Source organism: Williamsia sp. R60 (assembly GCF_054063855.1).
This window is the reverse complement of the sequence record NZ_JBSSGR010000001.1, coordinates 115,344-173,014: the sequence shown is the minus strand read 5'-3', so window position 1 is coordinate 173,014 and position 57,671 is coordinate 115,344. Positions and strand designations below refer to the sequence as shown.

Below are 57,671 nucleotides of genomic sequence, written 5' to 3'. Positions count from 1 at the left end.
GCGCCGGCACAGACCAGGGTGACCGCACGTGTCGATCCGGTCGACAACTTTAAATCGAGACGGGGCCGCTGAAGAAACCGCGGGGGCAATTCCGGTTGAGAAGTCTTCAGCGTCAGAACACCCGTGAAGTCGTTCGCCATCGCCCGACCCTTTCCTCGGCGACCTTTCTGCACCACCCGCTAGTGCAGCACATTCGGCAACGGGGTGTCGACTGTTCATCCGCTTTGGGTGACGACACCGCTCAACCGGTTGGCGAGTATCTGTTGAAAGCCTTTCAGGAATCGTTACTCACGCTGACGAATTCGGGCCCCAGCCAAGGAGGTCGGGAGATTTGCAACACCAATCCGAGCTGGGTCCTGTCGACTACCTGGTAGTCGAATTCTCAGATGGCCGCCATGAATTCGATTCCGCCCTGGCGTCTTCCATAGCCGAGTTGGTCAGACGGGATGTCGTTCGAGTGTTGGATCTGCTCATCATCGTCAAATCTGTGGCCGGCGAGATCGACGTGATCGAGTTCGAGGAGCTCGATCAGCCTGAGCTCACACCCGTCAACCGCACGCTGGCCGAGATACTGGCTTTCGACGACATCACAAATCTGGCAATGGCGGTGAGGCCCGGGGCCACCGCCGGGGTCATCGTCTGGGAACACACCGCCGTTGTCCCCGTTTCTGACACCACATGCGAGATAGGCGCGCAAATTGTCGCCCAAGGACGGATTTCCGCCCCTGCCATCATTGCCACTCTCAACGCAGATCCTCCCGGGGAGAGATGACATGGCCCCCCGTCCTGGGCGGATCCACCGTCGCGCGGTCATCGGCCACCCCGTTGTTCGAAGCCAATTGCCACCGGCCGACCCAGCAGGGGTCGTCAACGGTGCTATCGAACGCCGCCGGGCATTTAACGCTCGTTCTTCAGGCTCACTCCAAGATGCGCCGACTCGCCCCGCTGCCACTGATTCGGCTATCTGAGACGCGAGCGCAGAGAAGAGATTCCGAGTCGACATGACCGAGACGATCTTGCAGAGCTGGACCGATGGAGCGGTCAAACGAGCCATCATCGATTTCGTGACTGCAGCAGTGACTCCGGGAGGGGATTTTGTTCCCAAGCGAGACCGGATCGCCGCGTTCGACAACGACGGCACCCTTTGGTCCGAACAACCGCTACCACCACAATTCGATTTTGTCTTCCGCATATGGAGCGAAGAGGTTGCGGCAGACCATTCGCTCGCCATTAGGCAACCGTACAAAGCTCTCGTCGAGAACGACACCGCCTTCTTCGCTCGTCTCGGCGCACAGGATCCCGAGGTGATCGAGACCCTGCTCGCAGCGTTCGCAAGGTCGTGGGCCGGGACCAGCCCAGAAGAATTCGACGCACAAGTCCGCGCTTGGCTCAAAACGGCGAAGCAGCCCAAGTTCGGGGTGCCATACGTGGAATTGATCTACGCACCGATGCTCGAGCTTTTCGATTATCTGAGAGCCAACGACTTTCGCATATTCGTCTGTTCGGGTGGCGGACGCGACTTCATGCGTGTCTTCGCTGAAGAAACATGGGGCATCTACAAGGAGAACGTCATCGGCACGGCCGCTGACTACCGGTACACGGACGGCGCGATCCTCCGTACCGAACACAGTCTCGGCGGTCTCGATATCGGCCCGGGGAAGCCGGAACACATCTTCGCCCAGACCGGGCGTCTCCCCGTTTTCGCCGCCGGGAACGCCGACGTGGACATAGAAATGCTAGAGGCCGCCAGATTCGCCTTGCTTGTCATTCATGACGACGACAAGCGCGAGTTCGCTTACTCCTCGAACGCCGAGAAATCGGTCACACGCGGCGAACAACTCGGATGGACCATTGTCAGCATCAAGGACGATTGGAACACCGTATACGGTCCGAAAAGGGCTTGAACTCATGTAGCGGCGCGGTCGAGAACGGACGATGACACCGTCGTGCCGGGTCGTTCGCGGATAGGTCCACGTGGATCACGGATCGGCGACTACCGCAACCAGCACGGTGATGGACAGGATCACCAGCAGGCAAATGATCATCCAGATCGGAGCCGGCCCCGGCATCGGACCTCCCGCACGAAGCGCGATCTGGGTTTTCCGCCAACGCAATCCACCTACAACTGCTGACAACAAACCCATCGCAACCAGGCCGATTCCGATTGCCGCACGGATCGCCGACGACGAAAACCCCGGAAGAACATTGACCACCGCCACGCCGGCAGCGATCAGGCCGAGCGACGTCCGAACCCACGCCAGCATCGTCCGCTCGGCAGCCAGGGTGAAGCGGGCGTCTACCGCACCCGGCGGAGTGTGTTCTTGCTCTGGGCCACTCATGACCGCATCACCTCTGTTCGATCGATTTCTCTGTCAATGGTCTCACCCGCGCCCGCACACCCCCTGGACATGTAGGAACCGACTCGTCGCAGCATGTGGACCCCGGCATCCGTCCGAACGAAATGACACTCCGGGTTCGCACGGCATCCGCCTGTTGCCGTCAGCATTCTGTGTCGCAGATTGCGCACCCTTGTGACCGCAACCACAATTGTGATATCTCTGATACAGAGATATCAATCTCGTTTCACTGCATCACCGGGATAAAATAATTCAGGGTCGGGAAGGACCAAAATGTTGTCTGCAATCTTCTATTTCATCGAGTCCATCGACAATGCGCTGTGGGATTTCGCGGAAACCATTGTCACCGGCAGTGATGCCTAGGCCGTTTTCCGCGTCTCGCCCCAGGGCATTGACCAGCTGATCCATGGCCGTGTGCAGCCACCGCTGTACACGGCCATGGTGGCTCAAGAGAACTTACCGGAAATGCACATCGCGATTGCCGCGCCGTCGAAATGGGCGTAAGCGGTCGCCGAGGGATGGAATCAACGAACAAGACCTGGAGAACTGCACAGCCTGCTGGATCGATTTCGATTCTGCCGGCGGCAATCCCGCATATTCGCGCGCCGTCGTCAACCAGACTTTGCCGATGTGGCCATCGACAACATCGTCAAGTGATTCCACGTAGATAGGCAGCCAGCGCCCCGACCGCTTCTCGTCGAGCGTCCGGAGACGGGGTCGCGATCTGGGTGAAGACGAGGGAGTCGATGAGCCGCATGAGTTCACGTGTACGTTCCCCGGGCTCGCTCACACCGAAGCGGGACAGACCCAGTTCGATGGCGGCCGCGGCGCCCGCCTGCACAGCGGACTCACTTGACAGTGCGCGGTGTAGTTCGTCGTCCGCCGGTAACTCGATCAGCAGCGCATAGCGTGCGCGCATGTCCACCGGTCGGCCGACGAGTGAGTCCATCATTTGGGTGGCCGCGGCGGTGAGCGCGCCGATCCGGTCACCAGCGCCATCCGGCACCGAGGTCTCGAGGCCGTGCAGACTGCTGCCGGAGTCTGCCCCGCTGCGCTGCGCCAGCCGGCTCGCGGCGAGGCCGAGAAGCGCCTGCCGCGTCGGCGCGTAGTACGACGTGGAGCCTTGAGGTATTCCCGCGGTCGAGTCCACAGCGCGATGGGTCAGCCCGCGCAGCCCCTGGGCCGCAATCAAACTGATGGCCGTATCGGCGATGACGCCGGCCCTCGACTGGCCGCCCGTTCCCGATGTCATGCAATGACTCTACAACTGTTGCATAGATCCTCTACGCCTGTAGAGTCGGCCGAACAGGCGCACTACAGGTGTAGTAGGAGGAATCATGAAGGTCGCAGTGGTGGGCGCCGGCATCGGCGGATTGTGCGTATCCGTCGGACTACAGCGCTACGGTGCCGACGTCACCGTGTTCGAACGCTCGGACCGGGTTCGCGCAGGCGGGTCGGGACTGTCGGTCTTCGGCAACGGACTTCGGGCACTCGAATCCCTGGGCCTCCGACAGCAGTTCGAGGTGATCACGTCGCCACATGCTGCGACCTATCGCAGCGGGCAACGACGACCCGATGGGCGTTGGTTGGCCACCGTCCCGCCTGATGCCGTCACCGACTTGCGGATCGTGCATCGCACCGATCTGCACACCATGTTGCTTGCCCGTGTGCAGCCTGGAACTATCCGGTGTTCGACGGAGGTCATCAGTGTGCGATCAGATGGAACCGTACTCGTACGCGAGGCGCCCGGTTTGTCGAGCGAACACCACTTCGACCTGGTGGTGGTGGCCGATGGGCTCTTCAGCAACGTCCGTGCTCGTTGGGCCGAAGACCCCGGCGTCCGCTACGCCGGTTACAGCGCTTGGCGCGGTGTCACGTCCGCGGCGGTCGACTTGCGGGGCGAAGCAGGCGAAACCTGGGGAGAGCAAACGCGTTTCGGAATCGCGCCGATGGCCGACGGTCGCGTCTACTGGTTCGGTGTCGCGACCATGCCGCGGCGACGATCGCAGTCTGCATCGGACGAGTACGCCGAACTGAAGCGACTGTTCGGCACCTGGCACTCCCCCGTTCCCGAGCTGATAGACACCACCGATCCCGAAACCATCTCGTTTCTCCCCATCGACGAACTCGCCGGCGATCTTCCGTCGTACCGACATGGCCGCTGCGTCCTGCTGGGTGATGCCGCGCACGCCATGACACCCAATCTCGGCCAGGGAGGCGGTCAGGCGATGGAAGACGCAGCAACGCTCGCTGCACTCCTGTCCCTCATTGCCTCGGCCGCCAATCCCGATGAGCGCACCATCAATTCGATTCTGGACAGCTACGACGAGGCACGCCGACCACGGACCCAGGCTCTCGCCAGACGATCCCGACGACTTGGGACACTCGCGCACGTCCGCGGCCGTGGCCGCACGGCCATTCGAAACCTACTGCTGCAGAACACGCCACCGTCGGCGCTACGGGCGCAACTCAGACGAACGCAGGATTGGCATCCACCCGTTGCCGGCCTGATTCCCGACCGTATGGCACCGCTGTCCGAGCGCCGCGAACCGGCCCTGGTGCACAAGCTCAAGAGCACATTGGGAGAATAGATCGCGGCGTACCGCCTGGGCGCCTCTGGATTGGGCGACATCGAGAGCGAGATGCAGGTGCTTTGGTGATCGGTGTGCCGGCGGGCCTGCGACGGGTGGCCGCGTTGCCCGCTCCCGTGCGTTTGATGCTGGCATCGATGGTGCTGTTCAACATCGGCTTCTATCTCGTGGTGCCCTTTCTCGCCGTTCACCTTTCCGAGGGTCTCGGCTTTGCGGCATGGATCGTCGGGCTGATTCTCGGTCTGCGCATGGCTTCTCAGCAGGGAATGTTCTTCGTCGGTGGCAGCCTTGCCGACCGGTTCGGTGTCAGGCGGATCGTCCTCATCGGAATCGCCGTGCGAATCGTCGGGTTCATCGCCGTCGGTTTCGCCGAATCCCTTGTCGGAGTTGTTGTCGGCGTGCTGCTCATCGGGCTGGCGGCCGCCCTGTTCGCGCCTGCGGTCGAAGCGGCAAATGCCAGCTACGGTGCGCTGCTGGAGCGACAGAACATCATGCGCCGCACCGAGCTGTTCGGCCTCGAACAGATGTGCAGCCGCACCGGGACCGTTCTCGGCCCGCTTCTGGGCGCAGCTTTGCTCGGCGTGCCATTCGCGTGGACCACCTGCTCGGCCGCGGTGCTCTTCGCCGGGTTGTGGATTGCGTTCTTTCGGTGGTTCCCCGCGACTGTGACAACGTCCGCGATGCAGCCGGGATCGGTCACCCCAGCCGACCGCCGGATCTGGGCGGTGTGGCGGTCAGTGTTGTCGCACAAGGTGTTTCTTGCCTACGCCGCACTGTGCGCGGCGCAGCTGTCGGCGTACAGCTTGTTGTATCTGATGCTGCCCGCTGAACTCGAGAGCATCGCCGGCAACCAGAGCGCATTGGGCTGGTTCTATGCCGCAGCAGCGTTGATGGTCATCGTCTGGCAACGACCGGTGGTCCGGCTCGTTCATCGCCTCGGCCATCCCCGGTCGGTGGTCGGCGGTCTCGCCGTGATGGCAGTGTCATTCCTCGTGCCTGCCGCCGCAGACGGGCTCACCCACAAGACCGCATGGCAATACGCCGCGGTCGCCGGATGGGTTGCACTGCTCCACATCGGCCAGATGCTGATGGTGCCCCCGATGCGCGACACCGTCGCAGCCCTTGCTGGCGAGCACAATCTGGGCGCGCACTTCGGAATGCTCAACAGCATCGCCGGTCTCGGGTGCCTGATCGCCTCCGTGGGAGTCGGAGGCCTGTACGACCTGACATCAGAGGCCGACCTCGCGACGGCGCTGGTGTGGTGCGCCGTGACGGCGGTGGTGGCCGGCGCTGTCGGCGGCCTCATGCTGTGGTACCGGCGTCACCCTGACGCCGGACCGGTAGCGATTGCCGTCTAGGTCCAGATCGGCGCCTCGTTGATCTGGTCGACGAAGGCGTCGAGAACAAACGGGATTGTCACCGGGTTCGGCATCGACACCGCATCGGAGACAATCGGATCCAGCTTGACGAGCCCACCCGAGCGCACCACATCCAGCCCCATGAACAACGGCGATGCCTCCATCTGAACCCTTGCCCGTTCCCAGTTGTCGAACAACAGCAGGTCGCACTCGAGCAACGAGACATTTTCCGCGGAGATGTCGACATAAAGATTGTCACCGAACTTGTCGGCGATCCCGACGGGTGGCACAAACCCCAATCCCGTCAGCAATTGGGCACGCGCGGACGAAGGGCTGTACGCACGAAGATTGCCATCGGCCCACCGAGCGACCACGGTGGCGGTGCGCCCGACGAACTGCGGATTCTGTTCGCGCCGTTCGACGATGAGGCTCTCGGTGTCCTCGACTGCTTGCGCGGCAGCCCCGGGCAGCCCGACGGCGGCGCCGATCCGGTTGGTGACGTCTTGCCACGGCAACACCCAGTCGGTCTGATCGGCCGCATGCAACACCGTCGGAGCTATACCGGACAACTGCCCGTAGGTCGATGCGTCGATCGCATTGTTCACTGCCACAATGAGATCGGGTTGCGCAGCTGCCACTGCGGAGATACTGAAGTCAGAGGTCGCGTTCTCCAGCGCTTCGGGATCTGCGCCGGCCACGCGAGGCTCGGCCCACCGCCCGATTCCGTCATCGGTGGATCCGGTCCACACCGGGACCAACACAGGAATGACCCCCAGCGACAAGAGCACGTCCGCGTCGCCGATTCCGACCACCGCGATGCGTTTGGGGGCTTGTTCGATGGTCGTCGAGCCGTGGACGTGGTCGATGGTCACCGGGAATGCGCCGGGCTCGGCGGATACGGCGACGTCTGAATCGGTTGAGTCGCTGCTCGACGAACATCCGGCAACCACAACGCCGGCTGCTGCGGTCAAGGTCAACGTCAACATCTGCCGACGATTCATCACATACATCCCAAAGCCACCTTCTCGAGCGTCAGTTAAGTATGGTCACCCTAACTTATCGGCCGGCGGCCCGGGTCGACGTCTCTATGACCGCAGGTGAGCCAGCACCGCGAGTACTCGACGATGTCCGGTATCCGACGTGGTCAGTCCGAGCTTGGCGAAGATGTTGCCGATGTGTTTGCTCACGGCAGTGTCGCTGACCACCAGCTTGCGAGCGATGTCGGCGTTTCCGAGGCCTTCGGCCATCAACCGCAACACCTCCGATTCGCGAGGTGTGAGCGATCGGATCGGGTCGTCGGCTCGGCGACGGCTCATCAACTGCGACACCACTTCCGGGTCCATCACCGTTCCACCCGCGACCACGCGTTCGAGCGCGTCGACGAACTCTTCGACTTTGCCGACCCGCTCCTTGAGCAGATACCCCACCCCCGACGCACTGCCCGCCAGCAGTTCGCCGGCGTATCTGTCCTCGACGTAGGCGGACAGGACCAGCACGGGGAAGTTGGGGACCCGGCGGCGTGCCTCGATGGCCGCCTTCAATCCCTCGTTGGTGAACGTCGGCGGCATGCGGACGTCGAGCACTGCGCCGTCGGGCGGGTCCGCGTCGAACGACTCGAGGAACTGCTCGGCATCTGCGACCGCGGCGGTCACCTCGATACCGACGCTACGCAGCAGCAGCGCGAGCCCCTCCCGCAGCAGGGAGTCGTCCTCGGCGATCAAAATCCGCATGGCAGCTCCACTTCGAGTTCTGTCGGCCCGCCTGCAGGGCTGTTCAACGTCATCGTTCCCTCGAATGCTGCCACCCGGCGGCGAATTCCCGACAGTCCACTACCCGCGGTCTCCTCGGCCCCGCCGCGGCCGTCGTCGACAACAGAGATGACCATCGTGTTCCCGTTGTCGTCGCCGCGGGTGCTGATGGTCAGGTGCACGGTCTCGGCGCCGCTGTGCTTGGCCACGTTGGTCAGCGCTTCGGCCACCACGAAGTAGGCGGCAGCTTCCACAGCGGCTGGTGCACGCAGCAGGTTCCGCACATCCAGGACGCAGGTGATCGAGGAGCGTCCGGCCAGAGCTGCGACTGCCCCTTCGAGGCCGAGCTCATCGAGGATCGGCGGATAGATGTCGTGCACCAGGGTCCGCAGTTCCGACAGGGCATCGGATGCGGCGTCTTGCGCCCGAAGTAGTTGCGGCAGAGCTTGTTCGGGGTCGACACGCAGCGAACGTTCAGCCAGACCGAGCATCATCACCACCGCGACCAACCGATTCTGGGCACCGTCGTGCAGATCGCGTTCGATGCGCCGCAACTCGGCGGCGTGTGCATCGAGCGCTGCGGCCCGACTTTCGGTCAGTTCCGTAACCCGTTGCGTCAGTTCGGTTTCACGCCTGGGTGCAAGGAGTTTGGTGGCCATGCCCGCGATTGCACGTGCCAGCGCAGGGATCAGCCACCAGGCGATCACCGCGTAGGCGAGCGCAATGAACGGCATGGTGGCGGCCAGGGGCCACGACGTGACCAGATAGATGTTCCCCACAGGCTCGTCGGCGGGCATCGCCCACCAGTACGCCGGAATCAACATCGAGTTGATGGCCGCCAGCGGCAGCACCACGGCAACGAACCCAGCGACGAGCGCAGCGAATGCGTGGCCGGTGACCCAGGCCACGTCGCGGCGAAACGGCGATGACCACAACATGGTTCGTAGATCGCTGAATCCCAGGCGATCCTCCATCGGAGGGTATCGCTCCGGAATCACAACGCCCGTGTAACGCCCGGTGCGACGACGCGCCTCGCCCGCCCAGAAGCGCAACACCCGCACGTAAGCGGGAACCAGCAGCCATCCGACGAAGAGGATCAGCAACGGCGCGATGATCAGCGCGCCGAACACGAACACCAACGACACCAGCGCCGCGGCGCCTTCGACCATCAAGAAACGACATGCCCGCCACCACTTCGCGGCCTGTTCGCTTCGACTCATCGCTCCAGGATGCCGTAACCACCGCGCGAAAACGGTATAGCGGGCTACACCATTGGTTGGGTGGCCAGCGGGATGGTCCGGTGGCTCGCCGGTTCATAGCGTTGCTGACATGACTTCAACAGCACCCGTTCAACCCCTGAAATCGTTGACGCCGACACCCGCGCTGCGCCTGGACAACGTCACCAAGAGCTATTCCTCAGGCCGTGGCCAGATCACCGCGCTGGACTCCGTCAGTCTCACGTTGCCGCCGCGGGGATTCACCGCGATCATGGGCCCGTCCGGCTCGGGCAAGAGCACGTTCCTGCACTGTGCTGCCGGACTCGACCAACCCACAAGTGGCTCGATTTGGCTGGGAGACACCGAGATCAGCGCCCTCAAGCAGAAGGCGCGCACCACATTCCGACGCGACCACATCGGCTTCGTGTTCCAGGCCTACAACCTGCTGTCGTCGCTGACCGTGGAGCAGAACGTCACATTGCCGCTCCTGCTGGCCGGCCGAACCGCTGATCGCGCGCGCGTGGAGAACGCGCTGGCGTCGGTGGGGCTCGCGAAGATGAGCCGACGTCGTCCCGCCGAACTCTCCGGCGGGCAGCAACAGCGGGTCGCCATCGCGCGTGCGCTCATCACCCGACCGCGCGTCATCTTCGCCGACGAACCCACCGGAGCGCTCGACAGCCGGACCGGTCATCAGATCCTCGGGCTCTTGCGCGGTGCGTCGACCGAACTGGGACAGACGGTGGTGATGGTCACCCATGATCCGGTCGCGGCAGCGCAGGCCGACCGCGTCTTGTTCCTCGCCGACGGCCGCCTGGCCGGCCACCTCGAAGGACCGACCGCCGAGGCCATCGCTCAGTCGCTCACCGACCTCGGGCAGTGGTGACGATGCAACGTTCAAGCATGGGCAGCATCGCTGCCGCGAACCTGAGAGAACATCGCAACAGCTTTACGGCCGTATTCGTCACGGTCTTCTCCGCCGCCCTCTTGGTGTGCGCACTCGGGGTGCTGTTCGAGTCCGGGATTCGCGGAGGCGTCACACCGCACCGCCTTTCCGGCGCCGACGTGTTGGTCGGGGCTCCGCAATCGCTTGACATCACCGAGGACGTCGACCAGCCCTACATCGAACGAGCGCGGCTTCCCGAGTCGACGGTCGCCGAACTCTCGGCGCTACCCGGCGTCCGGTCGGCGGTCGGCGACATCAGCGCTCCCCTCACCGACGACAGCGGGCGCGTGTTCGATGCGCACGGATGGTCGTCGGCGGTTCTCGCGCCGTACAGCATCACCGCCGGCCACCCACCGGCCGGACCGGACGAGGTGGTGATGACGGGTTCAGCTGACCTGGGCCAGAAGGTGACGCTGCGTCATGGCGGAGTCGCCCACGCGTACACCGTTGTCGGTGTGGCCGGCACATCCACATCCGAACCCGGTGGCCGCCCGGCGACGGTGTTCCTGGACGACGTTCGGATACAGCAACTCTGGCCGCATACGGGCACGGTGGCGACGATCGGTCTGGTCGGCCAGGACGGGGTGGACGCCGAGACGCTCGCCTCCCGAGTTCGTGATCACCTGCCCGGACTCGAGGTGGACACCTACACCGGTCCGTCACGTGCGGACGCCGAGTACGTCGACATCGGCGCGGCGCGCGGCGAGCTGGTGGCGCTCAGCTCGGCACTTGCCGGGGTGGCCTTGATGATCGCTGTGTTCGTCGTGTCGAGCACGCTGTCGTTGTCGGTCCAGCAGCGCCGCCACGACTTCGCGCTGCTGCGCGCGACCGGCGCGACACCGCGTCAGATACACAAACTGATCGGCGCCGAGACGTGGGCCATCGCCTGTGTGGCGGCACTTCTGGGAGTGGCACCCGGCTATCTGCTGGCCGGTGTCCTGCGGGGCCGATTCGCCGACGCAGGCATCGTGCCGCCGGACTTCTCGCTTGCCTACGGACCGGTCCCGGCTCTTGTCGCAGTCGCCGCCGCGGTCGCGACCGCCCGGCTCGCTGCGGCGGTCTCCGCTCGACGACCGGCTCGCCTCGACCCCATCGATGCGCTGCGCGAGTCAGCGGTGGAGCCGGAGAAGCTGAGCCGGACCCGCGTGATCCTCGGACTGGCGGTCGGGGTGAGCGGGCTGGTGACTGCAACCCTGCCTGCCTTCATCCCCGGACCTGCGGCGATGGCCGGTGCCGGGGGGTCTGCGGTTCTCCTCGTCATCGCTCTCGCCCTTCTGGGTCCGGCCCTCGTCTCGGGCGCCATGCGCGTGGTCTCCGGCCCGATGCTGCGCACCGGTTCGGCCGGGCCGGTGTTGGCGGCCGCCAACCTCAACGCCCATGGACGCCGGCTTGCCGCGGCGATCACGCCGCTGGCCTTGGCGATCGCGATCGGGGCGGTGCAACTGTTCAGCCAGAGCACGGTGACCGCAGCAGCCGAAAGCCAATCCGAGAGCGGCACCACGGCCGATCTGGTTGTGACCGGTCCCGGCGGCATCAACCCCCAACTCGCCGGGGCGATCGCGTCGATGGACGCGGTGCGGGCGGTCAACCCGGTCACCCGCACCAAGGCCCTGTTCACGACGGACAGTTCCGAGGCCCCGACCACCGAGGCGTATCCCGTGCAAGGCATCGACGCCGCGAGCGCCACTGCCACGATGGATCTTGATGTCCGGGAGGGCGACCTTCAGCAGCTGACCGACGGCGCGGTGGCGCTCAGCCGCGACGCGTCGTCGGCGATGAGCGCGGATGTCGGAGACACCGTGACGCTTCGGATGGGTGACGGCGCTGTGATCACACCACGGGTTGTCGCAACCTACGACCGAGGTCTCGGCTTCGGCGATGTGACACTCCCGGCAGCGCAGGTACGAGAGCACACGACGACCGGACTGGTCGACCAGGTGTTGGTGTCGGCGGCACCGGGGCGGGTCGACGAGGCGCACCGGGCCATCGAAGCCACTGGTGGCTTGACCGTGATGAGGAGCGACGGATTCGCCGGGGCCATTCGGCAGGACCAGCGGGCGCAGGACTCCGTGAACGTCGTGGCGCTCGCGGTGCTGCTGGGTTTCCTCGGCATCGCAGTGGTCAACACCCTGGTGCTGATGACCTCGGCGCGACGTCGCGAGTTCGCATTGCTGCAATTGCTCGGTGCGGGCCCGCGGCAGGTACGCGGCATGATTCGTTTGGAGTCCCTGATCGCGGTGGCGGTCGCGGCAATCGCGGGCACGGTGATCGCCTACCCACCTCTGGCCGGCATCGCGATCGCGGTGTCGGGCGTGCCGTTCCCCGTCTTCTCGCCATCGGCCTTCGGGGTCATCGTCGGCGCCACGACCGTGCTGGGCTTCGCCGCCATCACGCTGACCGCCCGCCGGGCGATAGGCCTCGAGCGCCAGGTCAGAGGCCTTTAGCTCGGTTCACAATCAATAACAGTAGGTTAAAACAATATGCACAACAGGTGACCCGTGAGCCGCCGACAAGGGACAAAGAGGCGACTTCCGCATTACCACGGGCATTAGACGGCGCGACTTATGTTGCCGCAGAATGTTATTGAATCCTTACGGACACCAAAGCCCGCCGACGGCCCATGGCAGCCCTCGTCGTGCGGTGGCTCGCAGAAGCTGCCACAATGTCATCCGGGTTCACACTCTAGAACTGCAGCGGTGTAATCCGACCGTGGTCAACCCGTCCACGGTCCAACTGAACACGAAAGGAAAGTCATGACCTCGACTTTCGAACTTGCATTGCTTGACGTCTTCCAGTTCCTCATCGACAACGCTGAGTTCCTCGGCGGCCTCGCAGGCTGATTCGGTTCTCGAACCGACGCTTGCCCCGATCCGCGTCCGCGGGTTCAACCCGTCACGGCCGGATCGAACGGTTTTGCATCATGCCCCGCTCTGTACAGAGCGGGGCATGGTTGTCTTTTAAGGGTCTAAAACCTTGTCGATTCTGATAACTGACAGCCCTGCGGCATCCGCTGTCGCTGAGCTCAGATGGTCGTGGGCACAGGAATCTGACGATGCCATCGGCCCATGGCGTGGTGAACCCAGTTTCACCGCGGCCGTCAGGTCATGGACCGACGACCCCCAACGCACGGTCTGGGTTGCGCACGCACCGGACCAGGCCGTCGGAATGGTGTGCCTGACCGAATACACGCGCATGCCGAGCCCCAGGACCAGCGCGGCCGGCAGCTGGGGCTATCTCGGCCACCTTTATGTACGGTCCGAGTACCGAGGCGGCGGAATCGGCGCGCAACTGGTCGATTGCGTTCTCCACAATGCAGAGGTTCGCGGATACCGCAAAGTGATTCTCTCCCCGAGCGAGCTGTCAATACCGCTGTATTCGCGGCATGGGTTCACCCGCGACAATGATGTGATGGTGCGGTGACCCCTCCTCCTTCCGGCCCCCGGCGTTGTCCGTGTAGCAGTGGGCTGATCTGGGACGACTGCTGCGGACCTCTGGTGTCCCGGGTCCGTAAGGCGCCGACCGCCGAGGCGCTGATGCGTTCTCGGTTCAGTGCGTTCGCCGTGGGTGATGCGGACTACCTGTTGTACAGCTGGCATCCCCGGACCCGGCCCGACGTGCTGGACCTCGACGCCACGATGCGGTGGTACCGACTCGACATCGAGTCCACGTTGCACGGGTCGCTCTTCGATTCCGTCGGCGAGGTGGAGTTCACCGCGTTCTACCGGATCAAAGGTTCAGGCGCGGGCACCTTGCACGAACGGAGCCGGTTCGAGAGGCACGAAGGTCGCTGGGTGTACGTCGACGGTGTGGTCGCGCCCGACTGACCACCTGGCCGCCTCAGTGGGTCTGTTCGGCGTCGTGGTCGGGGGTGACGTGCCGTCCGGCCAGGTCGTGGAGTGCGATGAACACGCGCTTGGATGCCTCGGCCCACGGCATGAGGATCGGGAACACATGAAACATGCCGCGCTCTTCCATCGCGTGCACCTTGACTCCGGCTTTGTCCAAGCCGTCGGCGAACTTCCTGATCCCGTCGCGAAACATCTCGTCGCCGCCCCAGCACACAAAGGTCGGCGGAAACCACTCCGGATCTGCCATGGCGTACACCGCTGACACACGCTCGTCGTTCGGCTGGACGCCTTGCAGGTACGGGGTCACCGGAATGTTCCAGGGCAGGATGTCGTATTGGGCGTTGTCGGTGATCGACGGATGATCGAGCTCGAGATCGATCTCCGGGGAGAACAGGGCCAACGCGGCCGGAACGGGCAGTGATCGGGAGTGTAGGTACGAGATCAGAGATGTCGCGAGGCCGCCGCCACCGGAGTCACCGGCGACCACGAGGTGCTCCGGGTCGACCCCGCGGTCGAGGAGACCTTGGAAGACGTCTGCCGCGTCGTGCACACCGGCGGGGAACGGGAACTCCGGCGCCATCCGATAGTCGGCGATGAACACCTCATAACCAGTGTTCTTCACCAACGATGCTGCGAATGCTGCGTACATGATGGGGGACGTGCCGATATATCCACCGCCGTGCAGGTAGAGGATCGTGGCGCCGATCGTCTGCTTGTCGTCGCAATTGTCCACGTAGGCATCCGAACTGGCCTTGGCACGACACCAGATGCCGTCGACCCCGCCGATCGTGTCATGTGTGATCTCGACGCTGTCGGTGAGTTCGATGAACGGAGGCATGACGACGCGGCAGATGTCGTCGAGGATCTTCTCCATCGACCTGAACTCCTCGATGGGCAGCCCCATCGAGTAACCCATGAACGATCGGACGACCTGCCGGGTGACCGACTGCCCCAGGTTGTCCAGCAAGCCACCGGGTCCCTGCCACGGGCGTCGAAACGGCACTCTGGCAAGGCCGTTCAGCAAGCTCTCGGCCAGCCCGACGACAGTCAGGGCAGTAACCGGCATGGACGCCGTCTGGACCTCGGACCGGTCAGCCATCACCATGTCGCCCATCCTAAGGCCGGCCGGGGATCGGGGCCGAAGTCGGCCGAGTCCTCCGTTCATCGATCATGCGGACGGCCTCCTCATTCTCGACGGGCCGGACGGCGTATTGATCGACGTCATCACCCCATTCCGCCCGCCGACGACTTCGCGGACAAGTTCGCCGCGGCAGAGGTGTACTGACCCATCACTCGCCCACCGCGCGCAACGCCGGCCGCAGCACTGAATACGCCCAGGACTCCAGCGTGGTCGGGGTGGTGCTGATGGCGTCGCGACGGTTCTCCGGTAGGAAGTCGCCGCGGAAGCCGCGCAACATGCCGACAACCCCGTCCACCTGGGCGGGCGTCATTCCGAAGTTCGCGAGTTGCTGTGCCACAACATCATCCGATACCTGCTGGGCAACGATCTCGCGACCCGACGCGGCGGAGAGAATGTCTGCAACCTCGCTGAACGACAAGTCGGCCGGACCCAGGACGCCTTGCGTGTGGCGTCCCGCCCAACCGTCCGACAAGAGTCGGGCGACAGCAACATCCCCGACGTCCCGGGGGTCGACAAACGAAATCCGTTGGTCGACTGGCAGCGTGGTGGCGAGAACCCCATTCCGGAGGCTCTCCAAGTCCATCAACAAGTTCGTGAAGAAATACCCACATCGCAAGTGAGTGACAGCAGCGCCAGTGCTGTCGAGGCGATCCTCGGTCTTCCCCAGCCCGTCGATCTCACCGAAACCATGCCTTGCCTCTGCGCCCACGCTGCTCTGGAACACCACGCGCTCGATGCCGCATTCCACGATGGCGCGGGCGGCGCTGGCACCCATGCGGTCGTACCCCGCGACCGGGTCATCGTCGTCGGTCGGTGGATCGACCCAGTAGAGAGCCCGCGCCCCTGAGCAGGCCCGCGCGACCGCGGGGGCGTCGCCGAGGTCCACCTCGACGATGTCCGCCTTTGTACGCACTGCAGCTGGGACTTTCGCGGTATCCCGCACCAGCAATCTCGGACGTACCCCAGCCTGGATGAGCAGTTGCGTCACTCGCGACCCGACCCGACCGGTTGGGGTTGTCACCACAATCGTCATGACGTCACCTTCCTTCTGCACTTGCGTGTCGACATGATGCAACACAGCACCGACAAACAGGTTCTTCAGCACACGGGTAGCAGGTTGGACGATAGCTGCCTGGCTCGAATGCTTGCTGCTGCCAACCTCTTCCGACCAATTGGCAGGTTGGTCGGAGTTGGCCGCATGGGGCACGATTTCACAGGGCTATTGGACAATCGACCCGGCGGATGAGGGCAGAGGTGCCTGGAACGGCCATCCGACCCACAGGTGGTGAGGCCCTTGAAGCCTGGATGCCTTGATGCCGCACGGTCAGGCATCGCTGCCCCGACACGATGTCAGACCCGGTCGTTAGACTGGACGGTTCGATGGTGCCAATTGCCCCAAAGACCCTGGGATGCAACGAAATAACTTCAATCGAACACTTGTGCGAACCGATAGTTTGTTCTATCGTTATGCCATGGATATCGGGGGAATCCGCACAGCGCTGGCTGTGGTTGCGCAGGGGTCACCACCCGAGGCCGATGATGAATTGGCCGAACAGGTGGTGGCGTTGATCAAGATTCGCCATCTCGTTGATCACGTCATGTCGGTGTGGGTGGGCGCACTGGACCGGCGGGGCGTGGCCAAGAGATCTGGTGAGTCGTCTACCGCGTCGTTGCTGATGGCCGGCGGGCTGGCGCCGGGGTGCGCGCACCGGATGGTGCGGGTCGGCCGGGCGTTGGTGTCGCTGCCCCGGGTGGCCGATCATGCTGCGGAAGGTGACTTCTCAGGCGAGCAGGTCGATGCGATCGTGCGGGGCATCGCACATGTGGAACGTGCCGTGGCGCAGTTACCTGGCCCTGCGCGTGAAGCATGCGTGAATCGTCTGTTGGGGCAGGCGTGGTCGGGTGCAACGCCTACCGAGATCGGGGAACGAGCCCGGGGAGACGCATTCGCCCTGGCTGTTGATTCCGGTGGCGTGCCGGTGGCGGAGAACACCGAGCTGAACACTCTGTCGCTAGGCCTGAGTCCCGATGGACGGATGCGCGGCAGGTTCGATGTCGATGCGATTCTCGGCGAGAAACTGTTGACGGGCCTGGACCCCCTGACTCGGCCGATTCCGGGCGAGGATGGCACACCTGACCAGCGATCGACGGCGCAACGGATGGCCGAGGGGCTCGAGCGGTTGATCGATGCTTACCTGCAGGCCGAAGATCGGCCCACGGTCGGTGGTGTGCGCCCGCATCTGACGGTGACCGTCGATGCCCGCGAGTTGGCCGGGGAAGGCGTGGCGCCACCTGATCCGGCCGCGCCGACCGACGAGTACACCCGGTTCCTCGACGACAAGGGGTATCGGTCCGCGTTCCGGTTGCAGTGGATGGGCCCGGTCAGTGGCCGAGCGGCGCAGATGCTGGCCTGCGATGCAACGTTGACGTCGATGATCTTGAACGGTGAGCGGGTACCGCTTGATGTCGGCCGCGAGCATCGCACGGTCACCCCGGCAATCCGTAAAGCGTTGCTGGCACGCGACTGTGGGTGCGCGTTCCCCGGCTGCGGGCGGCCCGCCGGATGGACCGATGCCCACCACATCGAGCACTGGTCAGCCGGCGGGAGCACCAGCCTCAGCAATACCGTCCTACTGTGCCGGCACCATCACCGGATGATCCACCACCACGGATGGTCCGTCGCCATAGGCAACGATGGGCATCCGTGGTTCACGCCGCCCAAAAGCGTTGACCGCGAGCAAAAGCCGATACCTGCGCATCACCGGACCACCAACACACCGGCAGCAGCCTAGAACGCTCGCCTACACCGTCACCAAGTGACCTGGATCTGCTCTTTGACAACTCCATAGCGTGAAGGCGAGTTGGGTGCTCAGTTTTGCAAGGGCAACAGTTCGTCGGCCATCTGGTCGAGAAACTCGGCGATCGACTCGACGGGCACCACCGGGCGCACCACAAACTTGGTGATACCGGCGTCGACGAAACGGCCGAGTTCAGAACGGGCCTCGTCCCAGCCCCGGCACACCAGCCGCTGCGGATCGGCGAGATCCTTTCGCCGACGTGCAACAGCGGCGATCACGGTGTCGACGGCGGTGTCGTCGGAACCGTGCGGTGCGACAATGAGATTCGTGCCGTAGTGATCGGGCTCCACCTCCCGGCCGGCCTCTGAGGCAGCGGCTTCGATCTGCCGTCGACAGTCGGCGGCCTCACCGGGAGTGACGAAGCTGCCCAGCCACCCGTCGGCCAGTCGCCCGATCCGACTCATGCTGACCGGGAGGCGCCCGCCGAGCCACAAGTCGAGTGGTTTTGCTGGGCGCGGGCCCACAGTTGCCTCGTCGAGGTGAAAGAAGCTGCCCTCGAAGGTTACTGACGGTTCGGTGAGCAACGCCCTCACCACGGAGAGTGCCTCCTCGAAGACTGCGCCGCGCTGACCGGGAGGTACGGGGTACATCGTCCGGTCGGACACCGTCGCCGGTTGAACGCCGAACGCCGGGAGAATCCGGCCCGGAGCGGTCGCTGCGAGGCCGGCCAACTGCGCGGCGACCAGCGCAGGGTTACGGCCGGGCAGGACCAGCACCCCGGTGCCGAGTTTCAACTTCTCGGTTCGGCCCGCGGCGTAGGCCAGCCCGATCAGCGGATCGACGTGGTGTGCAGATGAGGCCTGATCCGACAGCCACAGCGAGTCGATGCCACGTCGTTCGGACTCGTCGACGAGCTCCGCCAGGGCGGGACCTGCCGCGAGCGACCGGTCCGTGGACGAGACAACTCCGACTCCGATGCGAACCTTCATCCGTCAACGGTCGCACATCGCTGCGTGGGCCAAAGCAACCGTCAGGGTGTGGTGGCGAGTGTTGCCCCGTCGGTCACCGGCCGGCTGCCGTTCGTGGCGGGACGGGTCCGGTCGATGATCGCGGCCGCGACATGCGCCGCATCTCGGTCGATCCCATGGAACCGACCCGACCCCCACGTGTACATCCAGGGCAACCCGATGAACGAGAGCCCCGGAACGGCAGTGATCCCTCGCGTCTGCATCGGGCGGGCGGCACCGTCGAACACGCTGGCCTCGATCCACCGGTAGTCGGGCCGGTAGCCGATCGCCCAGATGATGCTGGTGACACCCGCCTCGGTCAGATCGAGCGAGGTGGGCTCGGAGTCCGGTTCCCAGACCGGCTCGTAGCGAGTCGCCGGCGGTGCGTCGATGCCCTCGCGTTCGATGTGCCGGTCGATGTCCTGGCAGATCGAGTTGTACACGGTGTCAGCCGAATCGAGCGATGCACGAAGGGTCGGCGCGAACTCGAGCCTTGTGTCTTTGCCGTTCTCCAGCAGCCCGTACAACTTCATCCCCTGCGACGCGAACTCGCGCAGGTCGATGTCGCGGCCACCATCGCGGCCGGTGACGTAGTGATTGGTCTTCTCGCGCGCGGCCTGGCCGCCGGGATACTCCTGCACACCGATGTCGTAGACGCCCATGTCGGCGAGCCAAGTCATGCAGTCCCGGCCGCGGTAGAAGCGCGCAACGCGGGGCGCCTTGCCCATCGCCAGATGCACCCGACGCCCGGCCAGGTGCAGGTCTTCCGCGATCTGCGCCCCGGACTGGCCCGTGCCGACAACCAGTACGGCTCCCTCGGGGAGTTGCTCCGGATTGCGGTATTGCTCCGAATGGAGTTGCACCACAGCGGGGTCCAGAGAGGGGGCGTACGGCGGCACGACCGGGACGGGGTATCCGCCGGTTGCGACCACTACGTCGTCACACGTCACCGTCTCCGATCCGGCCTCCGACAACAGGGTCAGCTCAAAACCGCCGCCGTGGGCCTGACGAAGCCGGGTCACCCGGGTGTTGGTGCGCAGCGGAGGGGTGAAGGTATCGAGCCAGCCGTTCAGCCACTCGACCACCTCGTCACGCTTCATGAAGCCATCGGGATCCGAGCCCGCATACGGGTAACCCGGAAGTCGGCAGTGCCAGTTGGGTGTCACAAGCGTGAAGTTGTCCCAGCGGGTGTCGGACCACGCATGCACGGGGGTCTTGGCCTCGACGACGAGGTGCTCGATGTCCTGGCGCCCCAGATACCAGCTGACCGAGAGACCGGCCTGCCCACCGCCGACGATCACCACCGGAATGTGTTTTGCTACCTCAGGCATGTGCCAACTCCCGCCAGGTCGCGGTGCGGGCTTCGTCGAGTTCGGTCACCCGGGAGTACACGTCCGGTCGGCGATCACGGAGATGGAACATACCGCCCCGCATCTGCTCGAACGCCGCCGTGATGTCCACTTCGGCCACCGCCATACCGCTGCCGAGCAGAGTGGTCGCCAGGATGTTCCCGCCGGGGTCGACCACCTTGGCGTTACCCACGTAGTTGAGAGACCCGAACGTGCCCGACTGGTTGGACGCCACCCAGAACACCTGGTTGTCCAGGGCTCGGGCGATGTCGAATTGGTTGAACCGGTAGGTCCACCGGTCCTCCTGCAGGTTGTCGGCGCGAGCGGTACGGGCGGCCGGCCAGGCCGACAGACTGGCGATGATCTCGGCACCGTCGAGCGCCATCACGCGTGCGGCTTCGGGAAATGCTTTGTCGTAACAGATCTGCAGCCCGATGCGGCCTACCGGCGTCTCGAAAACGGGATACCCGTCTCCGGCGGAGTACGACATGTTCTCGCCGAGCGGCTGATGCACCTTGCGGTAGGTGCCGTAGATCTGACCACCGTCGAGCAGCGCCGCGGCGTTGTACCGCGTTTCCCCGTCGTCTGCCAGCTCGCAGAAACCGATCGCCACCACGAGGTCGCCGACGATGCTCTGCACCTTCTGCAGTTCGGGCCCGTTCACCGAGATGGCCGGCGGCAGTGACCGATTGGTGTTCTTGACGGTGTCACCGTGATTGCCCAGCGACGACAGGTAGCCCCCTATCGCCGCCTCGGGCAGGGCCAAGAAGTCGACGCCCTGCTGCCTGGCCTGGTCGGCAAGCGTGGCGATCAGGGCATAGTTCTGGTCGAGATCGCGCGTGAAGTTTGCGGAAACGCCTGCGAGGATGGTCATTTCGGCGTCCTCAGACCATGTACGTGGAGTTGATGATGGCACCCTTACGGGCGTAATGAATCAACGCATCCTGCACATCAAGCGGATGAGCCGGAATCACACCCTCGATCAAATCCTCCTCACGACCACCATGAAGTGCCAACCCGAACCGACAGCAATACACCGTCCCACCCTCACCGATGAACGTTGCCAACGAATCATTGATGTTCTGCTCCCCCGGGAAACCCGAATCACCCGTCGTCGGAAAACCACGCGTCGCCAGACAGTTGATCGCACCAGGGCCATAAAAATACAACGCCGACTCAAACCCCTTCCGCAACGCCCGCGTCGCCTGCAACACCGCCACAAAACTCACCGACGACTCATGCGCAATCCCATGAACCAACGTGAAGTACGTTTCCCCGTTCTCGGCCTGATAATCCGGGAACAACTTCGTCCCCCCATAAATGTTGCTGCCCTTCGGCAACGACGGATGCGGGATCTCAGCCAACGACTTCTTGATATTCTCGGCAATCAACTGATCGATATCGGACATGATGTCTCCTGACATGGTGCGATCAAAGGCAGTGCGGGACTTGGGTTTCACAAGGCGCGCGGCACGTCGATGTGCTGCGTTCGGCCTTGGACCAAGTACAGGCCCGCTCCATTTCAGGATGGTCACGCCGGGACTAACAGGTTGTTTCGTGGTGCTCTCAGCCCGGTCGGGCATGCATCTGACCACAGGCGTTTCCGGTTCTGACGGATTCGCGGCACACAGCTTGATTCATCAGTAAGGTGGCATGGGTCACAGCAAGTGCATGGTCAGGGACTGGGTCACAGTGCCAGGCCGCGAGCAGAGAGTCACCGCGATGAAAACCAAGGCCGCAATCCTGACCGAGTTGAACACCGACTGGAAGATCGATGAGATCGATCTCGGTGACCCGGTCGCCGGAGAGGTCCAGGTACGCCTGGCCGCATCCGGGCTCTGCCACTCCGACGCCCACGTCGTCGACGGGTCCAGTCCGATCCCGATCCTTCCGGTCCTCGGCGGCCACGAGGGCGCCGGCGTCATCACCAAGGTCGGGCCAGGGGTGTCCGGCCTCGAAGAGGGTGACCACGTGGTGCTCGCGTTCATCCCCGCCTGTGGCACGTGTCCGTCGTGCGCCAAGGGTCTGCAGAACATCTGCGACCTCGGTGCCGGACTGCTCACCGGCCAGGCGATCTCCGACGGCACCTTCCGCGTCACCAAAGACGGCGCTCCCGTGGTCCAGATGTGCCTGCTCGGCACCTTTGCCCCCTACGTCACGGTTCACCAGGCGTCGGTCGTGAAGATCGAGAAGGACATCCCCCTCGACAAGGCAGCACTGCTCGGTTGTGGTGTCTCCACGGGCTGGGGATCAGCAGTCGACATCGGCAACACCCGGCCCGGTGACACCGTGGTGGTCGCCGGTATCGGCGGCGTGGGTATCAACTCGGTTCAGGGTGCCGCCCACGCAGGCGCGCGGTTCGTCGTGGCGATCGACCCGGTGGAGGACAAACGGAAGACCGCGCTGGACTTCGGCGCCACCCACACCTACGCGTCGATGGAAGAAGCCGCCGCCGACATCGCCGACCTCACCTGGGGCGCCATGGCCAACACGGTCATCCTCACCATGGGTGTGGTCAAGGGCGAGTACGTCCAGCAGGGCCTGTCCCTCACCGGCAAGGGCGGCCAGGTCATCGTCACCGCGATGGGACCGTACGACCAGGTGGCCACCGACCTCAACCTGTTCGAACTCACCCTGTTGCAGAAGCGCGTCCAGGGCGCGATCTTCGGTGGTGTCGGTCCCCGCACGCAGATCCCGAAGCTGCTCAACCTCTACCGCAGCGGTGCACTCAAGCTCGACGAGCTGGTGACCAGAACCTACAAGCTCGAGGACATCAACCAGGGCTACCGCGACATGGCCGACGGCAAGAACCTCCGCGGCGTCATCATCTACGGCGACGACGACTACTGACCGGCAGGAACCTTCGCCGACACATCGTCAAGTCGGGCCAGTTCCTCGACGGTCAGCGTCAGGTCGACCGACCCGAGCAGAGCTTTGAGCTGCTCGGGTGACCTGGCGCTGACGATCGGGGCGACCACTGTCGGCTGCTGACGGGTCCATGCCAGGGCGACGGTCGCGATCTGCACGCCGCGAGATCGGGCGACGCGATCGAGCTCATCCACCACAGCCAACCCTTCGGGGCTGAAATACCGCTCCACGATCTTGCTTCGCGCGACACCCGCGACGTCCCCGGCGGTGCGGTACTTGCCGGTGAGGAACCCGCTTGCCAAGGCCCAGTACGGGAAGACGCCAAGCCCGAACTCCTCGGCGAGCGGACGCAGTTCGTCCTCGAATGGCTGGCGCGCCACCAGGCTGTAATGCGGCTGCAGGGCAATCGGTTTGGCGAACCGGTTGGCCTCGGCGACGTCGATCCACTCCTTGATCCGCTCGGCTGAATAGTTCGAGATACCGATGTGGCGCACCTTCCCCGCCTTCACCAAGGCGTCGAAAGCACCCAGGGTGTCGGCCAGCGGCACATCCGGGTCGTCGTAGTGCGCGTAGTACAGATCGATGTGGTCGGTCTTCAGGCGTCGCAGTGATGCCTCGGCCGCACGCGCGATGTTGTCGGGTGCCAGGCCCAGGAACTCGGGGTGACGGCTCACCTTGGTGGCCAGGACGATGTCGTCGCGCTGGCCACGTCTGGTGAACCATTCGCCGAGAATCGTCTCCGACTCTCCGCCGACGTTCCCGGGCGCCGACGCCATGTAGCTGTCGGAGGTGTCGATGAAGTTGCCGCCGGCGGACACGAACGTATCGAGCACCGCGAACGACTCGGCCGCGTCACTGGTCCAGCCGAAGGTGTTGCCACCGAGGTTGAGCGGGTAGACATCCAGGTCAGAACTTCCGATACGTGCCATGCGATGTTCAACCGTCAGTCGCCGAGGACGATTCCCTCACGTCGGGGATCCGCGCCTCCCGACCATCCCGTCTCCGTTCGCAGGAGTGCGCTCAGGCCGCTGGACTGGTCGGCGAGTTCAACTGTGTGACCCAGGTTCTGCAACCCCGTCACCAGGGGCTCGTCGGGCCCCGAGATGTTCGGGTGCTCCCCACCCACATTGGTCTTCGGGGAGTTCGCGGCTCCGAAGTCGACCATCGAGACCGCCTGCTGGGGATCCATGCCCCAATCGATGAGTCCCACCAGGGTTTTCACGACGAACTGGATGATCACCGAGCCGCCGGGGGATCCGACCACCATCTTCAGCTGCCCGAGACCGTTGTCGGCGGCCTCGAAAACCAGCGTCGGGGCCATGGAACTGCGTGGTCGTTTGCCTGGCTCGACCCGGTTGGCCAGTGGCGCGCCCTGAGGGTCGGTGGGTTCGGCGGAGAAGTCGGTCATCTGGTTGTTCAGCAGAAAGCCGTCGACCATGTGGAAAGACCCGAACGACGACTCGACGGTTGTTGTCATCGACGCCGCGTCGCCCTCGGCGTCGACGACAGAGATGTGGCTGGTGCCGTGTTCCACTCCGGCGAACCAGCCCATCGGGCCGGTGTCGAACGTCCCAGCTGTTGCCGTACCCATCGAACGGTCGGGATTGATCAGTGCGGCGCGGCCTTTGAGGTAGGTGGGGTCGAGCAACGCCTCGGAACTGCCACCGGGCAACGGCACGAAGTCGGAGTCGGCGACGTACTTGTCCCGGTCGGCATAGGCAAGCCGCTCCGCCTCGGAGATCAGGTGCACACCGTTGACCGAGGGCTTTCCGCCATTGAGATCAAGAGCGGTCGGCGGATACTGATCCATCGGGAAGTTCGACAAGATGCCGAGCGTCGAGGCCACCGCGATCCCACCGGACGACGGGGTGGGCATGCCGCAGACCTGGTTGTCCCGATACGGCACGCAGATCGGCTCGCGCACCTTGGCCTCGTAGTTGGCCAGGTCGGTGACCGTCATCTGCGACGGGGTCATCCCGTTCGCCGTCGACACCGCTTCGGCGACGATCGCCTGTGCGATGTCGCCGCTGTAGAACGCCTCCGCACCGTCGGATGCGATGGCACCCAACGTTTTCGAGTACGCCGGGTTGGTGAGCGTCTCCCCCGCAGGTTTCGGCGAACCGTCGGGTTGCAGGAAGTAACTTCTCGCATCGGGGTCTGCGCCGAGATCCGTGGCCGAGTCGTCGATTGCGGCCGCCAGCCGGGGACTGATGGAGAATCCGTCATCAGCAAGGGCGACGGCAGGCTCGAAGAGGCTGCGCCACTCGGTGTTTCCGTGCTCGGACTGCATCAACTCGAGCATGCGCAGGACGCCCGGAACACCGATGGACCGGCCGCTCGCGCGCGCATCGGGTACGGGCTCGGTCCGGTTGGTGTCATCGATCCAGCGCAAGTAGTTCTCGGTTGCCGCGGCCGGGGCCACCTCGCGGCCGTCGAACGCCTGCACCGACCGATCGTCCGCGTCGTAGTACAACGCGAACGCACCTCCACCGATCCCGGAGCTCTGCGGTTCGACCAGGCCCAACACCATCTGCGCGGCGACCAGGGCATCAGCGGCGTCGCCACCGTCTGCGAGAACCTCGCACGCAGCCTGGGTCGCCAGCGGATTTGCGGTGGCCGCCGCGAACGAAGTGGTCTGCACCGCAGTCATGTTCGAGCGATATCCCGTCGCGACCTCAGGATTCGTCGACAGGTTCTCGGTGGTGTCGGGGGTTGCGGCCGTCGCAGCAGGTGCGGCCGTGCCACCGTTCGGGCCCGACGGGATCGCACACACATCGGGTGCCGCCTCGTCGTTTGAGCACGACACCACCATCGACATCCCGATGATCACGGCCGCGCCGACACACGCCAGGCGACCACGGGAACGCCGAATCCGTTCAGCCACCGAGCTTCTCCAGCTCGACCAGCGCATTCTCGAGGTGGACCAGCAATCTCTGCAGGTGGGGGATGGAGCTGCGGGCACCGATCAGTCCGAAGTTCACCTTCCCTGCCGTCATGGTGACGGTGATGTTCAGGGCTTGCCCGTCCAACGCGATCGATACCGGGTACACCCCGTCGAGACGGGCCCCGTTCCAGTACAACCGCCGCGACGATCCCGGCACGTTGGAGATGACGATGTTGAACGGTGGGGGCGTGTAGCGAACGAATCCGGGAACCGTGGAGAACAGCAGCGGCGCCATGGTGACGCCACCGAAACCCAGCGCTTGCATCGGCGTGAGGTCCTTGATCATCCGTTTCCCCTGACGCGTCGACCCCGTGACCACGGCCAGCCGTCGTGCGGGATCGGCCTCGTTGGTGCCGAGGTTGCAGAGCATCGTGGTGACGGCGTTGCCCTCCGAATAGTCCGCGCCGGCCTCGCGCATCGACACCGGGACCATCGCGATCAGGGGCGCGCTCGGCAGCGCGTTCCGGTCGAGGAGGTACGACCGCAAGGCACCAGCACACATCGCGATGATGACGTCGTTGGTGGAGATCTCGAGAATCTTTGCCACCGAACGTATCCGGGTCTTCGGCCATTGCTGGGCAGCGAATCGTCGAGCCCCTCCGATCGGTACGTTCAACATCGTCTTGGGCGCCCCGGTCGGCAACACCAGGTTCGGATCGCGCAGTCCGTGCATGCCGATCCGCAGACCCGCCGGGGCCAGACTCGCGATGTCACCGGCGAGCTTCACGCCGTCGGACACCAGATGCAGTGGATTCAGCGATCCACGGGATCCGCCGTCCTTCTTCGGCCGGCGGAACAGGGCCGGGTCCCACGGCGCCTTGCCGTTGCGGTCCTCGGGGTCGGTACTGAGCGCCCGTTCGAGTAGTCGCAGCGCCGAAACCCCGTCGACCAGAGAGTGATGCACCTTCGTGTAGAGCGCGAGCCGGCCGTCGGCGAGACCTTCGATGACGTGGACCTCCCACATCGGCCGGTGCCGGTCCATCAGGCCACCGTGCTGTGCAGATACGTACTTGAGCAGTTCACGGATACGACCCGGACGCGGCAGCACCGCACGTCTCACGTGATAGTCGAAGTCGAGCTCTTTGTCGTGAGTCCACCGCAGGGTGCCCATCACGTTCACGGGCGAGGCGGGTCGTTTGCGGAACAGACGCGCCACATCGGTCTGCTTGCAAAAGGTTTCGTAGACGAACTCTCCGAAATCCTCGGCCTCACCGTCTGGCGGGACGAACAGCTGCAGTCCCCCGACGTGCATGGGATGCTCACGCGTTTCGGCCAGCAGGAACATCGATTCGGTGATCGGCATCAAAGGCATCAGCTGCCCCCTTCTCGAGACACGTCAGAAGTATGCCGCGTCTCGCGTTTTCGTATCGCCAAACGAACTTACCCACATCCGATGTCACATAGACGAGCGATCCGTTACGGTTTTCCCATGGCAGTCAGCGGAAGCACAAGCATTGACATCGACGCGACACCGGCACAGATCCTGGATGCGATCGCCGACGTGGAATCGATGCCGTCCTGGTCATCGATCCACAAGAGTGTGGAGGTCATCGACCGGCATCCCGACGGGCGGCCCATGCGGGTCAAGATGAAGGCGTCGCTCCTCGGTATCTCCGACGACCAGGTCCTGGACTACACCTGGTCGGACACGGGCGTCACCTGGGATCTCGTCGAGAGTTCGCAGCAGAAGGCACAGCACGCCGAATACCGGCTGACCGAGACCGACAAGGGCACCCACGTCGAGTTCGAGATGATGCTCGACCCGAAGGCGCCGGTTCCCGGCTTCATCATCAAACGTGGTCAAAAAGCAATTCTCGAAATGGCCACCAAGGGATTGCGCGACCAGGTCAAGAGCTGAAGGACATCGGTCAAAGGCGGCGGGAGAGAAGCGCTTTCGCCGCCGCCCTACCGACTCCGAGGAATCCGGACAGCGACGCCATCCGGAAAGCAGTCGACCACACCGTGCTGCGGGCCGACTCTGGAAGGGGCGCGTTGTCGAACCGATCCGACAACCAGTCGAGCACCACCGGCGCCGACAACACCATCAAGGAAAGGTGTTCGCTCAGGCGGTCACGCACGTAGGTGACATGCGCACCGCCCTTTTCGTACCGCTCCACCTGGCCGTCGATGTCCTCGACGGCAATGATCTGGTCATGCACGGGGTGCAGTACCAGCAGCGGACAGTCCGGGATGCGGTCACCGAGTCTGATGTCGTCGAAAAGCTCGAGCAGCTCGGGTCTGGCGAGCACATCGGCAAGCGGAATCTTGGTGTAGTTGTCGAAATCGTCCTTGGCGAAACGGATCACGGCTTCCACCGTTGACATCGACTCGATCATGTCCAGCCGGTTGCGGCCCTCCTCGTCGACGTGGGCCTCGATCACCTGCTTCAGGCCCGGGTAGATGTGTCGCAGACCGGCGACCACAAGAGCGGGCAGACCGGCGTACAAGGTGCTGTTGAGACGAATGTACGTCTCACCGGGATCTCCGACGGGCGCACCGAGTGCTGCACCGACGATGTTGATCTCCGGCGCGTACTCCGGCGCCATCTCCGCGACCCACGATGACGCCATGCCGCCGCCCGAATATCCCCACACCCCAACAGGTGTCGACGCGTCCAGACCCAGCGGCGCAAACGTCATCGCGGCACGAACGCCGTCGAGTACGCGATAACCGGGTTCCCGAGGGGCGCCGAAGTAGCCGTTCATCCCCTCGTGATCAGCGATGCTCACGGCCCAACCACGTTGCAGCGCATTGGCGATGATGAACATCTCGAAGGGCGGAACGCTTCCGGGCGACCACGCGCCCTGCTGGAAGACATACGACGGAAAACACTTCGCCGACACCGCGTCGATGGCGCACTGGTACGCGAGCAACGGACGGGGCTCGGCCGGGTCCGCGTCGGCAGGCAGCAACACCGTCGTCACCGCGGGCTCGGCGTTCCGGTGCAGATCACTGCTCCGGTAGAGCAACTGCCATGCCTTGGCCTTCTGCGGGATGATCCCCAGCAACGCCAACCGGATCTCTCGACTGCGGAGCAGCGTGCCTTCGGGCAGGGTGTCGAAACCGGCCGGAGGCACATAGAACGGGTCGACCCCGGGTGGGGATGGCCTGCTCCACCGTGACGGTATCGGCGCGGTCGCCTCGGGGGTCCAATCGTCGTCGATCAGAAGTTGCGTCATCAGGATCCTTGGTGAGAAAACAAAACCGGCGCGGACCGTTGGCCCGCGCCGGGTAGAAGTGTGCCCTCTATCGGCGTTTGGTGACTGCCTTGACGATCGCGAGCAGGATAACCGCTCCGAGCAGTGCCGTGAGGAAGGTGAAGAACCAACCGCCGCTGGCCGTGTCGAAAGCGAAGCTGAGCAGGAAGCCACCGAGGAACGCGCCGAGCACGCCGACCACGATGTTGAGCAGGATGCCCATCTGCTTGTCGGTGCCCATGAACTTGCTGGCAATCCATCCAGCGAGACCGCCGATGATGATGTAGCCGATCACACCCACCGATGTGGTGGTGGTGGAGCGTTCAGCAAGGATTTCAACAGCCGCAGCAGTAGTACTCACAGTAATTTCCTATCGTCGGTTGTCTTTGCCGACCGCAGCAGAGCGGCCAGGCGCTCAGTAAAGGTTCCCAATGTCGAACTTTGCAAACGTACAGATTTTGGCGCGTGAGCGTTTCAACGCTCCCCCACCGGGCTATCCCCCGTCCATGAGTTCAGCAAAAGATGACCCCACCTTGGACAACGTCATGATCCCGACCGAGACGGTCAATCCGGATCACCACGAGCACGCGAAGTCGCCGAAACATCTGAACGACGACGAGCTGGCCAAGCGAGCAGAGCACGAACAAGCCCTGGTCGACGACGCCAAGAACGGCGACAACTGATCATGAGCAAGCAGCGCGAGGACGTGCGGGACAACCCGGACTCACCCGATCCGGAAGATCCGCGCAAACCCGAATCCCCGACTCAGCTGACCAAGCACTCCTTCATGTTCGTGCTTCGGAAGACGCTGCGGGAGTTCTCGCGCGATCAGTGCACCGACATCGCGGCAGCACTCACGTACTACTCGGTGCTGTCGCTGTTCCCCGCGCTGCTTGCCTTGGTCTCGCTGCTTGGTGTGTTCGGACAAGGTCAGAAAACCACTGACGCAGTACTGAAGATGGTCGACGACCTCGGACCCTCGTCCGCGGTCGACACCCTGCGCGGACCCATCGAACAACTCGTTGCCGCGCCCAGTGCGGGGTTCGCCCTGGTCCTCGGTCTCGTCGGCGCCCTGTGGTCGGCGTCCGGTTACGTGGGGGCCTTCGGCCGGGCGATGAACCGGATGTACGAGATCGACGAAGGTCGGCCGATCTGGAAATTGCGTCCGGTCATGCTGCTCGTCACCCTGATCGCGCTGATCATGGCCGCGGCGGTTGCCTTCATGCTTGCCGTCAGTGGTCCGGTCGCGAAGTCGATAGGAGACGCCATCGGCCTGGGCGACTCGGCCCTGACCATCTGGAACATCGCACGCTGGCCGGTGGTCTTGATCTTCGTGATCCTGGTTGTCGCAATCCTCTACTGGGCCACCCCGAACGTGAAGCAGCCGAAGTTCCGCTGGGTGAGCGCCGGCGCCATCCTCGCCATCGTCACCTGGATCGTCGCCTCGGCCCTGTTCGCGTTGTACGTCGCGAACTTCAGCAACTACAACAAGACCTATGGCGCCCTCGCTGGTGTCATCGTGTTCTTGCTGTGGCTCTGGCTCACCAACCTCGCGTTGCTGTTCGGTGCCGAATTCGACTCCGAGCTCGAGCGCGGTCGGCAGCTCCAGGCAGGTCTGCCGGCCGAAGAGCGCCTGCAACTCCCGCCGCGGGACACCAAGGCATCGGACAAGAACGAAGCAACCGACCAGAAGTTCGTAGAGAGAGGTCGGGCCCTACGCGAATCCCAGGGCCAGACGATGACGCCTGACAAATAGGGCAAGTTTTTCCGAAGCCCCCGTACTGGTTTGCCCGGTGCGGGGGTTTTTGCTGGGGGTCAAGCAGTGGCCGGCCGAGAGAGCTCGGGGCGAGCGTCGGCCAGTTAAGCGAGCCGGGGTTCGGGTCGGCTGGGGGAGTTCGCAAACTCGGGCTGCGGGACGAACAGCGACCAGACCACCGAGCAAAGACGGGGACCGGCTCGGAGAACTCTCGCGGGATCGGGCTACAGACAGAGCAATAACCAGTTGAGCGAGCGCGGCGTCACGGGCAGCTCGCAAAACTCGCAAACGCTCGGGCTGCGGGGCGAGCAAGGACTAGCCGGGCGAGCGTGGTTGCGGGTCGGCTCGGGAAACCGGCAGAAGCTCGGGCTACAGACCGAGCAACGACCAGCCGGACGAGCGTGGTCGCGGGGTCAGCTCGGGAAACCGGCAAACGCTCGGGCTGCGGGGCGAGCGTCGGCCAGTTAAGCGAGCTGGGTTCGGCACGGCTCGGGAAACCGGCAGAAGCTCAGGCTACAGACCGAGCGTCGGCCAGTTAGGCGAGCGGAGGTTCGGGTCGGCACGCGAAACCGGCACACGCACCCACTACAGAACGCGCAACCCCTTACCGACGATCAGCGCAACGCAACCAAGTTCGCGACAGAATTGCGGACGTCGGACTCGATGACCTTCGCGACGAGGTTGCCGACGGGGCCGTTCAAGACGCTGCCGCTGAGAGTGGCATCGAGGTCGAAGATGGACCCTTTACCTTCCGGCGTGACCTTCAGTGCGATCTCGATCCGCACACCGCCGCGACCCTTGCCCGACAACTCGAGCAGCCGGGGCTCGTCGTAGCGCGTCACGGTCCAGTGGATCGTGTTGCGAAAGCCCTTCACCTTGATCAGCGACGACACCTCGGTGCCTTCTTCGATCTGCGCGGGCAACGGACTCTTCCAACCCGCGAAGATCGTCATCCACTCATCGAAGCGACTCAGATCCGACGCCATGTTCCAGGCCGCAGCAGGTTCGAGGTCGGACGTGACGGACACATTCACACCAGCCATTTGGATGTCTACTTTCGTTGTTTTGTGCGGCCTTCGCGCCGAGCGGCTCGGGTCAGAACAGCGGCGGCAGAGCGAAGACCATGATGATCGTCCACGAGATGTGCGTACCCATCGATGCGACGATGCCGCCCGTGGCACGACGTTCGAGCGCGCTCACAGCTCCGAGCAGGATTGCCGCGAAGCCCAGCATCGGGTTGCCGCTGGCAAGGGTGGCGACGATGTAGATGAGCGTGGAGAAGATGACGGGTGCATGGCCTTTGAGGGCCGTGTACACCGCACCACGGAAGAACATCTCCTCCGCCACGCCGTTGACAAGGGCGGTGGCGAGAATCAGGGAGAAGGTGCCTTGATCGGCGTGGTCGAGCACGTCGGAGACGAAATCGGCGATGGGTGGGATCTCCCGGACCACCAACGCCCCGACAACAAACACCGCACCCAGCGCCAGCCCCACCGCGACACCGATCGCGCCGGCACGCACCGGCCCGCCACGCGGCGGCGGAAATGCCCCGAGGTGTAGCGGCCCGGACAGCACCGCGCCGATGGCCCACACCGCCGCGAGGGCGAAGGTCATCGGGTAGAACGACGAGTCACCGGGATCGATCGACAGCGAGATGCTCAGCAGCACGCTGCCGACGAGCAACGTGACCACCACGACGATCCTGCGGCGCAACATCTGGGCGCGTGTCTCGGGCGGGTCGTTGGAGTCGTCCTCCATCGTGCCGATGAGGAACTGGACCTTCTCAGGCAGTGTGATCATTTGGGCCGCCCTGTCACCGCGCCAACGACCCCGGTCAGGAGGTTCCACGCCGGACCGAGGCGGTCTCGTACCCCGATCTTCACCCGCATCAGGTCGCCGCCGGCCCAGTCGGGGTCGGTGTCGGCCAGGTGATGGATGTCGCGGAGTTTGTCGACCGGCCTCGGAAGTGGACTCTCGGCGGATCTGCGCACTGCATCCCGGATGGTCAACAATCCTCCCGGCGGATCGGGGACGTGGTCTCGGATCGAATGTTCTGACGCCTTCATCGGGTAGTCAAGTGATCTCACCAGATCGGACGCGAGCCCGCTGGGCACCGGGACGATGAAACCGCTGACAAAACCGGCCAGTCGCACGTCGATGTTCGGGAGCAGCACGCCGACCCTGGGCTGACCGATCTCCCGCAGATAGGCGAACAACAGCGAGTTGTACGACGACCGCTCCGGACCGCTGATGTCGTAGTCGCCCGGAGGCACCGAGTCGGTGGCTGCCGCGGCGAGATAGTGCACGGCGTCGCGCACCGAAATCGGATCCATCGGATTGTCCATCCACGCCGGCAGCGGGATCACGGCCAAGCGGTCGGCCATGTAGCGCACCATCTCGAACGATGTGGATCCGGCGCCGATCACCACGGCGGCGCGCAACCACACCAGGTCCGCTCCCCCGTCGACCGACAACGCGGTTCCGACCTCGGCCCGGCTCTCGAGATGTTCGGAGAGTTCTGCGTCGTCGGGGACAAAGCCTCCGAGGTAGACGATGCGTCCGACGCCCGCGTCGCGCGCTGCGGCGGCCACGTTGTCCGCGGCCCGGCGGTCGTCGTCGCGGAAATTGGGTTGTCCGATGCCGTGGACGAGGTAGTAGATGACGTCGATGTCGCCGCCCGAGCTGATGCCGTCGCGGACCGAATCGGCGTCGAGCGCGTCGAACTCGATGGTCTTCACCCGGTCGAACCATCCGAAGCGCTCGAGACTGCTGCGATTGCGCGATGCGGCAACCACCTCGTGCCCCTTCGACAACAGAGCTGGGACCAGTCGAGACCCGATGTAACCGGTCGCTCCCAGAACAAGAACCCGCATGTGATCACCGTTCGTCAGGACCGTGAATGCCACGATCGATGTGCTCGGCCTACGTCTGTAGACATTCCCGGAACCCGCGACACCGTCAGCACGTGATCTGCGGCGGCTCACCCCGGTATTGGAGCGTCTGGATCGCTTGTTCCCCTACATCCTCAGCAGCCAAGTACCCCAGAAGCGGTTGGCGGCAATCGTGACATCACTCGCATTTACGACCGCCGTGTAATGGTTTTTGACAGCCTATCCATTTCATCGGCACGATCTGAGGCATGGATGACACCTTGCAGCGGAAGTGGCCGTGGCTCGGGGATCACCTGGCCCTCGACGTCGCCAACACCATCCGGATCGAGGACGGCCGGCAGGTCGAGTTGCTCGCGACGCCGGCCGATCTTGTCGGCTGGCTCGACGTGGAGCCAGCACCGATGCCCCGCCCCGAGGTCGTCGACGAACACTGCCTGGAGCGGTTCCGGTCCGTTCGCGATGCCGCCCTACTCATCCTGCACAGCGCTGTGGCCGGAGAGTCCCTACCGGCCGATGCCGTGGACGACATCAATCACGCGGTGCAAGCAGCGTCCGTTCACCGATTGCTGACCGCAAACGCACGCGAAGCAGAACATGTTGTGGCGCAGACCAATTCGACGATCGCGCTGACGGGTCACGCGGCCGCAGCCGTGGTCGACCTCATCGCGCGAGACGACCTCGCCAACCTCGCGGTCTGTCATGCACCCTTGTGCGGTCAGTTCTTTCACCGGGCGCGCCCCAACCAACGCTGGTGCAGTCCAGGATGCGGCAACCGGGCGCGGGTCGATCGGCATCGTCATCGCCGCAACGGTCCACGGTGACGATCGACTGGCTGGGTTATCTCGCGGTATTGACTGTCGCCTACGTGGTGCCCGGGCCCGACTTCCTGCTGATCTTGCGGTGGTCCACAGAGAACCGCCGCGACGGATTGCTCGCACTCGCCGGAGCTCAGACGGGTCTGTCCGTACACATTGCCCTCGCGGTGACCGGGGTCAGCTTTCTCGTCGCGCGTGCGCCCGTGGCACTCACCATCATTCAGATACTCGGTGCCATCTACCTGTGCTATCTCGGAGTCGGTCTGATCGTTCACCGTGACTCCCGCGATCGTGAGGCGGCGTCACCGGCGACAGCATTTCGCAGTGCGCTCGGGACCAATCTCCTCAATCCGAAGGCGATCGTTTTTGTCACTGGTGTACTGCCCCAATTCGCCACCGGGACGGCATCACTGCCACTTGAACTCGCCATTCTGGGGCTGGTCGACGTCGTCTTCGGAATCGCCGTCTATGTCGGGGTTGTGATGGCCGGAAGGCGTCTGTCGGGGCCTTTGCGGCGCGACGTGATCCGGCGGCGTTGGAATTGCGCGAACGGCGTGCTCCTGGTCATGCTCGGCATGGCACTCGGTGTCGCCAACGCCTGACGACACCGAGCCCTACGCCCGGCCCAACTAGGAACTGAGCGCTTTGGTCTTCAGCTGCTCGAACTCGTTCTGGTCGATGGTGCCATCAGCCAAAAGCGCCTTGGCCTGGGCGATCTGATCTGCCGGTGACGTACCCGCCGCCTGCCTGATGTAGTCGTCGGCTTGCTTCCTGGCAGCTTCATGCGACGCTGCCGCACGTTCTGCCATTCCCCGACCACGAGCGATCAAGTAGACGAACACGGTGATGTACGGCAGCAGGATCAAGAAGATGATCCAGACGGCTTTGACCAATCCGGATGTTTTGTGATCGCGGAACAAATCCGCGAGAACGTTGAAGAGAATCATCAGATACGCGATGAACGCGAATATCACCACGGTGTACCAGATGAAATCCCAGAATGAATCCCACATGACCGACCACTCCTTGCTTGATGGTGTCTCGCCGAAATCGGCGACCTCTCCCGAATCATGGCATGTGAAAGCACATTTGGGGTGTCGTTGAGATTCGGTTTTCGATCGCTACCGATTTCAGTTCAGAGATTTGAGTTCATTGGTCGGTCATGCAGGCGCGGCGGCTCCGAAACGCAGAGAGTCGTCCACCGTGGAGTTGACGCCGCCCACCCGGAAGCTCGCACCTCGGTGATGGTCGGGAAGCAGATCTCCCTTGCCGAACAGCTTGTGCCGCAGAGTTCCCGGCACGTACTCGCGGTCGTAGGCCCCGCGTGCCTCCAGCGCGGGGACCACATGCTCGATGACGTCGGTGAAAGTTCCGGGGGTGACCGCATAGGCGAGATTGAATCCGTCGACATCTGTATCGTTGGCCCACTCGAGCAACTGGTCGGCGATGCTCTCGCCCGACCCGACCAACAGCGGGCCCATCCCTCCGATGCCGCCCCACGCCGCGATGTCGCGGATGGTCCACTCCTTGCCCGTATCAGAGGCCTGGCTGAACGCGGCCACCGCCGACTGGATGGCGTTGCTGTGCACGTTGCCGATCGGCTCGTCGAGGTCGTATTGCGACAGGTCGATGCCCATCCATCCCGACATGAACACCAGGGCGCCCTCGTCGCTGGCGTAGCGCCGGTACTCCGCGGCCTTGGCCTGGGCAGCTTCCTCGGTCTCGTCGGTGATGATCGTCAGGAGCGTGTAGATCCTGGCGTCGTAGGCATCGCGGCCTGCCGCCACCAGCTGTCCGCGGATGTTCTCCACGAGGGTCCGCAGGATGTCCTTGGTGGGCGCCCCGACGAAGATGGCCTCGGCATTCTCTGCTGCGAACTTGACCCCCCGGGGAGATGCCCCGGCCTGATAGATGACCGGTGAGCCCTGCGGCGACGGCTCGTGGAGGTGGATACCGGGAACGTTGAAATGCGTGCCCCGGTGGCCGATGTGGTGGACCTTCGCCGGATCGGCGAACACACCGTGCTCCTTGTCGCGGCGCACCGCATCCCGTTCCCACGAGCCTTCCCACAACTTGTAGAGCACGGTCAGGTATTCGTCGGCGTGGTCGTAACGGGCGTCGTGTTCGAGCTGGTCGACCTCACCCATGTTGCGGGCCGCAGCGGGCAGATAGCCGGTGACGACATTCCAACCGATCCGGCCACGCGTCAGGTGGTCGAGCGTGGACAACCGCCGGGCGAAGGGATACGGATGCTCGAATCCGGTGCCCGCCGTGATGCCGAACCCGAGATGTTCGGTGGCGTGGGCCATCGCCGAGACGAGCAACAGCGGATCGGCCACCGGGATCTGGGCGCCCTGGCGGATCGCCGCCTCATCGGTGCCGGCGTACACGTCGTAGGTGCCCAGCACGTCGGCGATGAACAGCCCGTCGAAACCGCCACCCTCGAGCGCCTTCGCCAGATCAACCCAGTAGTCGAGGGTGTTGTAGTCCCACGACCGGTCGTCGGGATGACGCCACATACCTGGCGATTGATGGGCTACGCAGTTCATGTCGAACGCGTTGAACCGGATCTTGCGGGTCATTCGGTACACCTTCCACGGGCAGTTGCAGGGCAATTCTGGGCAGCTCCGACCCCGCGGGAAACACTTGGAATCACGCTGGCCCGAATGACCGACTAAATTTGACCGGTGAGCGCATTTGCACCTGAAGAAGATCTGGGCCCTGACGACCGACTGACCCCCGCCATCGTGTTGGCGGTCACCGAAGACAACCGCAACACCATCGTCGACGAGATCCGCAGCCGCTACGGTCGCGACTACTCCGTCGTCTTCACCGAAACCGCCGCAGCCGCCATCGACACCGTCAAAGCGCTGCTCGCGCAGAACGTCCCGGTGGCGCTCATCGTCTCCGAACTGTCCGCGTTCGAAGAAGGGTGGGACGGGTCCCGACTGCTGCACAAGATGCGGTACCTGGTGCCCACCGCGCGGCGTATCGCCCTGATCCCGGCCAGCAAGTTCGGCACCTCGTTCGACGACCTGCGCGGCGAGATCTCCGCAGGCAAGTACGACACCTATCTCGCGATCCCGCAGGGACAGCGCGACGAGGAGTTCCACACCGCGATCGTCGAATACCTGTCCGACTGGGGGTGGTCGGTGGCCGCACCCGAGGTCGCCTTCATCCAGATCGTCACCGACGGACCATCATCCGAGCTCTCCGCGATCCGCGACTTCCTGGACCGGATGGGTATGCCCGTCCAGATCCACAGCCCCGAATCCCTTGCGGGCCGGGCTCTACTCGCGTCGGTCGAAGGCAAGGCCGAGTTCCCCATCCTCTCCCGTGCCGGACGCCCGCCACTGTCGCGGCCGACTCTCGCGCAGGTGGCCGAATCGGTTTACGGGTCGGCGGACAGCATCCCCGACGGCACAGTCTCCGACGTTGTGGTGCTGGGCGCAGGGCCGGCGGGCCTGGCCGCTGCCGTGTACGGCGCATCCGAGGGCCTGTCCACCACAGTGCTCGAATCCGGCGCGATCGGAGGTCAGGCGGGAACCAGCTCGATGATCAAGAACTATCTCGGCTTCCCCAGGGGCATCTCCGGCATGCGGCTGGCCCAGCGAGCCCGCATCCAGGCGAGCCGGTTCGGGGCCCAGTTCTTCAGTGGTCGCGGCGCCACGAGCATCGAGGTGGGTACCGACCATCACCACGTCCGGGTGGATGACGCCAAGATCTGTGCCCGCACCATCGTGATCGCGACCGGCGTGGCGTACCGCCGATTCGGGGTGCGTGGCATCGAAGATCTCGTCGGCGCCGGGGTCTACTACGGCGCAGCCACCAGCGCGGCCCGCGAGATGACCGGCAAACACGTCGTGGTGGTCGGTGGCGGCAACTCGGCGGGCCAGGCGGCCATGCACCTGTCACGTTTCGCCGATGCGGTCACCATCGCGGTACGGCGTGAGGGTCTCGCAGAAACCATGTCGGACTACCTGATTCGTGAGATCCAGGCCAACCCACGGATCACCGTACGCGGGTACACCGAGGTGATCGACGGCGGCGGCGACGGCCACCTGGAATGGCTCACGCTGTGCGACAACAGAACCCGCACACCCGAACGGGTCGAGGCCGCAGGACTGTTCCTGCTGCTCGGCGCCGCCCCCACCTGCGACTGGATCCCCGCGCAGGTCGCCCGCGACGACCACGGCTTCCTGCTGACCGGACGGTCCGTACCGAAAGAGCTCTGGGTGGACGGCGTGCCCCCGGCATTCCTCGAGACCAGCGTCCCCGGGATCTTCGCGGTCGGCGACGTTCGCAGCGGATCCATGAAGCGCGTGGCCTCGGCCAGCGGCGAAGGAGCGTCGTCGGTGCCGCTTGTGCACGACAGATTGTCGCAACTACGGCTGGCCAACCTGCCGCCCAGTCACTGATCAGTCGATCGAGTACACCCGGCGGGCATTGTCGCGAAACGCCTTGCGCAGCAGGTCTTCCCCATAGGGGGCGAGCACGTCGAGTTGGGTGCCCACGATGGTTGCCATCGACGCGTTGGGTTTGTCGGCCGGGAAATTGGAACCGAACATGAGGCGATCCGGCCCGAACACCGACACCGCATGCTCGAGAAGCGGTCCGGTCATGTTCGTCAGTGTCTGCTGGGTGCCGATGTTGCCCGACCGCTGGTGTCCGTAACCGAGCAACGGGAAAGCGATGCCCGACAGCTTGGCGATCACGTTGCGGCACTGGGCAACTGCGCTGATGTCCTCACGCCACGCACGCATCAGCTCGTGACGCTGGGCGGCCGTGTGGCCGGTGCTCTGGCCCATCGGCCCGAACAGACCCACCGGGGTGCCCAGATGGTTCAGCACGATGGTGGTGTCCGGGTACTCGCGTGCCAGCGTCCGCACGTCGCGCAATTGATGGGAGTACACCCACGCCTCGAAGACCAGGTTGCGCTCGGCGAGGGCGCCGAACCCTCCGAGGAAATCCGCCGACGCGAACACCCCGTCGGTGTCGGCCCAGCTGCGCACCTTGGGGTCGGGATGCCATGCCGCCATGCACCGGATCCCGCGGACCAGCTCACTGATCTCCAGATGCATGTCCAGCAGCTGCCCGAACTCGGGGCTGCGCGGATCACCTCTGGCGATCACCGCACCGAGCTCCGGAGCACCTTCCTGGCCGAACGGCAGGCTGGTGACCCAGCGTGTCTCGGCAGCGGCAGCCATCGGATCGTCCGTGCGCCAGTCGGCCTGCATGTGCACCACGGACTCCACCGGAACACCGGTCAGCGGCACCACCTTGGCGGCGTCGGCGTAGTAGTGCTTGGGCAGATACGGCCGGGTGACGAACTTGGGGTCGAGCACGAGTTCGCGGTCGCGCTGGGCAACGGCGTACCGGAAGATGGCCTTGCCCAGTACCGGCGCCGCCCGGTAGATGCGGGTGCGTTTCGCTGCCTCACGCGGGGTCCGAAGCGGATCCCACTGGTGAATGTGCGTGTCGATGACACCGGGGACGATCCCCAGCAGTGCCCCACCGGACAAACGCGTATCCCCTTCGGATCGCGCAGAGTCCTCTGCCCGTCCTTTTGCCATGGAATGACTGTACCCAGCGTTGTACGCACACCGATCGCAAGTTCGCGACCGAATGCGACAATCCATTCCTGCGCGGAACGCGAGACAATAAAATACGGTCTGTCGCGGAAGTATCTATGCTGACAGGCGTTGTTCGCAGCGCGATGAGGGAAGGCCGACGCGGCGTGGGTACCCATACACGGCATGTGCTCTTGCAGGTGCGCGATGTACTGGGACGAGATGCCGACCGGTTCACCGCGAACTTCTATCTGCGCCTGTTCGCGATGAATCCCGAGCTGCGCGACCTCTTCCCGGCGAACATGGCCCATCAGCGAGCGACCCTGTTCCGGGTCATCGACTACGTACTTGAAACGGTCCCCGACAGCAGCAGCCATACCCATTTGCTGGACTTCCTCGGGCAGCTCGGCCGCGACCACCGCAAGTTCGGGGTCACCGAGGAGCACTACCAGCAGTTCCTCGTGGCGCTGACCCGTGAGATCGCTGCGACGATGGGCCCCCAATGGGATGAGGAGTCCGCGAATGTGGTGTCACAGGCGCTGATGCTCACCACGGGGGTGATGCGGGGCGCCGCACATTCGGCGAAGGGTCCTGCCACCTGGCAGGCGACGGTCGCCGAGAAGTACCGGTTGTCCCGCGACCTGGCCATCGTGCGGCTGCTCAGCCGTACACCGCTGACCTACTCGGCCGGCCAGTACCTCGAAGTGCAGATACCCCAATGGCCGCGGATATGGCGCCATCTCTCGCCGTCCATCCCCGCCAACCCCGCCGGTGAGCTGGAGTTCCACGTCCGAGCGGTTCCGGGCGGCTCGGTGAGCAACTCGATAGTCACCGAAACCCAGGTCGGCGACGTGTGGACGTTCGCGCAGAACCACGGAACCCTGCACCTGATGCCCGACCGCGACGTGTTGATGATCGCGGGCGGAACCGGGCTCGCACCCCTGCGGGCGATGATCATCGAACTCGCACGGCGGGTCGACGCGCCTCAGGTGCACCTGTTCTACGGTGCGCGGTACCCGGCCGATCTCTACGATCTGTCGTTCTTGTGGCAGATCGCGGCGACCAACCCGTGGCTCACCATCACCACCGTGGTGGAGGACGAGACCGATCCCTGGTGGAGCACCCCGAGCGAGCACGATCAGACCATCGAACTGGAGCGAGTGCAGGGCCAACTCGCCGACGCAGTACTCGGCTACGACCGCGACTGGACCGATCATCAAGTGCTGCTCGCAGGTTCACCGGAGATGCTGGCCACCACCCGGAGACGCCTGCTCATCGCGGGCATCCGAGCGAGCTTGATGCAGCACGACCCGGTTTAGCCGGCCTACGGAACCGTGGTCGTGGTTGTGGTGGTGCCGGGCGTAGTGGTTGTCGTGGAGGTTGTGGTCTCCGGCGGATCGGTGGTCTCCGGCGGATCGGTGGTCTCCGGCGGATCAGTTGTTGTCACCGGCGGCGGTGGCTGGGTGACGGTGATCGGCGGCGGTGCCTGGGTGATGGTGGTCGGCGGCGCCGGTGGCGGAGCCGGGATCGTCCGAGTGCTGCTCGCGGGCACCGAGATCGTCGGAGACGATATGCGCGACAACCCCTTCGACGTGGTCACAGGGGTGGTGGTGCTGGTGCTCGAGAACTTGGCGGTGACGGAGTTGTCGTCGCTCACGGTCTCGGGATTGTTGCTGCCACCGGTCATCACGACCGCGATGATCACCCCGACGGCCAGCAGCAGCGCGGCACCGGCGCTCGCCGAGAGCAGCACCCATCGGTTGTTGTCGCGACTGTGCCCGACCGCGGCGGCGGCGACCATGGCCGCACCGCTGGCGGCCGCGTATTGAGGATCGTCCACCAGCTGCACGGGCAATTGCAGGGCGTATTCGAGCGACGGCGCGACTCCGGGAACCTGCGCGCCCGGGCCCACCACCACAACTCCGTGGACGGCGTTGCTGGGGTTCGGGATGACCGCGATCGCATCGGCGAGGGTCTGCGCGCCCTCGGGCTCGGTGACCGGGAGCCGTTCGCCGAATCCGGACACCGCACTGGCCCCCACGACGGTGCGGGCCGAGGTGTCGATGAGTGCGACGGACTGGCCGGTGAACAGGGCCCCGGTGGTGTCGAGGTCGGCAACCACCACAACACCGCGTGAACCGAACTGAGTGGTCGCGAGCTCGGCGAACGCGAGTGGGGTCCCGACGACGGTCGTGCGCGCGAACCACGCAGGTTTGATCGGACCGGCCGAGGAATTTGCCGGGTTCGGCGGCAGGATGAAGTCGGGCACGACCTTCGCGGCGAGGATGTCGTCGATCGCCAACTGCATTCCGCTGTCGGAGCATGCGATGGTGATCGCCGATGGCGTGATGGGTGCTGACTCGACCAACTGATAGATCGCGTCGAAGGCGATCTCAGGAGAAGGGCCCGTCAACTCCACGAAGTTGCGAGCCAAGACCTCACCGGTGCCGGAATCGGCGACCACCGAGGCGATCTCCAGGTCGGTGATCGAAATCCCGAGTACCTGGCTCATACCTGAGTATCGCTCTCATCGAAGGCGCTGTTACCGAAACTCACGAAATGCGAGGCGGAATCGACTCCTGCCGATACCGTGCTCATCTGTCGCCGCGCTCGCGGCGCGGCTTCCACACGACCAACGCGCTGGTTCGCGGCATCGGGACGAGCTCGCCGCGACTGCTCGCGCGATGGGCGGCGACCTCTGCCTCCAGTTCACGGATCCGGCTCTGCAGCGCGTCGACCTGGTTGGTCAACTCGATCACGCGCTTGATGCCGGCCAGGTTCACACCCTCGTCCTGCGACAGTCGCTGCACCTCGCGGAGCAGTTCGACGTCGCGGCTGGAGTACCGCCGCCCGCCACCCGCCGCGCGCTGGGGGGTGACGAGCCCGAGGCGGTCGTAGGTGCGCAGTGTCTGCGCGTGCATGCCGGCCAGTTCGGCGGCCACCGAGATCACGAACATCCGCGCCGATTGATCGGCGGATTCACGTTCTTCACGGCGGGAGCTCATCACTTACCCCAATTCGCACGCGGGTCGAAACCGCTGGCCTTTTCTGCCGCGGCGTACTTGCCAAGAGCTTCGATGGCCGCGTCGTCGAGCTTCGGCGGCACTGCAACCTTCACGGTCACCAACAGATCGCCGGCGCCGCCTGCGCGTTTGGCGACACCGCGGCCGCGAACCCGCAGGGTGCGTCCGTCCACGGTGTTCGGCGGGATCTTCAACCCGACACTGCCGTCGAGTGTCGGTACCGACACCGTGGTGCCGAGGACCAGTTCGGCGAAGGTCACCGGGAGAGTCACCTTCACGTCGTCGCCGCTGCGGGTGAACGTGCGGTCGGGTGAGACGTGCACGCTGACGTACAGGTCGCCCGACGGTGCGCCGCGCAGGCCCGCTTCGCCCTGCCCGGCCAGCCGGATCCTGCCGCCGTCGGACACACCGGGCGGGATGCGCACGGTGATCGGGCGGGTACGGACCGTGGCGCCGTCGCCCTCGCACACCGGGCACGGATCGTCGATCTTGGATCCGGTGCCGCGGCAGTCCGAACACGGTTCGCTGAATCCGAATGCGCCCTGGTTGCGGCTGACGACGCCGGCGCCGTTGCAGGTGGGGCACACCCGCGGACTGGTGCCGGGCTTCGCGCCACTGCCATGACAGTTCGTGCACGGCGCCGAACTGGTGATGGTGATGGTTTTCGAGGTACCCAGCGCCGCTTCTTTGAAAGTCAGCGTGGTCTCGGTTTCCAGGTCGTTGCCGCGACGGCTGCGCGTCTGGGTGCCACGGGGGGTGGCGGTGCGGTTGAACAGCCCACCGAACAGGTCGCTGAATCCGCCTGCGCCGCCGGCCGGTCCGCCCGCCGCGTCACCGAACAGATCGTTGAGGTTGAACTCCTGACCTCCGGCCGTGGTGCCGTAGCCGCCGGGGAATCCGGCAGCACCACCGCGACCGCGCGCGCCGGCGAACATCCGCCGGGTGTCGTCGTATTCCTTACGCTTGGCAGGGTCGGACAGCACGCTGTGCGCCTCGGAAACCAGCTTGAAGCGTTCTTCGGCAGCCGGGTCGTTCGGGTTCGCATCGGGATGCAGTTCGCGCGCCAGCTTGCGGTAGGCCCGCTTGATGTCGTCGGCGGACGCATCGGATGCAACGCCCAGCGCTTTGTAGAAGTCCTGTTCGAGCCACTCACGTTGAGGAGCCACCAGGCGTCACCTCCTTCTCTTTCTCAAATCTCGTTGTGTGCAAAAAGTCTTGGTAGCGATCCCGGCCCAGGCGCGGTGCGCCTGGGCCGGAATGCTCATTCTTCGTTGGTCTGACCCGCAGGGGTCTGTACTGCCGGTTCCGGACCGTCGACCACCACGACCATGGCGGTGCGCAGTACCCGGTCGCCGAGCCGGAAACCTTGCCGGTACACCGTTCCGATCACCGGGTTCGATCCCTGACCTTCATGTTGCACCGCTTCGTGCAGCGCCGGGTCGAACTCGTCGCCCTCGGCCCCGAACGAGGCGAGACCGGCCGCGGTGAGTGTCTCGGTGATCTTATCGGCCACCGCACGCAGCGGGCCCGCTTCGAGGTCACCGTGCGCACGTGCGCGGTCCAGGTCGTCAAGGACGGGCAGCAGCGACTTGATGAGATCACCCTTGCCGTACTGCTGCGCGCTGACCTTCTCGCGCTCGGCGCGACGCCGATAGTTGGCGTACTCCGCGTGCACACGCTGCAGGTCGGCGAGCAACTCGGACTCCTTGTCCGAGCCCGCGACGTCGGCGACCGCGTCGTCGATGGCCGCATCCACCGTGTCATCCGATTCCGGAGCGGGTGCCGCGTCTGCGCCGTCTACGGGCGCATCCGCGGCATCCGTGGCCGGAGGAGCTTCCTCCGTGGCGGTTACCGGATCGGATTCCGGACCGGTCACTTGGTCTCTCCGGCGTTGCTGTCAGCACCTTCGTCCACGACCTCGGCGTCGACGACATCGTCGGCCCCGCCAGCAGCGGCAGCTCCGTCACCTTCGGCAGCGGCGTTGGCGTAGATCGCCTGACCGAGCTCCTGGGAGTCGGTGGTCAGCTTCTCGACAGCCGACTTCACGGCGCCGAGGTCGCTGCCCTTGAGAGCTTCACGCACGCCCTCGATCGAGCCTTCGACCTTGGTCTTGAGCTCGGCCGGGACCTTGTCGTCGGACTCCTTGAGGAACTTCTCGGTCTGGTTGACCAGCGATTCCGCCTGGTTGCGGGTCTCTGCCTCTTCGCGACGCTTCCGGTCTTCGTCGGCGTGCGCTTCGGCGTCCTTGATCATCCGATCGATCTCGTCCTTGGACAGGCCGGAGCCGTCCTGGATCCGGATGGTGTTCTCCTTGCCGGTGCCCTTGTCCTTGGCGGTGACGTGCACGATGCCGTTGGCGTCGATGTCGAAGGTCACCTCAATCTGCGGGACACCCTGCGGTGCAGGCGCGATACCGGCCAGCTCGAACGAACCGAGCAGCTTGTTGTGCGAGGCGATCTCACGCTCACCCTGATACACCTGGATCTGCACCGACGGCTGATTGTCCTCTGCCGTGGTGTAGGTCTCCGACCGCTTGGTCGGGATGGTGGTGTTGCGCTCGATCAGCTTGTGCATCACGCCGCCCTTGGTCTCGATACCGAGGGAGAGCGGGGTGACGTCGAGGAGCAGAACGTCCTTGACCTCACCGCGGAGCACACCGGCCTGCAGTGCGGCACCGACGGCCACGACCTCGTCCGGGTTGACACCCTTGTTGGGCTCGCGGCCTCCGGTCAGTTCACGCACCAGGTCGCTGACGGCGGGCATACGGGTGGACCCACCGACGAGCACGACGTGGTCGATGTCGCCGACGGCGATGCCGGCGTCCTTGACCACGGCCTGGAACGGCGCACGGGTGCGCTCGAGCAGGTCGTTGGTGATCTTCTGGAACTCACTGCGGGTGAGCTGCTCGTCGAGGAACAGCGGGTTCTTGTCCGCGTCGACCGTGATGTAGGGCAGGTTGATCGAGGTGCTCTGTCCCGAGGACAGTTCGATCTTCGCCTTCTCGGCGGCCTCACGCAGACGCTGCAGGGCCATCTTGTCCTTGGTCAGGTCGATGCCGTTCTGCGCCTTGAACTTGTCGACGAGCCAGTCGACGACACGCTGATCCCAGTCGTCACCACCGAGGTGGTTGTCACCGGAGGTCGCCCGGACCTCGACGACACCGTCGCCGATCTCCAGCAGCGAGACGTCGAACGTACCGCCACCGAGGTCGAACACCAGGATGGTCTGTTCCTTCTCGCCCTTGTCCAGGCCGTACGCCAATGCGGCGGCGGTGGGCTCGTTGACGATGCGGAGCACGTTGAGGCCGGCGATCTGGCCGGCTTCCTTGGTGGCCTGACGCTGGGCGTCGTTGAAGTACGCCGGGACGGTGATGACCGCGTCGACGACCTCGTCGCCCAGGTAGCTCTCGGCGTCGCGCTTGAGCTTCATCAGCGTGCGAGCGCTGATCTCCTGTGGCGTGTAGTTCTTGTCGTCGATGGACGTGGTCCAGTCCTCGCCCATGTGGCGCTTGACCGAACGGATGGTGCGGTCGACGTTGGTGACTGCCTGGTTCTTGGCCGGCTGTCCGACCAGAACCTCGCCGTTGCGGGCGAATGCAACCACCGACGGGGTGGTGCGGGCGCCCTCGGCGTTGGCGATAACGGTGGGTTCGCCACCTTCGAGCACAGAGACCACCGAGTTGGTGGTGCCCAGGTCGATTCCAACAGCACGAGCCATTTGTTGCCTCCTATAAGCAGTGCGGCGCAACCGTGCGCGCACAATTTGTTCACGTTTGTGGTCTGTGACGACCTTTTCTTGGGGTCCGAAACCTCAGCGCGATCGACTCAACTGTTACCGGTCGATGCCATTCACGTCAAACCGGGTTGAGTCTTCGCGGCTCAGGTCTCTCGAGAGGTGTAACGGACCAAGTGCGCAAACTGTTCCCGAAAATCTCAAATAGTTGAGTCGGACCGACTCAAGGTGGGCCATTGCCTCCGGAAGTCCACGGCTGGGGCGGCAGGCTCGTTACGCTCAGACGGTGACACCGCCCGATCCGATTCCTCCGCGCCCCCGTCCGGCCCGTCCCGAGATCCGGATCGAACCGCTACACGATGCGATCCCTGACGAGCGGCCCCGGGTTCTCGACATCGCGGCGGTGATCTGGCTGCTCACGCTGGTCGCCCTGGTGGTGACGGCCGCGATGGTGGGCTTCGACCACGCCGACGTGCGCGCCGAACTGACCCGGTCTCTCGCCGAGGACAACCTGTCGGCGACCCCGGAGGAACTCGCCGATACCGTGAAGATCGCGATGATCGCCAGTGGTGTGGTGGCGTTCCTCGTGTTGGCGTGCGGCCTGTTCGGGATTCTCCGGCTGCGTGACCGTGTGCCGTCGAGCCGGAGCCTCCTCGCGACCATCGGTGTGGTCGCGGTGATCGGGGCGGTCGCGTTCTGGACGGTCATCGACCCCGCCCGCGACGTCCTCGGCGCTGCGGCCGGATGGCTGCCGCTTGCAGTTGCGGCAGGAGCAGCCGTCGCCACCGCGCTGCTGTTCGCCCCCGCGATCAGCCGATGGCTCAAGGGCGCGCCGATCCGTCGCTGAGGACGGGGTCGCCGACACCGGGGCCGCCGAGAACTGGGGCTAGCGCTCGTCGATCGTGGTGGTGATCAGTGTCATCGCAGGCTTCTTCGGGGTGGAACCGAAGCCGAAACGAACCGGTGGGTCGACGTCGGTCAATCCGCCGAGGTCGTTGCCCTGCCACTCCGCCACCACCGACTCGATGCGCCGCTGACCCCGCGCGCCGTAATACTCGCGGCGGCCTCCGCCTGCTGAGCCGCGGGTTCGCACACCGCGCAGGAACACCCGGGCGATCGGGTCGCTGATGGCACAGAACCACGGCGCGGTGACCACGGCACGCGGCATCAGTGACAGCAGCCGTCCGAGCAGGGTCGGCGCGCCGACGACAAATGACAACTCCAGATCGCCCGCCCGCACCGACACCCGCGAGCCGTCCGATTCGTAGGTCACGTCGGCGATCACGCTGCGGTCGAAATGGTACGTGGCGGTGACGAAGTCGCGCACCTCATCACTCGGTGCGATGAGCAGCCGCTCACCGTCGGCGAACTCGACCATGACGTCGGCGAAGTCGCCCAGATGTGATGTCGGCCAGTGCCCGACCACGATACGAACGCCCGCAGCGGTTCCCATCCCGGAGATGTCGCCGTCGAAACGCAGGCGCGTCACGGTGTCGTCACTGCGAATCGAGCTCGGCGAGAATACCTTCGGCACTGCGGGCGGCGACCGTGCACGCCACCGCTGTCGGCCGGTCGAACAGCGGATGGGCGGCACGGGTGCGCCAGCGCCGGACCGCTTCCATCGCGGCCTTGCGATGCAGATCGACGCTGTCGTCGGGTGCGATACCGAGCCGGGCCCAGGGTTCGATGCCGGAGCCACCGATGATGCGTTGCAGGTCATCGCGGTCCTGGGGCGGCAACTGGATTCCCCCGGTGCGCAGTTTGCCGAGCAACCGCAGCTCGGCGAACCCGTGAACATCGGCCAGCATACGCGCCGTCGCCTTGCGCAGCTCTTCGGTCTCGGCCGAATCATAATGCGCAAGAATGCGTTCCAGGGCAATCAGCGCGGTGTGGGTCTTGAGCTGATCGGCGCGCTGCCCGAACTGCACATCGATGATCTGCCGGAGTTCGGTGAGACCGCTGCGGTCGACCAGTTCGGTTGCCAGAGTGGGTGAATCGGGCGTTCCGAGCCGAATCAGGGTGACGGCCATCCGGATGCCGTACATACCGAAGCGGTCGAGCAACTCCGCACGCAGACCAGGCTCGACGGGCAGCGGGGTCTCGGGCCGGATGAATCGGTCGGTCGAGAGCATCGCCAACGAGAGTTCTTCGGGCGCAACGGCAGCCAGAGCGACGAACGCGGAGTACTCGACCTGTCGCAGGGTGCGCGCGCCGAGAGCCAGCAGACCGGCAACCGGCACCACCGCTTGACACAGGCCGGTGCGTTCGAGCTCGGTGGCGAACCGCGCCGCAACCTGTTTGGCCGACATCATCGCGTCCACCCGACCCGCGCCGACCTCGTCGGCCCGTGACACCACACCGACCACACCCAGTGGCCCGGACTCACCGCCGATGGACTCCCCGATCCTGCCGAGGAAGGCGGTGTCGGTACTGGTGAGCGTGCGCAGCAGATAGACCACCGCGTCGGCGCCCGACTCGCCGTCCTCGGGGGTGAGCATGTCGACGGTCAGTGCCGACACGTCCCGCGACAGCGACGCCGTCCCCGGGGTGTCGATGATGGTCATCGACCGCAGTGCTCTGGCCGGCCACTCGACGTCGAGGCGGTCGACGCGGTCGGCGGTCAGATCGCCGAAGTCGAAGGTGAGGTGGCCATTTCGGCGTAACACGGGGATCCCGGCTGATCGCTCGCCGTCGTACCGGGCCGTGACCTTGGGGTTGACTCCGCGCCGGTACCAGGTGACCACGCGGGTGCACTCGGTGGCGTCGGTCGGTGCGATGTCCTGGCCGACCATCGCGTTGAGCAGGGTCGACTTGCCCGCCTTCAACGACCCCGCGATGGCGATGCGCAACGGTTCGTCGAGTCGGTCGGAACAGTCGGCCAGCCGGGCAGCGGCCCAGCGGTCACCTCCGCACACCTTCTCGGCAGCGTCGAGCAGCTCACGGGCGCGGTCGAGGGTACTCACTCCACGGCCCGATCCGCCGATGCTGATCTGACCGCCGGGGTTGCCGCAGCGCCCCCCGTGGCTTCGATGGCCGGATCCAGCTGCAACGCCACCTTACGCAGCGCCGCAACAGCTTTGAGCTCCTGCTCGAGTTCGGCGGTCCGGGTTCGCTGTTCGGAGCCGGCCATCGCCGCGGCCTCTTGGGCCGCCTGCAGCGAGTCACCTATCGACCGTGCCGACTGTTCGGCGACCTGGGTGAAATGGTCACGCAACGTCCGCTGGATGTGGCGAAGCCGATCCTTCGATTCCTTGCCTACCTGGAAGCTGACGTCGTCGGTGAACTTGCGGATGGAGGCCTTGGCCTTGTTCCGCCGTTCGTTGGTGCGCGCCTCCTTGTCGTCCTTGTATGCCTTGGTTCCCAGCAGGAGTCCGGCCCCGACCGAGATCGGGTTGATCAACGCGAGCCCGGCGAAGGTGCCGATAAGGCCGAACATCAGGACACCTCCGTAGGAGCCCTTCATCCCGATCAGTACCTTCTGGGTGATGCCGACCTTTCCGGACTCGAGATCGGAGAGTTCGGTGACCGGATCGAAGATCCCGTCGATGTCGGAGATGTCGAGGCGCGGCAGGTTGGCCTCGGCGGTCTCGGCGAAGTGCTCAGCCACCCGTTCGGCGAGCCACACCGCCCGCTCGTGCGCCCACACGAAGTTGTCACCGACGGCCACCGCGATCTGGTCCTCGAGCCATTCGGTGAGCTGCGGCCAGTCCTTACCCGGATCACCTTCGTCGACTGCCTGTTCGGCCTCGCGGGTGATGGCGCGCAACCGGTCTCGCAGATCGTGGTCGATGTCGGCGGCGAGGTCCGTGATGCCGTCGGCGAGGGTTTGCTGCCACAGCGACGACCGCTTCTGCATGTCCTCGGCGGCAGTTTTGGCTCGGGTGAGTTCAGCGACCGCGGCAGCGGCCGTCTCGGGACTGCGCATCGCCGCGAGCTCACTGCCCAGGGTGAGGGCCAGATGCTCGGACACCGAACGCAGGTCCAGGGCCACTGATTCGCGAGTCGAGTGGTCGGCCCGGGCGACCACCCGCTCCCGGAGGAATCGGTACACCTCCACGAACCCGGCCTCGACATTGAGCGAGTCGTCACCGAGACGCAGTGCGTGCGAACGCAGCATCGACGACACCGGCAGCAGCTGGACGTCGAGTCCCTCGCGCTCGAGGTGTGCCCGGTCGGCATCGACGATCTGACGCCAGTGGGGATACAGGTCGGTTTTCGTGATCAGGCAGGCGACGGTCGGGCACAGCGTCATCACCTGGCGAAGAAAAGAGATCTCGGGCTCGGTGAACTCCTGGCTTGCGTCGGACACCACAAAAACCGCGTCTGCGGATGGGATCAGCCCGAGAGTGCTTGCGGCATGCGGGTTCCCGTGTCCACCGACGCCGGGGGTGTCGACAAGCACCAGGCCGTCGGCCAGCAGCGGGCTGGGGACGTTGACCTCGAGCCGGGTGATGTCGCGTCCCTCGGCCAGCGGGTGGTCGGGGGTCACGGAGGTGAGCTGGCCCATCGGCAACGGGGTGCGAACGGGGTCACTGCCCGGTTGCGCGAGAACAAGTTCGGCGGACGGCTGCTGGCCGTTCTGCACGAGAGTGGGCACGGCGGTGGTCTCGTCGTCGCCGACCGAACACACCTCGACGTTCAGCAGGGAATTGACGAACTGGCTCTTGCCCTGCTTGAGCGGCCCCACCACCACGATCCGTACGCGCGGATCGGAGACCCGGGTGCGGGCTCCCTCTAGACGGTCGACCAGGTCCTGCCGTCCCGACTTGGCAGCGATCTGACCCATCCGGCCCAACAGCTCGCCCAGCCGGCCCGGCTGAGCGCCTTCGGGTGCACCGTCGGCGGGTGTGGCCGACGATCCGGCGATGCTCTTCATGCTGAGGCGCTTTTCATCGGTCATCCGGTCTGCTGGTCGTCGAAATGATGAAGGGTCTACCGAGAACACAACCACATCGGTCCCGCACACGTAACCGTGTGCGGGACCGATGGTGTTACAGGGTCAGCGACAACACCCCTCGTTCACGTTGTCGAGTTCGGGTCTTGTCCGTCAGTCGTCGAGGGCGCCGCCCGCGTCGACCTGTCCGCCTCCGTCGGTGGTGGTGTCGGCGTCGGCTCCGCCGAGCAGTCCGCCCGTCAGTCCGCTGTCGCCGGTGAGCGCCCCGGTGAGTCCGGTGTCACCGGTGCCGAATGCGTTGTCGGCGTCGATGTCCGACCAGCCGCCTGCGTTTCCGCCGACCACTCCGGTGGTGGTGTCGGCCACTCCGCCGGTCACGCCGCCGACCACATCTCCGGTCACTTCGGCCGGTCCGGTACCCGCGTCCGCAGTGAGATCCAGCGGTGCGGGAGCACCGACGCCGCCGCCGAGTCCGGCCACGCCGTCGAGAGCGTTCTCGAGCTCACCGGTGGCCCCTCCGGTCAGCACGGACTCGACGCCGCCGCCCAGTCCCAGACCGCCTGCGGCGTCACCGCCGACCACACCGCCGATGGCACCACCCGCATCGAGGTCGCCGCCCGCAGCACCGCCGACCGCGCCGACCAGACCGGCATCGATGTCGGTGGCCGCACCCAGCAGCGCGTTCGCCGAGGTGTCGGCATCGGCGATCAATCCGCCGCCTGCGGCGACAACACCACCCACTGCGGTTTCCACACCGCCGCCCACGATGGCGCCGGCGCCGAGTCCTCCGGCGATGCCCGCGTCCCCGGCAGCTTCGAGGCCACCGACCAGCGCAGCGGCAGCGGCGAGTCCACCGGCCGCGCCGGCATCAAGAGCTCCGTCGATTCCGCCGACCAGGGCGCCGCCTGCGCCCAGTGCGGTGCCGATCCCGGCACCGACTTCCGTCTCCACGAGTCCGCCGAGGTCGGCTGCAACCAGACCGGCTGCGCCGAGCGCGGTGCCGAGGACTGCGCCGAACTCGCCGGCGAGGCCACCGTCGATGTCGAGGGCGCCGTCCAGGACCACACCCAGGGCACCACCGAGGTCGAGGCCACCTTCGAGCAGTCCGGCCAGTTCACCGGCCAACGCACCTTCCAGTGCTCCGCCGATCGTTGCTCCGAGGGTCGCTCCCACTGTGGCGGCCAGCGCGCCACCGGCGGCGAGCGCTGCAGCCACCTCGGCACCGAGATCGGTGTCGAGAACCGCGTCGAGGCCCAGGGCGCCGGTCAGGCCGGCAACGAGTTCGGCGCCGAGACCGGCATCGAGGTCGCCGACCGCACCGATCACAGCGCCGAGAACGCCACCGAACTCCGCACCGAGTTCGCCACCGACGGCCAGGACCCCGGCGAGTGCGGCCGCGAGTTCGGTGGCCAGGCCGCCCGCCAGCAGTGCGGTGAGGTCGGCCCCGATCACGCCGCCTGCGGCGAGTGCGGCTTCGAGCACGCCACCGAAGACGCCGGCGATCTCCGCGGCTCCGTCCAGTCCGAGCGCGCCGCCCACGATTGCGCCGAGCGCGAGCCCGAGGTCGAGGCCGCCGGCCAGCAGCCCGGCGAGCTGTGCGCCGAAGTCGGCGTCGAGCAATCCACCGATCGCACCGCCGAGGGCAAGACCCAGTCCGGCGGCGACTTCGCCTCCGGCAGCCAGCACACCCGACAGCGCGGTGCCGAGGGCAAGACCGAGGTCGGCTCCGCCTGCGAGCAATGCGGCGAGGTCGAGGTCGCCGAAGGCACCGAGGGCGGCTTCGAACGCTCCGGTCAGGCCGGCGGCGAGACCGCCGCCGAGTCCGAACACCCCGGCAAGTGCCGCGGCCAGTGCGCCGTCGACATCCAGGAGGGCTTCGAGATCTGCGGCGCCGGCCAGTTCGAGCGCGGCGCCGAGGACACCACCGAGCGCGAGACCGAACTCGCCTGCCAGGTCACCACCGGCCGCCAGGACGGCGACAAGCGCGCCCTGCAGGGTCGCGGTGAGTCCGCCGGCGAGCAGTGCGGTCAGGTCAGCTGCCAGCAGGCCGCCGGCTCCGAAGGCCGCGGCCAGCGCAGCTCCGAAACCGGCCGCGATGTCTGCGACAGCGCCCAGTCCGAGAGCTCCTTCGAGGATCGCGCCGAGTGCGAGTCCCAGGTCCAGGCCACCGGCCAGCAGACCGGCCAGCTGGGCCCCGAAGTCTGCTTCGAGAAGTCCGCCGAGCACACCACCGAGGGCGAGGCCCAGTCCGGCAGCGATCTCCCCGCCGACTGCGAGCACACCGGCGAGAGCGGTTCCGAGCGCCAGGCCCAGCTCGGCACCACCGGCGAGCAGTGCCGCGAGGTCGACGGCGCCGAACGCGCCGATGGCGGCGTCGAGAGCCCCGGCCAGTACAGCGGTCAGACCGCCGCCGAGTCCGAGGACACCGGCCAACGCAGCAGCCAGGGCACCGTCGACGGCAAGGAGGGCCTCGAGATCGAGGACACCGGCCAGTTCGACTGCGGCACCGAGCAGTGCGCCGAGGGCCAATCCGAACTCTCCGGCGAGGTCACCCCCGACGGCGAGGGCCGCGGCCAGTGCACCCTGCAGGGTCGCCGTCAGGCCGCCGGCGAGGGCCAGCAGCAGGTTCGCATCGAGCAGTCCGGCGAGTGCACCGGTGAGCGCGCCGGTGACGTCGAGGACACCGGCGAGGACTGCACCGAACTGCGCGGCCAGACCGGCACCGAGGCCGAGGACGCCGGTGAGCGCCGCGCCCAGGGCCAGTCCGGCATCGAGACCGGCCGCGAGTGCGGCGGCCAGGTTCGCCGCGAGGGCACCACCGAGACCGATCGCGCCGCCGATCACCGCACCGAAGGCCGCGCCGATGCCGGCGGCAAGGGCGCCACCGAGTTCGAGCGCCGCGGTGAGAGCGCCGCCGATGACGGTGGCGAAGCCGAGGGCTGCGTCGAGGTCGAGGCCACCGACCACGGCCAGAGCGGCGTTGATCGCTGCGGCCAGGCCTGCGGTCAATTCACCGGTGACGCCGAGTCCGGCGCCGAGGACAGCTGCCACGGTTGCGCCGATGTCCAGTACGCCGTCGAGGTCGAAGATCGCCCCGAGGCCACCGCTGAGGTCCAGGATACCGCCGACGATGGCGCCGATGGCCGCGCCGAGACCGGCAGCGATCTCACCGCCGACCGCCACACCACCGGCAAGTGCCGCCGCCAGCACCACCGCGAGCTGCCCGGCGAAGTCCAGGTCACCGAAGTTGATCCCGCCGAGGTCGAGACCTCCGAGATCGATGAGCCCGAGATCGATGTTCCCCAGGTCGATCGATCCGAAGTCGAAGTTGCCGAAGTTCCCGAAGTTGATGCTTCCGAAGTCGATGTTCCCGAACTCGAAGCCACCGAGGTCGATGTCACCGAAGTTCACGTCGCCGAAGTCGATGTTCCCGAGCTGCAGACCGCCGACGGCGAGGCCGCCACCGATCGCGCCGACGTTGATCGCTCCGATGCCCCCACCGCCTTTGCCGGCATTGATGATGTTGGTCAACCGCGACCCACCCGCGAACAATCCGGATTCGGCAACCATCGGTGCCGCGGCGACGATGTCGGCGTGGCAGAGCTCGGGCAGGCCGGCGGCGTTCAGCGCGCCCTGCGGGTTCAGGCAGTAGGCGTTGGCGGCTTTCTCGTCGCGGAGGAGGCCGAGGATGAAATCGAGTACTGCGTTGCTGGGCATGGCGTTCTCCTGTTGCCGGGCGGATCCAGGTGGGTCCGCTGAGATTGTCTCCACGCTATGAGTTCTGCGGAGCCGGCCCAACGGGCCAACGCCCCCTTCGTCGCTGATGGGGGCGTTAGGGGAAGCCCCCCGGTGCATTAGGGGGTCTAGGGGATCGACCCGCACATCCGCGACCACCCGCCGAACCGGTAACACCATCCCTACCTGCGGCGACATCATGGGAGATGGGCATCACAGGGTGAGTCGATGCCGTAGGCGCACCAGAGGAGTCGGCAGACCATGACCACATCGCTCGGTTTGAAGATCGGCAGCACCACATGTGTTGCAGTACCCGGTACCGACGATCGCCTCGGTGATGCAGTCGTGCGCGGCCCGATTCTCGAGTTGGCGCCCGACGCCTCGCCCGAACTCGTCGACCGGCCGGGGCCGTACCGGGTCGGCGGTTTCACCGAGCGGGTGGGTGATCCCGTTGCCCTGGTGACCGACGACGGTCGCCAGTACACCGGTGAAGACCTCTACGCCGCTGCGATGGCCGCTCTCGCCGCCGACGCCGGCGCCTGGGATGCCGACGCGATCGTGCTCGCCAGCCCGAACGAATGGCAGGACTACACCGTCGAGGCCCTGCGCGCGGCCGCGGCCCGGCAGGACATGCCGGAGGTGACCGTGGTTCCCGAGGCGATCGCCGCGGTTGCCGCGCTCGCCGAACACAAGGGTCAGCTCGACGGCGTCACCGTGGTGTACGACCTCGGTGGTTCATCACTCGATGTGGCGGTGGTGCGCACCGGGGCCGACCCGGTGGTCATCGGCCGCCCTCTGAAGTCCGAAGAGATCAGCGGGGCCCAGTTCGACCATCTCGTTCTCGGTCATGTGCTCGAATCGGTGGGCGCCACGGACGCGATCGACCCGTTCGATGCGGCGACGATGGAGGGCCTGGCCGAACTCCGGGTTCGCTGCGCGGCGGCCCGCGAGGCGTTGTCCTCGGACACCGAAACCGTTGTCTCCATCGATCTTCCAGGAATCCGCACCGAGGCCAGGCTCGTCCGGTCCGAGCTCGAAGACCTGCTGCGGGCACCCCTCGCGAGCTCGATGGCCCTGGTGATCGAGGCCCTACAGCTCGCCGACATCGAGCTGGGCGCGGTCTCCACGATCCTGCTCACCGGCGGCGGTTCGGCCACCCCTCTTGTCAGTGAATTGGCGTCGTCGATGCTGCGTATCCCGGTCGCGGTCAACAACGACCCGGCGACCACCACCGCCACCGGCGCCGCGCTCATCGCCCACACCGCGGCGAAGGCGGCCGCGGCCGCGTCGGTCGCGGTCGTCCCCGCGCATGCATCGGCTTCGGATGAGCTCGTTCCCGCCGGCGCGCACGCACTCACCCCGGCTCCCCGCACCGTCAAGGTCGAGCCCGCCTCGATGTCGCGGGGCAAGCGCACCGCCATCGTGGTCGGAGTCGCCGCAGCGATCGCTCTCCTCACCGCCGGAGGCCTGTCGGTGGGCACTGCCCTGACCGACGACGAAGGGCCCAAGCCTGCCGCCGCAGAGTCGTCCGTGACGAGTTCACCGACCGCTTCCTCGACTGCGCCCGACGGCTCGCCCGCCGGGTCCTCCACCGACACGAGTGGTGGAACCGGCAGCAGGACCCCGGGCACGGTCACCACCGGCGCCGACGGACGGCCGACAACGGTGGCACCCAGAGGCGGTACGGCCGCCCCCGCCCCCGCCGCGCCGGGTGCGCCGACCGCTCCCCAGAACGGTGCGCCGGCTCCCGCACCGGCACCCGGCGGAGGAGCCCCGGCCCCGGCGCCCGCTCCAGCTCCAGCTCCAGCCCCGGCACCGGCTCCAGCTCCCGCCCCCGCGCCTGCTCCCGCACCGGAGCCTGCGCCGGCCCCCAACCCCGGTGGCGGTCT

General features: G+C 65.5%; 50 protein-coding genes (1 of these 50 only partly in view). 19 read left to right on the top strand and 31 right to left on the bottom strand.

Annotated features, from left to right (window positions below):
* Positions 1-331 precede the first annotated feature (331 nt).
* The gene (locus ACVWY6_RS00680) at positions 332-772 is read left to right on the top strand and encodes a DUF6325 family protein (RefSeq protein WP_457535610.1); all 441 of its coding nucleotides are present in this window, start codon (positions 332-334) and stop codon (positions 770-772) included.
* Between the two features lie 229 nt (positions 773-1,001).
* Complete coding sequence (locus tag ACVWY6_RS00675; protein ID WP_457535608.1) at positions 1,002-1,904, top strand: HAD family hydrolase; 903 nt, start codon at positions 1,002-1,004, stop codon at positions 1,902-1,904.
* Between the two features lie 75 nt (positions 1,905-1,979).
* Here ACVWY6_RS00675 and ACVWY6_RS00670 read toward each other — a convergent pair whose 3' ends face one another.
* Together ACVWY6_RS00670 and ACVWY6_RS00665 are read right to left on the bottom strand one after the other, a co-directional pair.
* Complete coding sequence (locus ACVWY6_RS00670; protein ID WP_457535606.1) at positions 1,980-2,339, bottom strand: YidH family protein; 360 nt, start codon at positions 2,337-2,339, stop codon at positions 1,980-1,982.
* Positions 2,340-3,006: 667 nt separating this feature from the next.
* A complete protein-coding gene (locus tag ACVWY6_RS00665) occupies positions 3,007-3,609 on the bottom strand; it encodes a TetR/AcrR family transcriptional regulator (protein WP_457535604.1) in 603 nt (200 codons plus the stop codon).
* 85 nt (positions 3,610-3,694) lie between these two features.
* Between ACVWY6_RS00665 and ACVWY6_RS00660 the strand changes: the two genes are divergently transcribed.
* Together ACVWY6_RS00660 and ACVWY6_RS00655 are read left to right on the top strand one after the other, a co-directional pair.
* Positions 3,695-4,948: an FAD-dependent monooxygenase gene (locus ACVWY6_RS00660; protein ID WP_457535602.1), complete on the top strand. Its 1,254-nt coding sequence runs from the start codon at positions 3,695-3,697 to the stop codon at positions 4,946-4,948.
* 65 nt (positions 4,949-5,013) lie between these two features.
* Entirely contained in the window at positions 5,014-6,306 is a 1,293-nt protein-coding gene (locus tag ACVWY6_RS00655; RefSeq protein WP_457535600.1) for an MFS transporter, read from the top strand.
* Here ACVWY6_RS00655 and ACVWY6_RS00650 read toward each other — a convergent pair.
* The 3 genes from ACVWY6_RS00650 to ACVWY6_RS00640 all read right to left on the bottom strand — a co-directional run bounded on the left by ACVWY6_RS00650 (position 6,303) and on the right by ACVWY6_RS00640 (position 9,274).
* A complete protein-coding gene (locus ACVWY6_RS00650) occupies positions 6,303-7,292 on the bottom strand; it encodes an ABC transporter substrate-binding protein (protein ID WP_457535599.1) in 990 nt (329 codons plus the stop codon). The genes ACVWY6_RS00655 and ACVWY6_RS00650 overlap by 4 nt on opposite strands.
* A 99-nt stretch (positions 7,293-7,391) precedes the next feature.
* A complete protein-coding gene (locus ACVWY6_RS00645; protein WP_062797047.1) occupies positions 7,392-8,036 on the bottom strand; it encodes a response regulator transcription factor in 645 nt (214 codons plus the stop codon).
* Positions 8,024-9,274: a sensor histidine kinase gene (locus tag ACVWY6_RS00640; protein ID WP_457535597.1), complete on the bottom strand. Its 1,251-nt coding sequence runs from the start codon at positions 9,272-9,274 to the stop codon at positions 8,024-8,026. The genes ACVWY6_RS00645 and ACVWY6_RS00640 overlap by 13 nt, the downstream gene beginning before the upstream one ends.
* Positions 9,275-9,383: 109 nt before the next feature.
* Here ACVWY6_RS00640 and ACVWY6_RS00635 point away from each other — a divergent pair, with 109 nt between their 5' ends.
* From ACVWY6_RS00635 to ACVWY6_RS00620, 4 genes are all read left to right on the top strand, one after another.
* Positions 9,384-10,154: an ABC transporter ATP-binding protein gene (locus ACVWY6_RS00635; RefSeq protein ID WP_457535595.1), complete on the top strand. Its 771-nt coding sequence runs from the start codon at positions 9,384-9,386 to the stop codon at positions 10,152-10,154.
* Between the two features lie 17 nt (positions 10,155-10,171).
* Entirely contained in the window at positions 10,172-12,658 is a 2,487-nt protein-coding gene (locus ACVWY6_RS00630; RefSeq protein WP_457535593.1) for an ABC transporter permease, read from the top strand.
* Positions 12,659-13,187: 529 nt separating this feature from the next.
* Positions 13,188-13,634, top strand: coding sequence for a GNAT family N-acetyltransferase (locus ACVWY6_RS00625; protein WP_457535592.1), 447 nt, complete (start codon positions 13,188-13,190; stop codon positions 13,632-13,634).
* Positions 13,635-13,708: 74 nt separating this feature from the next.
* Positions 13,709-14,038, top strand: a complete 330-nt coding sequence (locus ACVWY6_RS00620) for a YchJ family protein (protein WP_457535590.1) — start codon at positions 13,709-13,711, stop codon at positions 14,036-14,038.
* Positions 14,039-14,051: 13 nt separating this feature from the next.
* Here ACVWY6_RS00620 and ACVWY6_RS00615 read toward each other — a convergent pair whose 3' ends face one another.
* Complete coding sequence (locus ACVWY6_RS00615; protein WP_457535589.1) at positions 14,052-15,167, bottom strand: alpha/beta hydrolase; 1,116 nt, start codon at positions 15,165-15,167, stop codon at positions 14,052-14,054.
* Between the two features lie 184 nt (positions 15,168-15,351).
* Positions 15,352-16,236, bottom strand: coding sequence for an NmrA family NAD(P)-binding protein (locus ACVWY6_RS00610; RefSeq protein WP_457535587.1), 885 nt, complete (start codon positions 16,234-16,236; stop codon positions 15,352-15,354).
* A gap of 439 nt (positions 16,237-16,675) precedes the next feature.
* On the opposite strand from ACVWY6_RS00610, the gene ACVWY6_RS00605 reads away from it, so the two are divergent.
* Entirely contained in the window at positions 16,676-17,995 is a 1,320-nt protein-coding gene (locus ACVWY6_RS00605; RefSeq protein ID WP_457535585.1) for a DUF222 domain-containing protein, read from the top strand.
* Positions 17,996-18,072: 77 nt separating this feature from the next.
* Here ACVWY6_RS00605 and ACVWY6_RS00600 read toward each other — a convergent pair whose 3' ends face one another.
* From ACVWY6_RS00600 to ACVWY6_RS00585, 4 genes are read right to left on the bottom strand one after another with little or no spacing between them, the layout of a single operon-like run.
* Positions 18,073-18,990 (bottom strand): TIGR03854 family LLM class F420-dependent oxidoreductase, encoded by a 918-nt coding sequence (locus ACVWY6_RS00600; RefSeq protein WP_457535583.1) that lies wholly within the window; start codon positions 18,988-18,990, stop codon positions 18,073-18,075.
* A gap of 41 nt (positions 18,991-19,031) precedes the next feature.
* On the bottom strand, positions 19,032-20,339 hold the full coding sequence (locus ACVWY6_RS00595; protein ID WP_457535581.1) for an MSMEG_0569 family flavin-dependent oxidoreductase: 1,308 nt from the start codon (positions 20,337-20,339) through the stop codon (positions 19,032-19,034).
* A complete protein-coding gene (locus ACVWY6_RS00590; protein ID WP_457535579.1) occupies positions 20,332-21,231 on the bottom strand; it encodes a carbon-nitrogen hydrolase family protein in 900 nt (299 codons plus the stop codon). The genes ACVWY6_RS00595 and ACVWY6_RS00590 overlap by 8 nt, the downstream gene beginning before the upstream one ends.
* Positions 21,232-21,241: 10 nt before the next feature.
* Positions 21,242-21,766 (bottom strand): MSMEG_0572/Sll0783 family nitrogen starvation response protein, encoded by a 525-nt coding sequence (locus ACVWY6_RS00585; protein ID WP_457535578.1) that lies wholly within the window; start codon positions 21,764-21,766, stop codon positions 21,242-21,244.
* A 313-nt stretch (positions 21,767-22,079) separates the two neighbouring features.
* On the opposite strand from ACVWY6_RS00585, the gene ACVWY6_RS00580 reads away from it, so the two are divergent.
* Positions 22,080-23,207 carry an NDMA-dependent alcohol dehydrogenase gene (locus ACVWY6_RS00580; protein ID WP_062797597.1) on the top strand — a complete coding sequence of 376 codons (1,128 nt, stop codon included), beginning with the start codon at positions 22,080-22,082 and terminating at the stop codon, positions 23,205-23,207.
* On the opposite strand, the gene ACVWY6_RS00575 is transcribed toward ACVWY6_RS00580, so the two are convergent.
* Genes ACVWY6_RS00575 through ACVWY6_RS00565 form a run of 3 tightly spaced genes read right to left on the bottom strand, consistent with a single transcriptional unit; the run spans position 23,201 to position 27,481 of the window.
* A complete protein-coding gene (locus tag ACVWY6_RS00575) occupies positions 23,201-24,154 on the bottom strand; it encodes an aldo/keto reductase (RefSeq protein WP_457535576.1) in 954 nt (317 codons plus the stop codon). The genes ACVWY6_RS00580 and ACVWY6_RS00575 overlap by 7 nt on opposite strands.
* A gap of 14 nt (positions 24,155-24,168) precedes the next feature.
* Positions 24,169-26,043 carry a gamma-glutamyltransferase gene (gene ggt, locus ACVWY6_RS00570; protein ID WP_457536826.1) on the bottom strand — a complete coding sequence of 625 codons (1,875 nt, stop codon included), beginning with the start codon at positions 26,041-26,043 and terminating at the stop codon, positions 24,169-24,171.
* Between the two features lie 58 nt (positions 26,044-26,101).
* Positions 26,102-27,481, bottom strand: a complete 1,380-nt coding sequence (locus tag ACVWY6_RS00565) for a WS/DGAT/MGAT family O-acyltransferase (protein WP_457535574.1) — start codon at positions 27,479-27,481, stop codon at positions 26,102-26,104.
* A 117-nt stretch (positions 27,482-27,598) separates the two neighbouring features.
* Here ACVWY6_RS00565 and ACVWY6_RS00560 point away from each other — a divergent pair, with 117 nt between their 5' ends.
* Positions 27,599-28,027 (top strand): SRPBCC family protein, encoded by a 429-nt coding sequence (locus ACVWY6_RS00560; RefSeq protein WP_457535572.1) that lies wholly within the window; start codon positions 27,599-27,601, stop codon positions 28,025-28,027.
* 10 nt (positions 28,028-28,037) lie between these two features.
* Here the strand turns inward: ACVWY6_RS00560 and ACVWY6_RS00555 are convergent, their stop codons facing one another.
* The gene (locus ACVWY6_RS00555) at positions 28,038-29,348 is read right to left on the bottom strand and encodes a lipase family protein (protein ID WP_457535571.1); all 1,311 of its coding nucleotides are present in this window, start codon (positions 29,346-29,348) and stop codon (positions 28,038-28,040) included.
* A gap of 67 nt (positions 29,349-29,415) precedes the next feature.
* Positions 29,416-29,727: a GlsB/YeaQ/YmgE family stress response membrane protein gene (locus ACVWY6_RS00550; RefSeq protein WP_023957628.1), complete on the bottom strand. Its 312-nt coding sequence runs from the start codon at positions 29,725-29,727 to the stop codon at positions 29,416-29,418.
* A gap of 145 nt (positions 29,728-29,872) precedes the next feature.
* Here ACVWY6_RS00550 and ACVWY6_RS00545 point away from each other — a divergent pair, with 145 nt between their 5' ends.
* Both ACVWY6_RS00545 and ACVWY6_RS00540 read left to right on the top strand, forming a co-directional pair.
* Positions 29,873-30,049, top strand: coding sequence for a hypothetical protein (locus ACVWY6_RS00545; RefSeq protein ID WP_165842595.1), 177 nt, complete (start codon positions 29,873-29,875; stop codon positions 30,047-30,049).
* Between the two features lie 2 nt (positions 30,050-30,051).
* Positions 30,052-31,122, top strand: a complete 1,071-nt coding sequence (locus tag ACVWY6_RS00540; RefSeq protein ID WP_400720784.1) for a YihY/virulence factor BrkB family protein — start codon at positions 30,052-30,054, stop codon at positions 31,120-31,122.
* Positions 31,123-31,736: 614 nt separating this feature from the next.
* On the opposite strand, the gene ACVWY6_RS00535 is transcribed toward ACVWY6_RS00540, so the two are convergent.
* From ACVWY6_RS00535 to ACVWY6_RS00525, 3 genes are read right to left on the bottom strand one after another with little or no spacing between them, the layout of a single operon-like run.
* Entirely contained in the window at positions 31,737-32,165 is a 429-nt protein-coding gene (locus ACVWY6_RS00535; RefSeq protein ID WP_457535569.1) for a type II toxin-antitoxin system Rv0910 family toxin, read from the bottom strand.
* Between the two features lie 52 nt (positions 32,166-32,217).
* Positions 32,218-32,922, bottom strand: a complete 705-nt coding sequence (locus ACVWY6_RS00530; RefSeq protein WP_023957636.1) for a CPBP family intramembrane glutamic endopeptidase — start codon at positions 32,920-32,922, stop codon at positions 32,218-32,220.
* On the bottom strand, positions 32,919-33,995 hold the full coding sequence (locus ACVWY6_RS00525; protein ID WP_400720790.1) for an NAD(P)H-binding protein: 1,077 nt from the start codon (positions 33,993-33,995) through the stop codon (positions 32,919-32,921). The genes ACVWY6_RS00530 and ACVWY6_RS00525 overlap by 4 nt, the downstream gene beginning before the upstream one ends.
* A gap of 266 nt (positions 33,996-34,261) precedes the next feature.
* On the opposite strand from ACVWY6_RS00525, the gene ACVWY6_RS00520 reads away from it, so the two are divergent.
* Together ACVWY6_RS00520 and ACVWY6_RS00515 are read left to right on the top strand one after the other, a co-directional pair.
* Positions 34,262-34,834: a CGNR zinc finger domain-containing protein gene (locus ACVWY6_RS00520; protein WP_457535567.1), complete on the top strand. Its 573-nt coding sequence runs from the start codon at positions 34,262-34,264 to the stop codon at positions 34,832-34,834.
* Positions 34,831-35,430 (top strand): LysE family translocator, encoded by a 600-nt coding sequence (locus ACVWY6_RS00515; protein ID WP_457535565.1) that lies wholly within the window; start codon positions 34,831-34,833, stop codon positions 35,428-35,430. The genes ACVWY6_RS00520 and ACVWY6_RS00515 overlap by 4 nt, the downstream gene beginning before the upstream one ends.
* A 27-nt stretch (positions 35,431-35,457) precedes the next feature.
* Here ACVWY6_RS00515 and ACVWY6_RS00510 read toward each other — a convergent pair whose 3' ends face one another.
* Complete coding sequence (locus ACVWY6_RS00510) at positions 35,458-35,841, bottom strand: SHOCT domain-containing protein (protein ID WP_062797011.1); 384 nt, start codon at positions 35,839-35,841, stop codon at positions 35,458-35,460.
* Positions 35,842-35,988: 147 nt separating this feature from the next.
* On the bottom strand, positions 35,989-37,410 hold the full coding sequence (locus ACVWY6_RS00505; RefSeq protein ID WP_457535564.1) for an LLM class flavin-dependent oxidoreductase: 1,422 nt from the start codon (positions 37,408-37,410) through the stop codon (positions 35,989-35,991).
* A gap of 105 nt (positions 37,411-37,515) precedes the next feature.
* On the opposite strand from ACVWY6_RS00505, the gene ACVWY6_RS00500 reads away from it, so the two are divergent.
* Positions 37,516-39,246 (top strand): FAD-dependent oxidoreductase, encoded by a 1,731-nt coding sequence (locus tag ACVWY6_RS00500; RefSeq protein ID WP_457535562.1) that lies wholly within the window; start codon positions 37,516-37,518, stop codon positions 39,244-39,246.
* Here ACVWY6_RS00500 and ACVWY6_RS00495 read toward each other — a convergent pair whose 3' ends face one another.
* Positions 39,247-40,401 carry an amidohydrolase family protein gene (locus ACVWY6_RS00495; protein WP_457535560.1) on the bottom strand — a complete coding sequence of 385 codons (1,155 nt, stop codon included), beginning with the start codon at positions 40,399-40,401 and terminating at the stop codon, positions 39,247-39,249. It abuts the gene before it with no gap.
* A gap of 164 nt (positions 40,402-40,565) precedes the next feature.
* On the opposite strand from ACVWY6_RS00495, the gene ACVWY6_RS00490 reads away from it, so the two are divergent.
* Positions 40,566-41,717: an FAD-binding oxidoreductase gene (locus tag ACVWY6_RS00490; RefSeq protein ID WP_457536825.1), complete on the top strand. Its 1,152-nt coding sequence runs from the start codon at positions 40,566-40,568 to the stop codon at positions 41,715-41,717.
* 5 nt (positions 41,718-41,722) lie between these two features.
* On the opposite strand, the gene ACVWY6_RS00485 is transcribed toward ACVWY6_RS00490, so the two are convergent.
* The 5 genes from ACVWY6_RS00485 to dnaK form a co-directional block, all read right to left on the bottom strand.
* A complete protein-coding gene (locus tag ACVWY6_RS00485) occupies positions 41,723-42,910 on the bottom strand; it encodes a hypothetical protein (RefSeq protein ID WP_457535558.1) in 1,188 nt (395 codons plus the stop codon).
* A gap of 82 nt (positions 42,911-42,992) precedes the next feature.
* Positions 42,993-43,403, bottom strand: a complete 411-nt coding sequence (locus ACVWY6_RS00480; protein ID WP_023957654.1) for a heat shock protein transcriptional repressor HspR — start codon at positions 43,401-43,403, stop codon at positions 42,993-42,995.
* On the bottom strand, positions 43,403-44,587 hold the full coding sequence (gene dnaJ / locus ACVWY6_RS00475) for a molecular chaperone DnaJ (protein WP_030175885.1): 1,185 nt from the start codon (positions 44,585-44,587) through the stop codon (positions 43,403-43,405). The genes ACVWY6_RS00480 and dnaJ overlap by 1 nt, the downstream gene beginning before the upstream one ends.
* A gap of 95 nt (positions 44,588-44,682) precedes the next feature.
* On the bottom strand, positions 44,683-45,297 hold the full coding sequence (gene grpE / locus ACVWY6_RS00470; protein ID WP_062797001.1) for a nucleotide exchange factor GrpE: 615 nt from the start codon (positions 45,295-45,297) through the stop codon (positions 44,683-44,685).
* On the bottom strand, positions 45,294-47,138 hold the full coding sequence (dnaK, locus tag ACVWY6_RS00465) for a molecular chaperone DnaK (RefSeq protein ID WP_023957660.1): 1,845 nt from the start codon (positions 47,136-47,138) through the stop codon (positions 45,294-45,296). The genes grpE and dnaK overlap by 4 nt, the downstream gene beginning before the upstream one ends.
* A 301-nt stretch (positions 47,139-47,439) precedes the next feature.
* Here dnaK and ACVWY6_RS00460 point away from each other — a divergent pair, with 301 nt between their 5' ends.
* Positions 47,440-48,000, top strand: coding sequence for a hypothetical protein (locus tag ACVWY6_RS00460; RefSeq protein WP_457535555.1), 561 nt, complete (start codon positions 47,440-47,442; stop codon positions 47,998-48,000).
* Positions 48,001-48,039: 39 nt separating this feature from the next.
* Here the strand turns inward: ACVWY6_RS00460 and ACVWY6_RS00455 are convergent, their stop codons facing one another.
* From ACVWY6_RS00455 to ACVWY6_RS00440, 4 genes are all read right to left on the bottom strand, one after another.
* Positions 48,040-48,642 carry a hypothetical protein gene (locus ACVWY6_RS00455; RefSeq protein ID WP_457535553.1) on the bottom strand — a complete coding sequence of 201 codons (603 nt, stop codon included), beginning with the start codon at positions 48,640-48,642 and terminating at the stop codon, positions 48,040-48,042.
* Positions 48,643-48,649: 7 nt separating this feature from the next.
* Positions 48,650-50,116, bottom strand: coding sequence for a dynamin family protein (locus ACVWY6_RS00450; RefSeq protein WP_457535551.1), 1,467 nt, complete (start codon positions 50,114-50,116; stop codon positions 48,650-48,652).
* Positions 50,113-52,053: a dynamin family protein gene (locus ACVWY6_RS00445; RefSeq protein WP_457535549.1), complete on the bottom strand. Its 1,941-nt coding sequence runs from the start codon at positions 52,051-52,053 to the stop codon at positions 50,113-50,115. The genes ACVWY6_RS00450 and ACVWY6_RS00445 overlap by 4 nt, the downstream gene beginning before the upstream one ends.
* Positions 52,054-52,200: 147 nt before the next feature.
* Positions 52,201-55,764: an IniB N-terminal domain-containing protein gene (locus tag ACVWY6_RS00440; RefSeq protein WP_457535547.1), complete on the bottom strand. Its 3,564-nt coding sequence runs from the start codon at positions 55,762-55,764 to the stop codon at positions 52,201-52,203.
* A 279-nt stretch (positions 55,765-56,043) separates the two neighbouring features.
* On the opposite strand from ACVWY6_RS00440, the gene ACVWY6_RS00435 reads away from it, so the two are divergent.
* A protein-coding gene (locus tag ACVWY6_RS00435) for an Hsp70 family protein (RefSeq protein ID WP_457535546.1) crosses the window boundary here: on the top strand, positions 56,044-57,671 show its 5' portion. Its footprint extends 76 nt past the window's final position; 1,628 of the gene's 1,704 nt are visible here — the first part of the coding sequence; the start codon lies at positions 56,044-56,046; the stop codon falls past the right edge of the window.

Excerpts from the sequence above, each read along its gene's own strand:
- ACVWY6_RS00660 (WP_457535602.1), top strand. The coding sequence starts at position 3,695 with ATGAAGGTCGCAGTGGTGGGCGCCGGCATCGGCGGATTGTGCGTATCC.
- ACVWY6_RS00580 (WP_062797597.1), top strand. The coding sequence starts at position 22,080 with ATGAAAACCAAGGCCGCAATCCTGACCGAGTTGAACACCGACTGGAAG.
- ACVWY6_RS00585 (WP_457535578.1), bottom strand. The coding sequence starts at position 21,766 with ATGTCCGATATCGATCAGTTGATTGCCGAGAATATCAAGAAGTCGTTG.
- ACVWY6_RS00545 (WP_165842595.1), top strand. The coding sequence starts at position 29,873 with ATGAGTTCAGCAAAAGATGACCCCACCTTGGACAACGTCATGATCCCG.
- ACVWY6_RS00670 (WP_457535606.1), bottom strand. The coding sequence starts at position 2,339 with ATGAGTGGCCCAGAGCAAGAACACACTCCGCCGGGTGCGGTAGACGCC.
- ACVWY6_RS00535 (WP_457535569.1), bottom strand. The coding sequence starts at position 32,165 with ATGGCTGGTGTGAATGTGTCCGTCACGTCCGACCTCGAACCTGCTGCG.
- ACVWY6_RS00640 (WP_457535597.1), bottom strand. The coding sequence starts at position 9,274 with ATGAGTCGAAGCGAACAGGCCGCGAAGTGGTGGCGGGCATGTCGTTTC.
- ACVWY6_RS00605 (WP_457535585.1), top strand. The coding sequence starts at position 16,676 with ATGGATATCGGGGGAATCCGCACAGCGCTGGCTGTGGTTGCGCAGGGG.
- ACVWY6_RS00595 (WP_457535581.1), bottom strand. The coding sequence starts at position 20,339 with ATGCCTGAGGTAGCAAAACACATTCCGGTGGTGATCGTCGGCGGTGGG.
- ACVWY6_RS00590 (WP_457535579.1), bottom strand. The coding sequence starts at position 21,231 with ATGACCATCCTCGCAGGCGTTTCCGCAAACTTCACGCGCGATCTCGAC.
- ACVWY6_RS00510 (WP_062797011.1), bottom strand. The coding sequence starts at position 35,841 with ATGTGGGATTCATTCTGGGATTTCATCTGGTACACCGTGGTGATATTC.
- ACVWY6_RS00575 (WP_457535576.1), bottom strand. The coding sequence starts at position 24,154 with ATGGCACGTATCGGAAGTTCTGACCTGGATGTCTACCCGCTCAACCTC.
- ACVWY6_RS00540 (WP_400720784.1), top strand. The coding sequence starts at position 30,052 with ATGAGCAAGCAGCGCGAGGACGTGCGGGACAACCCGGACTCACCCGAT.
- ACVWY6_RS00675 (WP_457535608.1), top strand. The coding sequence starts at position 1,002 with ATGACCGAGACGATCTTGCAGAGCTGGACCGATGGAGCGGTCAAACGA.
- ACVWY6_RS00555 (WP_457535571.1), bottom strand. The coding sequence starts at position 29,348 with ATGACGCAACTTCTGATCGACGACGATTGGACCCCCGAGGCGACCGCG.
- ACVWY6_RS00645 (WP_062797047.1), bottom strand. The coding sequence starts at position 8,036 with ATGCGGATTTTGATCGCCGAGGACGACTCCCTGCTGCGGGAGGGGCTC.
- ACVWY6_RS00505 (WP_457535564.1), bottom strand. The coding sequence starts at position 37,410 with ATGACCCGCAAGATCCGGTTCAACGCGTTCGACATGAACTGCGTAGCC.
- ACVWY6_RS00565 (WP_457535574.1), bottom strand. The coding sequence starts at position 27,481 with ATGCCTTTGATGCCGATCACCGAATCGATGTTCCTGCTGGCCGAAACG.
- ACVWY6_RS00440 (WP_457535547.1), bottom strand. The coding sequence starts at position 55,764 with ATGCCCAGCAACGCAGTACTCGATTTCATCCTCGGCCTCCTCCGCGAC.
- ACVWY6_RS00635 (WP_457535595.1), top strand. The coding sequence starts at position 9,384 with ATGACTTCAACAGCACCCGTTCAACCCCTGAAATCGTTGACGCCGACA.
- ACVWY6_RS00480 (WP_023957654.1), bottom strand. The coding sequence starts at position 43,403 with ATGAGCTCCCGCCGTGAAGAACGTGAATCCGCCGATCAATCGGCGCGG.
- ACVWY6_RS00630 (WP_457535593.1), top strand. The coding sequence starts at position 10,172 with ATGGGCAGCATCGCTGCCGCGAACCTGAGAGAACATCGCAACAGCTTT.
- ACVWY6_RS00560 (WP_457535572.1), top strand. The coding sequence starts at position 27,599 with ATGGCAGTCAGCGGAAGCACAAGCATTGACATCGACGCGACACCGGCA.
- ACVWY6_RS00445 (WP_457535549.1), bottom strand. The coding sequence starts at position 52,053 with ATGACCGATGAAAAGCGCCTCAGCATGAAGAGCATCGCCGGATCGTCG.
- ACVWY6_RS00525 (WP_400720790.1), bottom strand. The coding sequence starts at position 33,995 with ATGCGGGTTCTTGTTCTGGGAGCGACCGGTTACATCGGGTCTCGACTG.
- ggt (WP_457536826.1), bottom strand. The coding sequence starts at position 26,043 with ATGTCGATGGTGGTGTCGTGCTCAAACGACGAGGCGGCACCCGATGTG.
- ACVWY6_RS00530 (WP_023957636.1), bottom strand. The coding sequence starts at position 32,922 with ATGATCACACTGCCTGAGAAGGTCCAGTTCCTCATCGGCACGATGGAG.
- ACVWY6_RS00495 (WP_457535560.1), bottom strand. The coding sequence starts at position 40,401 with ATGGCAAAAGGACGGGCAGAGGACTCTGCGCGATCCGAAGGGGATACG.
- ACVWY6_RS00650 (WP_457535599.1), bottom strand. The coding sequence starts at position 7,292 with ATGTTGACGTTGACCTTGACCGCAGCAGCCGGCGTTGTGGTTGCCGGA.
- dnaK (WP_023957660.1), bottom strand. The coding sequence starts at position 47,138 with ATGGCTCGTGCTGTTGGAATCGACCTGGGCACCACCAACTCGGTGGTC.
- ACVWY6_RS00485 (WP_457535558.1), bottom strand. The coding sequence starts at position 42,910 with ATGAGCCAGGTACTCGGGATTTCGATCACCGACCTGGAGATCGCCTCG.
- ACVWY6_RS00665 (WP_457535604.1), bottom strand. The coding sequence starts at position 3,609 with ATGACATCGGGAACGGGCGGCCAGTCGAGGGCCGGCGTCATCGCCGAT.
- ACVWY6_RS00600 (WP_457535583.1), bottom strand. The coding sequence starts at position 18,990 with ATGAAGGTTCGCATCGGAGTCGGAGTTGTCTCGTCCACGGACCGGTCG.
- ACVWY6_RS00615 (WP_457535589.1), bottom strand. The coding sequence starts at position 15,167 with ATGGTGATGGCTGACCGGTCCGAGGTCCAGACGGCGTCCATGCCGGTT.
- ACVWY6_RS00610 (WP_457535587.1), bottom strand. The coding sequence starts at position 16,236 with ATGACGATTGTGGTGACAACCCCAACCGGTCGGGTCGGGTCGCGAGTG.
- ACVWY6_RS00520 (WP_457535567.1), top strand. The coding sequence starts at position 34,262 with ATGGATGACACCTTGCAGCGGAAGTGGCCGTGGCTCGGGGATCACCTG.